This is a genomic window from Microlunatus sp. M237 (assembly GCF_056896895.1).
On the sequence record NZ_JBXHBL010000006.1, the window covers coordinates 1 to 57671 of the forward strand.

Genomic DNA, 57671 nt, shown 5'->3' on the forward strand with positions numbered 1-57671 from the left:
TGTACTCGGCCAAGAGGTTGGTGACACTTCGGTCGGGTGGTTGACGTAGCGAGGACCTCCGGGTGCGGTGGAGATGTCGAAGTCTTCTACCGTCCGGAGGTCCTCATGTCCCACCGTAATGCCCGTCTGACTGTTCACGGCCGGCTGTTGTTGGTGCAGCGGGTCTGTCACCAGCAGTGGCCGGTCGCCCATGCCGCGAAGGCGATGGGCATCTCTCGTCAGTGCGCGCACCGCTGGGTAGCGCGCTACCGCTCCTTCGGTGAGGCTGGTTTGGCTGACCGGTCGTCGCGGCCGCTTCACAGCCCGACCCGGACTCCGGCTGTGGTGGAGAAGCGGGTGCTGCAGCTGCGTCACGACGAACGCCGGGGGCAGGACTGGCTGGGGCCCGAGACCGGGGTGCCAGCGCGGACGGTGGCGCGGATCCTGCGCCGCCACCAGGTGCCGCGGCTGGTCGAGTGCGACCCGCTCACCGGTCAGGTGATCCGTACCTCCAAGGCGACCGCAGTCCGCTACGAACGCGACCGGCCCGGGGAGCTGGTCCACATGGACGTCAAGAAGATCGGCAAGATCCCCCACGGTGGCGGCTGGAAAGCCCACGGCCGCCAGCACGGCCAGACCTCAGCGCAGAAGCGGGCGCGGATCGGCTACGACTACGTCCACTCCCTGATCGACGACCACTCCCGGCTCGCCTACTCCGAGATCCTGACCGACGAGAAAGGCCCCACCTGCGCCGCGTTCCTGCTCCGCGCCGCCGCCTACTTCGCCGACCACGGCATCCCCACCATTGAACGGCTGATGACCGACAACGCGTGGGCCTACCGCTGGTCACTTCGAGAAGTCGTCGCCCAGCTCGGCGCCCGCCACCTGTTCATCAAACCCCACTGCCCGTGGCAGAACGGCAAGGCGGAACGGTTCAACCGCACCCTGCAGGTCGAATGGGCCTACCGGCAGGTGTTCCTCACCAACACCGACCGCACCACAGCCCTTGCACCCTGGCTCGAGTTCTACAACACTCAACGCCGACACACCGCACTCGACGGCCTGCCGCCGACCAGCCGACTGTCACCAACGTCATGACCGAGTACAGCTAGAATGGCTGGGTGACTCGTCCCGTGCGTACCTGCATCGGGTGCCGGGGGCGAGCCGACAAGTCGGAACTACTCCGGGTGGTATGGGACTCGACCGCGGTCGTGGTCGACCGCACCCACACGGAGCCGGGCCGGGGTGCCTATCTCCATCGCGCGCCGGAGTGCCTGGACAACGCAGTACGCCGCCGTGCCGCGGCGCGGGCCCTCAAGGTCGCGCAGGTGGACGGCAGCCAGCTCGCCGCGGCCGTGTCTGCGGTCCTCGACGAGCTGGTGGTCTCGGTCGAGGGTCCTGCCCCGGACCGGTCCATGATCCCGGCGCCCGCGAGCCCCGCTTAGGCGTTCGGGGGCGCAAAGTAATAGAGTTCTCTCTGCACGGGTCCACCTGGACCGGTGTGCTCCAGCGCTGTCCCGTCTCGGGTCGGCGCCGAACCAGAAAGTGGGCGAACGCTCATGACCACTCGATGAGTACTCCTCAATGAGCATGCACGACAACTAACTGGTCCGGTGACTCCATGATCCGGACCTTCCAAGGAGAGCAGTGGCAAAGGTCCGTGTCTACGAGCTTGCGAAAGAGCTCGGAGTCGAAAGCAAGACAGTCCTCAACACGTTGAAGGACATGGGGGAGTTCGTTCGTTCGGCCTCCTCCACCGTTGAGGCACCGGTCGTCCGGCGCCTCCAGGAGAAGTTGGTGAGCGACGCGCCGCCAACCAACAAGCCAGCCCGCAAGGCCCCGGTGCCCACGGCGCCGGGATCGACTGCCGGCTCGACCGCGCGCAGCTCGGCCCCGAGCGCCCCGTCCCAGGCCTCGCCGGCTCCGGCCGCCCCCGCGCAGGCGTCCCCATCTTCGGCGTCGCCCTCCCAGGCGTCCCCGTCCCAGGCGGCTCCGACCGCCGTGCCCGGTCCGGCGACGCCGTCCCCGGCACGTCCTGGTCCGGTCGCCCCGGCTCCGGGCCAGACCTCGGCACCGGCTCAGCCGACGGCCGAGCGGCCCGCCGCCCCGGCGCCGTCGCGTCCTGAGACCGAGGCACCCGCCGAAGCGCCCCGGCCGGACTCACGTCCCGCTGCCGACGCGCGTCCCGGCGGCGACTCCCGTCCCGGCCCCCGCCCGGCACCGCGACCCGGTTCGCCCAAGGCGCCCGGCTCGAGCGCTCCGGCGGCCCGGCACGAGGAGACCCCGGCGCCCCGCTCGCCGGGTGCTCCCGGTGCTCCCGGCCAGGTTCCAGGTCCGCGACCGCGTCCCGGTTCCACCGGCGGCCTGCCCGGCGCTACGCCGGGTCCGCGTCGTGGTGGTTCCGCGGGTGGCTCGCCGCGTCCCGGCAACAACCCGTTCGCCCCCTCGCAGGGGATGGGCCAGGCCCGTCCGCCCCGTCCGGGTTCCAGCCCGGACACCGCACGTCCCGGCGGCCCCCGGCCGCCGGCGGCGCGTACCCCCGGCGGCGCCCCGCGTCCCGGTGGCGTGCCGGGCGCTCCCCGCCCCAACCCGGCGATGATGCCCAAGCAGTCCTCCGGCCAGCTCGGCCCCGCGACCGGTGCCGGTCCGCGTGGTCGCGGCGCACCCGCCGGCGGCCGCGGCCGTCCCGGTGGCGGTGGCCCTCCCGGTCGCGGTGGCCCCGGTGGCGGTACCGGTGGTCCGCCGCCGAGTGGTCGCGGCGGTCGCGGTGGCCGCGGCGGTACCCAGGGTGCCTTCGGTCGCCCCGGTGGCCCGCAGCGTCGTGGTCGCAAGTCCAAGAAGCTGCGCCGTCAAGAGTTCGACCAGATGGAGGCTCCGGAGTTCGGTGGCATCCGCGTCCGCAAGGGCGAGGGCCAGACCATCCGGCTCGCTCGCGGTGCCTCGCTGACCGACCTCGCCGAGAAGATCGGCGTGGACGCGGCAGCACTGGTGCAGGCGCTGTTCCACCTGGGTGAGATGGTCACGGCGACGCAGTCGGTCAGCGACGAGACCCTTCAGGTCCTCGGCGACGAGCTGAACTACGACATCCAGGTCGTCTCGCCCGAGGACGAGGATCGTGAGCTGCTGGAGAGCTTCGACATCGAGTTCGGTGAGAACGAGGGTGGCGACGCCGAACTGGCGCCGCGTCCCCCGGTGGTCACGGTCATGGGTCACGTCGACCATGGAAAGACCAAGCTGCTCGACGCGATCCGCAAGACCAACGTCGTGGCCGGCGAGGCCGGTGGCATCACCCAGGCCATCGGTGCGTACCAGGTCTCGACCGAGGTCGACGGTGCCGAGCGCAAGATCACCTTCATCGACACCCCGGGCCACGAGGCGTTCACCGCCATGCGTGCTCGGGGCGCCAAGTCGACAGACATCGCCGTCCTGGTCGTTGCTGCCGACGACGGTGTGATGCCGCAGACCATTGAGGCGCTCAACCACGCGTTGGCCGCCGATGTGCCGATCGTGGTGGCTGTCAACAAGATCGACCGCGAAGGTGCCGATCCGGTCAAGGTGCGCGGTCAGCTCACCGAGTACGGCCTGGTGCCCGAGGAGTACGGCGGCGACACGATGTTCGTCGACGTCTCCGCGATCTCCGGTGTCGGCCTGGAGGAGTTGCTGGAAGCGGTCATCCTGACCGCCGACGCGGCGCTGGACCTGCGGGCGAACCCGGACATGGACGGCCAGGGTGTGGCCATCGAGGCCCACCTCGACAAGGGCCGCGGCCCGGTGGCCACCGTCCTCGTTCAGCGCGGCACGCTGCACGTCGGTGACTCGATCGTGGCCGGAACCGGCTACGGCCGGGTCCGGGCGCTGCTCGACGACCACGGCAACAACGTGGACGCGGCACCGCCGTCGTTCCCGGTGCAGGTCCTCGGTCTGACCGCCGTCCCCGGCGCCGGCGACAGCTTCATCGTCGTCGACGACGACCGGATGGCACGCCAGATCGCCGAGCGCCGTGCGTCTCGACTGCGGATGGCGGCCCAGGCGGCCGGCACCCGTCGCAAGACGCTGGACCAGCTGTTCGACCAGCTCGAGCGGGGCGAGGAGCAGGAGCTGCGCCTCATCCTCAAGGGCGACGGCGCTGGTTCGGTCGAGGCCTTGGAGGACGCGCTGTCGAAGATCGACGTCGGCGACGAGGTCAGCCTGCGGGTCATCGACCGTGGTGTCGGTGCCATCACCGAGACCAACGTCAGCCTGGCGGCCGCGTCCAACGCGGTGATCGTCGGCTTCAACGTCCGCCCGCAGGGCAAGGCGACGGAGATGGCCGACCGCGAGGGTGTCGACATCCGGTACTACTCGGTGATCTACGCCGCGATCGACGAGATCGAGGCGGCGCTGAAGGGCATGCTGAAGCCGATCTACGAGGAGGCCCAGCTGGGCACCGCGGAGATCCGCGAGGTGTTCCGCTCGTCCAAGGCCGGCACCATCGCCGGTTGTATGGTCACCAGCGGCATCATGCGGCGCAACGCCAAGGCCCGCCTGGTTCGCGACGGCGTGGTGGTCTCCGAGACCAGTATCAGCTCGCTCCGCCGGGAGAAGGACGATGCCACCGAGGTGCGCGAGGGGTACGAGTGTGGTCTCACGCTCGCGAACTTCTCCGACATCCGCGTCGGTGACACCATCGAGACCTTCGAGATGCGGGAGAAGCCCCGCAGCTGAGCCCCATCGACCGCTGGACCGGTCACCACCGCCGCGATGCGGTGGTGACCGGTCGGCGGTGGGGGAGGCACGGAAAGCGCGACCACGGCGGTCGCGTTCGGCGTTAGACAATCATTTCGGAAGAAAGAGCAGGACATGGCCTCGCCGCGCGTACTGAAGTTGGCCGACCAGATCAAGGTGATCGTGGCCGAGATGCTGGAGCGGCGGATCAAGGACCCGCGGCTCGGGTTCATCACCGTCACCGATGTCTCGCTCACCGGCGACAGCCGCGAGGCCACCGTCTTCTACACCGTGTACGGCTCCGACGAGGAGCAGGCGGGGACGGCGGCGGCCCTGGCCTCGGCCACCGGCCTGATCCGCTCCACCGTGGGCAAGCAGCTCGGGATGAAGTTCACCCCGACCCTGACCTTCGTGCCCGACATCGTCCCCGAGACGGCCCGCCAGCTCGACGAGCTCTTGGCCCAGGCCCGCTCCGGCGACGCCAAGGTGGCCGAGCAGGCCGCGGCCGCCACCTACGCCGGCGACCCGGACCCGTACAAGAAGCCGCACGACGAGGACGACGACGCTGACGCCTGAGAGCGTCCCTCCGGTGGCCTCACCCGAGGAGGGTGTGACCGACGCTGTCCGGCCCGACCCGCTCGCCTCCGGTCTGGCGGTGATCGACAAGCCGGCCGGGTGGACCTCGCACCAGGTCGTCGGTCGGGTACGCCGGCTCGCGGGCACCCGCAAGGTCGGCCACGCCGGGACGCTCGACCCGATGGCCACCGGCGTGCTGGTGGTCGGGATCAACCGCGCGACCCGCCTGCTGGGTCATCTCACCCTGACCGAGAAGGAATACCTGGCGACCATCCGGCTGGGGCAGTCCACCGTCACCGACGACGCCGAGGGCGAGGTGGTGACCGCGCCGGGCGCGGCCGATGTCACCGCTGAGCGGGTGACTGAGCAGCTGCCTGCGTTCCGGGGTTCCATCGAGCAGCGACCGACCGCCGTCTCCGCCATCAAGGTGGACGGCGTACGGTCGTACGCCCGGGTCCGGGCCGGCGAGGATGTCCAGCTGGCCGCGCGGGCGGTGCAGATCGGCCGGTTCGACCTGCTCGACCTGCGCCCAGCTGAGGTCGACGGTCTCGCGGTGGTCGACCTCGATGTCGCGGTCACCTGCTCCTCGGGCACCTACATCCGCGCACTGGCGCGTGACCTGGGCGTGGCCCTCGGCAGCGCCGGGCACCTCACCGCCCTGCGCCGGACCCGGGTCGGCCCGTACACGGTGGCGACGGCCCAGACCCTGGACGAGGCGGCTGAGCAGCTGCGGGTGACCGACATCGACGAGGTGGCACGTACCTGTTTCGCGACGGTGACGGTCGAGGGGGAGCAGGAGGACTGGGTCCGGCACGGCCGGCGTCTGCCGTCGTTCCCGCTGCCCGCCGAGCTGAGCGCCGTCGTCACCACGACGGGGACGTTCCTCGCCCTCTACAAGCGCAGCGGCTCCGATGCCGTCGCGGACGCCGTCTTCGTCTGACGCGGCGGCGCTGGTTTACTGGCTGGGGTCGTCCTGCCTGCGGGCAGCACTGACCGAAGGGTCGGGCATCGTCACCGCCCGCGCCGCAACGTAGGAGGAGAAGCAGCAGATGAGCCAGGACTCGGTCATCGTCATCGGCAACTTCGACGGGGTGCACCGCGGCCACGTCGAGCTGCTGCGGACGGCCCGCGCCAGTGAGCCCGGAGCGCGCCTGGTGGCTGTCACCTTCTGGCCGCACCCGATGAGCGTCATCCGGCCCGACCAGGCCCCCGTGCTGCTGACCGACATCGAGCGGCGGATCGAGCTGCTGCGCGCCGCCGGGGTCGACCACGTCGAGGTGGTGGAGTTCACCACCGAAGTGGCCGGCTGGAGCCCTGCCGAGTTCGTCGACCGGGTGTTGCGACCGCTGCATCCGGTGCGGATCGTGGTGGGGGAGAACTTCCGCTTCGGGTTCCGGGCCTCCGGCGACACCACCACCCTGGCCGAGCTCGGCGCCGGCGACTTCAAGGTGCAGGCGGTGCCGCTGGTCACCGACGGCAGCCAGCCGAGCTCGTCCACCGCCATCCGGCACGCCGTGGCCGAGGGCGATTTCGGCCGGGTCCGTGAGCTCAGCGACCAGGTCTTCCGGTTCAGCGGCATCGTCGTCCGCGGCGACCAGCGCGGCCGCGAGATGGGCTTCCCGACCGCCAACGTGCCCGTCGACCCGCGGATGGCCGTCCCGGCGGACGGCGTCTACGCCGGCTGGGTGACTCGGCTCGACATCCCGTCGCCGCGCTGGCCGGCCGCGATCTCGGTCGGCTCCAATCCCACCTTCGACGGACTGGAGCGCCGGGTCGAGGCGTACGTGCTCGACCGCGACGACCTCGAGCTGTACGGCGTGATGATCGCCATCGACTTCTATTCCCGGCTGCGCGGCCAGGTGAAGTACGAGGGGATGCCGGCGCTGATCAAGCAGATGCACGCCGACGTCGACCAGATCCGCGCCCTGCTGCGCCAGATCTGACCAGCTCTGCGGCGCCAGATTTGAGAAGAACTGCCGTCACAGCTCGGTGAGCCGGACCTGTTCGGCCAGGGCCGCGACGCTGCCGGCCGCGAACCGGGCAGGCCCGGGGACCAGCGCGTTCGCCACCCCGGCCGCGGTGGCGGTGCGCAACGACTCGGCCAAGCTCGCCCCGGCGTCCAGCCCGGCCAGCAGGCCACCCAGGAACGAGTCGCCGCTGCCGACCGGGAACCGGCCGACCGTCTCGGGCACCCGGGCGCTGACAGCACCGCCGGCATCCACCGCCAGGGCGCCTCTGCTGCCGTCGGTCAAGACCACGGCCGCCTGCCCGCTGCGGTCACGGATCTGGGTGGCCATGGTGAGCAGGTCGGCACCGGGGTCGCGGTCCAGCAGCTCAGCCGCTTCGACCCGGTTGACCTTGACCAGCGCCGGCCCGGCGGCCACCACCGCCGGGAGCGCCTCTCCGTGGGTGTCGACGGCGACCCGCAGTCCGGCCGCGTTGCCGAGGCGGACCAGGTCGGCCAGGGTCTCGGGTGCGGTCCCACGGGGCGCGCCGCCGGTGATGGCGAGCCAGCCCGGCCGCTGGGCCATCGCCGTGGCCAGGGCGGCGGCGAAGGCGGTCCATACCTCGTCCGGCAGCGGAGCGGCGTACTCATAGATCTCGGTCAGGCTGGCGTCGTCGGCTGCGGCGATCGACACGCAGGTCCGGGTCTCGACCGGGCTGGGCACCACGGTGACCGCGACGCCGTCAGCGGTGAGCAGATCGGCCAGGATCGCGCCGGTGCCCCCGCCCAGGATGGCGACCACGGCGGCGTCGGCGCCCACGGTGACCGCGGCGCGGACCAGGTTGAGCGACTTGCCGCCGGCGCAGCGGACCACCTCGCTCGGCCGGGTGATCTCACCCGGTCGGAGCTGGTCCACCAGATAGGTGAGGTCGAGGGAGGGGCTGAGGCCCGCGACGGTGATCACGGCCCCGACCCTATCCAGCCCTGGCCCGATCCGGCCCTGGCGACCCTCTTTGAGTCCCGGCGCATGTGGCCGGGACCCGCTCACACCAGCCCGGCGCCGAACCGCTCGCGGGCGATCACCGGCTTGACCCGGCGGCGCACCCCGTCGTCGACGAAGGCGCGCCGCAGCACATCGCGACCCAGCAGGTTCCCCAGCGCTCCCATCACCATGGCCTGGTCCAGCGACAGATAGCGCCGGGCCACCACCCCCGAGCGCACCGCCACGGCGTCGTAGAAACCGCCGTCGCCGTACGCCGCGAGCTCCCGCTCGATCTTGACCAGGTTGGCGTACGCCGGTCCGGGCTCGTAGGCCATGGCCAGGAATGACGCGTGCGGCGTCACCACGCCGTCGCCGTAGTCCGGATCCGGCGCGGTGCCGATTCGGCAGCCGTCGTAACCGGCGTCGAAGACGGTCCCGTCCAGATCGGAGGGGTAGCCGTCGGGGTTCAGCCCGATCGCGTCCACCCCGAACTCGCTGTAGCCGCCGCCGGGTCGGCTCGACGGTGAGAACCCCCAGTAGCCGTAGCGGGCGTCGGCGAGGCCGTGCTCGCGGTGCGCGCGTACGGTCAGCGGGTGGTTGACGCCCCAGCTGCGCGGTGCCCAGTGGGCCTCCGGGACGAAGACGTCGGGCATCAGCGCCTCGAACATGCTGCCGCCCCAGCCGGGCACGATCCGCATGCCCCGATAGGTGTACGCCCCCTCGAACACCTCCACGCCCAGATAGCGGCGGGTCACCCCGATCGGGCGCTGTTCCTGCCAGGACCAGTCGCAGCCGTCGGGGAAGGTACGCCAGGTGGCGAAGTAGTGCTCCGGTGGCACCTGGCCGCGGGCGATCGCGATATAGGACGCGATCCGGGTCTCCGAGACCGTGGTGTCGTAGTGGTTGGCGGTGTAGTAGACATCGGGCCCGACCCCGAGGTAGTTGCCGGGCACGTGCACCTGACTCGCCGGCGGCTCCTCGTCCCAGAAGCCGCCGCGGAGCAGACCGGCACCGCGGTCGGTCGCCGCAGCGTTGTAGTACATCCCGAACTGCATCCGGTCGAGCAGCCGGGCTGCCGCCCGGGCGTTGGGCCGGTCGGCGCCGCGCACGACCATCAGCGCCGCCGCCAGCCAGCCGTTGTCGACACTCGACAGGAAGGGCAACACGACGTTGCCGTCGGTGGGCCAGGTCCGCAACACCTCCCCGGAGGCCTCGTCGTACCAGTTGTAGAACATCCCGCTGGCGGGGTGGGTGTCCATCCGGCTCAGCGTGGCCAGCGTCTGCGCGATCCGGCGGCTGCACTCGCTCCGGCTGATCAGCCGCAGTTCGCGGGCCACCACCACCGACCACAGGTAGCCACCGATATTGGTGGGGGAGGTGTAGCCGCTGCGGTTCGGCGCGGCCAGGCGCCCGTCGATGTTGTCAGCGGTCAGCCCGGTGCGCTCGTCGGTCATCGCCACCAGGCAGGCCCAGGTGTCGCGGGCCCAGCGGCGCAGGGTGGCGGATCGGTCGTGCGGCCAGGGCCGCGGCGGCCGGCCGGGTGGCCGCGGGGTCTTCGGTCCGGCGACGGCCGGAACCGAGCCCACACCGGCCAGTGTCGCCGCGGCCGCTCCGGTGGTGAGCAGGGTGCGGCGTTTGAGTGTGCTCATCTCGAGACTTCCTTGTCGTCGAAACAACCGTGCCGGCGCGGGATGCGTGCAAGCCGTGTCGCTGACCCTAGGGCGCGGTGTTTATGCTGGTCAACCCCCGGTCGCGGGCGTCGCCGGCCGGACGGGTGCGGGCTGGAATTCGTCCCCGGCAGGCCCCCGCTGATAGTCTGGGCGGTGCCGTTTGATCGGCCGCGGATACCGAAGAGCTCCCACTCACGCCGCGTGAAGCACCCGCGAGGGTCGTCCGGGAGCGCCGCGCAACGGGAAACCGAGAGGAGAGCACGTGTCGATGGACGCTGCCACCAAGAAGAAGATCATCGAAGAGTACGCGACCGGCGAAGGTGACACGGGATCTCCCGAGGTCCAGGTCGCCGTGCTGACCAAGCGGATCGCACACCTGACGGAGCACCTGAAGGAGCACAAGCACGACCACCACAGCCGTCGTGGTCTGATGCTCCTCGTCGGCCAGCGCCGGCGGCTGCTCAACTACGTCGCCAAGACCGACATCGAGCGCTACCGGACGCTGATCGAGCGTCTGGGCCTGCGCCGCTGATCACCGCCAGGGCGGTTCGGCCCCAGCTCTGCTGAGGAACCGGACCGCCTTGGTGCTGCCGGTCGGGTCCGGTGCAACCAGATCCGGCCCGCAGCTGTTCGACCCACAACTTCATACGCACCATCGCAGTACACAACCCGCAAGTGATTGCATCCCACACATGCTCGACGCCTGAGAGCCTCGGTCCTCGGTAGTGGTCTTCGGGAGTCGGGCCGACCGGCCCGCCCGCGGACCTCGATCGAAGACCGGCCTCGACGAGCGAGGGATTCCCCCGCTGGACAGCAAGCCGCCTCGTGGCGGCCACGTCGAAGGGTGTGCGGATGCAGTCCGTACCGATGGCCCGCCACAGAAGGTGCGGCCGTCAAGAAAAGGAGATCCCGTGGAGGGACCCGACCTTCAGTTCACTGAAGCGATCATCGACAACGGAGCGTTCGGCAAGCACGTCGTCCGCTTCGAGTCGGGCCTGCTGGCCCGACAGGCCGCCGGCTCGGCGACCGTCTTCTTCGACGAAGACACCATGCTGCTCTCGGCCACCACGGCGCAGAGCAAGCCGCGCGACTCCATCGACTTCTTCCCCCTCACGGTGGACGTCGAGGAGCGGATGTACGCCGCCGGCCGCATCCCCGGCTCGTTCTTCCGCCGCGAAGGCCGTCCGTCCGAGGGCGCCATCCTCACCTGCCGCCTGATCGACCGGCCGCTGCGTCCCTGCTTCGTGAAGGGCCTGCGCAACGAGGTCCAGGTCGTCGTCACGGTGATGGCGCTCAACCCCAACAAGACCTACGACGTCGTGGCCATCAACGCCGCGTCCATGTCGACCCAGCTCGCGGGACTGCCGTTCACCGGTCCGATCGGCGGCGTCCGCGTTGCTCTGATCGGCCAGCAGTGGGTGGCCTTCCCCGACGTCGACCAGCTGGAGAACTCGACCTTCGACATGGTCGTGGCCGGTCGGGTCCTGGCTGACGGTGATGTCGCGATCATGATGGTCGAGGCCGAGTCCACCGAGCAGACCTGGCACCTGGTCCAGGATGGGCAGATCGCGCCGACCGAAGAGGTCGTCGCCGCCGGGCTCGAGGCCTCCAAGCCGTTCATCAAGGCCCTGTGCGACGCCCAGGCCGAGCTGGCGGCGCGGTTCCCGAAGACCACCGCCGAGTTCCCGATCTTCCTCGACTACGCCGACGACGTCTACGCCGCCGTCGAGCAGGCGGGCGCCGCCGACCTCGCTTCGGTGATGACCATCGCCAGCAAGGTGGAGCGCGAAGAGGCCACCGAGGTGCTCAAGGGCAAGCTGGTCGCCCAGCTGTCGAGCCAGTTCGAGGGCCGCGAGAAGGAGATCAGCGGCGCGTTCCGCTCGCTCACCAAGACGCTGGTCCGCCAGCGGGTCCTCAAGGACAAGGTGCGCATCGACGGTCGCGGTCTGGCCGACATCCGTACCCTGTCGGCCGAGGTCGGCGTCATCCCGCGCGTCCACGGCTCGGCCCTGTTCCAGCGCGGCGAGACCCAGATCCTGGGTGTCACCACGCTGAACATGCTCGGCATGGAGCAGAAGCTGGACACGCTGGCACCGGAGAAGTCCAAGCGTTACATGCACAACTACAACTTCCCGCCCTACTCCACCGGTGAGACCGGTCGGGTCGGTTCGCCGAAGCGTCGCGAGATCGGTCACGGTGCGCTCGCCGAGCGTGCCCTGGTGCCGGTGCTGCCGACGCGCGAGGAGTTCCCGTACGCCATCCGTCAGGTCTCGGAGGCGCTGGGTTCCAACGGCTCCACCTCGATGGGTTCGGTCTGCGCCTCGACCTTGGCCCTGCTCAACGCCGGTGTGCCGCTGCGCGCCCCGGTCGCCGGCATCGCCATGGGTCTGATCTCCGACACCGTCGACGGTCAGACCGAGTACGTCGCCCTGACCGACATCCTGGGTGCCGAGGACGCGTTCGGTGACATGGACTTCAAGGTCGCGGGTACCCGTGACTTCATCACCGCGCTGCAGCTGGACACCAAGCTCGACGGCATCCCCGCCTCGGTGCTGGCCGGTGCGCTGCTGCAGGCCAAGGACGCGCGCAACACCCTGCTCGACGTCATGAACGAGGCCATCGACGTCCCGGACGAGATGAGCCTGTACGCCCCGCGGATCATCACCATCAAGATCCCGGTCGACAAGATCGGCGAGGTGATCGGCCCGAAGGGCAAGGTCATCAACCAGATCCAGGACGACACCGGTGCGGACATCTCGATCGAGGACGACGGCACGATCTACGTCGGTGCAGACAACGGCGAGGCCGCCGAAGCCGCCCGGCAGATGATCAACGCCATCGCCAACCCGACGATGCCGGAGAAGGGCGAGCGTTACCTCGGTACCGTCGTCAAGATCACCGCGTTCGGCGCCTTCGTGTCGCTGCTGCCCGGCAAGGACGGCCTGCTGCACATCTCCAAGCTGCGCCCGCTCGCCGGCGGTGCCCGGGTGGAGAGTGTCGAGGACGTGGTCAGCGTCGGCCAGAAGATCCAGGTCGAGATCAACGAGATCGACGACCGCGGCAAGCTGTCGCTGATTCCTGTCGTCGAGGAAGAGGCGTCGGTCTGACCGACGGGTCTCCGATGGCTCCACGTACGCCCGCAACCGCTCGGCAGTCTCAGACCCCTGGTCCTCGGGCCTCTGGTCCGCGCCGCCGGAACTCTCGCCACGCCTATCTGGGTGGCGAGGTCCGGCGGAGCGAGCTGCCGAGCGGTTTGCGCGTGGTGACGGAGAACATGCCCGGCAGCCACACCTTCAGCATCGGCTTCTTCGTCGGTGTCGGCTCCCGGCACGAGACGGCCCGGCTGCACGGTGCCTCGCACTTCCTCGAGCACGTGCTGTTCAAGGGCACCGCCCGGCGCAGCCCGGAGGAGATCGCCCAGGCCATCGAGTCGGTGGGCGGTGACATCAACGCCTACACGGCCAAGGAGCACACCTGCTTCTACGCCCGGGTGCTCGCCACGAACGCCGATCTTGCTGTTGACGTGCTGACCGACATGATCGGCTCGTCGCGGATTCCGTCGGTCGAGGTCGAGGCTGAGCGTGCGGTCATCCTCGAGGAGATCGCGATGCACGCCGACGACCCGGGCGAGGTGGTCCAGGAGCTGGTCACCGGCCAGATCTTCGGCGACCACGGTCTCGGGCAGTCGGTGATCGGCTCGGAGGCGTCCATCGCCGCGCTCAGCCGGCAGCAGATCGTTCGCCACTGGCGACGGCACTACACCCCGGCCAACATGGTGGTCGCGGCCACCGGCCGGGTCGACCATGACCGGCTCGTCGCCGCACTGGTTGACTTCGCCGCGGCGGGGGAGTCCGGGCCTGCGGCGCGACGGTTGAGTCCGGACACACCGTCCGACGAGGCCGTCCTGGCGGCCTCGACCCGTCAGCTCGAGCAGTGCACCGCCTCGCTGACCTTCCCCGGCCACGGCCTGTTCGACGACCGTCGCTATCCGCTCGGGCTGCTGTCGCTGGTGCTCGGCGGCGGGATGGCGTCGCGGTTGTTCCTCGAGGTGCGGGAACGGCGCGGGCTGACCTACGGGATCGACGCCGGCGAGACGGCCTATTCCGACGCCGGGCTCTGGGGCGTCGACTGGCAGTGCTCGCCGGACAAGCTGGCCGAGATCCTGCGGCTGGTCCGCGACGGACTCGTCGATGTGGCCGAGCACGGCATCACCGACGACGAGCTCGCCAGGGCCAAGGGCCAGATGCGTGGGCAGACCGCGCTGTCGTTCGAGAGTGCCTCCTCCCGGATGGGTCGGCTCGGCGGCAGCGCGCTGCTGGGCGATACCCGGAGCCTGCCTGAGGTCTTGGACCGCTACGACGCCGTCACCGGCGCCGAGGTCCAGCAGGAGGCTGCTGCGCTGTTCGGGCAGCCACCGGTGCTCGGCGTCGTGGGTCCGCGGGTGGCCAAGGCCGCCGTGCGCCGCATCCTGACCGACTGGCCCCGATCCACCACCACGGCCGCCGCTGCGGCCGGCAGATGAGAAGCGAGGAGACCCCATGACCACACCCGTTGCGGTGTTCGGTGCCCGAGGCCGGATGGGCGCCGAGGTCTGCCGCGCCGTGGACGCGGCGGACGACCTCGAACTCGTCGCCGCGCTCGACGCCGGCGACGACCGGGAGCCGGCGCGAGCCGCCCGGGTGGTGGTCGACTTCACCCACCCGGACGCGGTGATGGGCAATCTCGCCTGGTGCATCGACGCCGACATCCACGCTGTGGTCGGCACCACCGGCTTCACCGACGATCGACTGGACACCCTGCGTGCCCAGCTGGCCGCGCACCCGCAGGTCGGGGTGCTGGTCGCGGCGAACTTCTCGATCGGCGCGGTGCTGATGATGCACTTCGCCGAGCAGGCGGCCGCGTTCTACGAAAGCGTCGAGATCATCGAGCTGCACCATCCCGACAAGGCGGACGCCCCGTCCGGGACGGCGACGACGACGGCCCGCCGGATCGCCGCCGCGCGGTCGGCCGCGGGTGTCGCTGCCCCGCCGGACGCCACCGTGCACGAGGTGCCCGGCGCCCGCGGCGCCGAGGTGGACGGCATCCGGGTCCACGGCGTACGCCTGCGCGGTCTGGTCGCCTCCCAGGAGGTATTGCTCGGAGCGGCGGGTGAGACCCTCACGGTGCGGCACGACTCGCTCGACCGCAGCTCCTTCATGCCCGGGGTGCTGGCCGGCGTCCGTGCTGTCGCCCACCGGCCGGGACTGACCCTCGGCATCGAAGACGTCCTGGGCATCGGCTGACGTGCGCACCCGCCGGGTGCTCGTCCTGCTCCTGGTGCTCGCGATCGGCGGCGCACTGCTGGTCGTCGGCGACCGACTCGCCGTCCAGGCGGCGCAGCAACGCATCGGCACCCAGCTGCAGACCGAGCTCGGCGCAGCGGAACCGGTGCAGGTCGACATCGCCGGTGTCCCGTTCCTGACCCAGCTTCTCGGGCGGCAGTTTGACGACATCCACCTGGTCGCCGACGACCTGGACGGCAGCGGACAGGTGAGCATCCCGGTCGAGCACCTTGACCTGCGCCTGTCGGACGTGGTCGTGTCCGCCGGCTACGACAGCTTCACCGCCACCACCGCCGACGGCGCAGCGCGGCTCTCCTACGCCGTTCTCGCCGACCTGGCCGGCTATCCGGTCTCGCCTGCCGGCGAGGGCCGGGTCCGGCTCGAGACGAAGACGTCGGTCCTCGGCGTCGCCGTGACCGCGACCGTCACCGGCACCTTGGCGCTCGACCCGGCGGCACAGACCTTCACCCTGGCCGACCCGACGGTCACCGTGGCCGGGGTGGAGCTGCCCGCCGCCACCGCCCGCGCGCTGCTCGGTGCGGTGGTCAAGCCGGTGCCGGTCACCGGGCTGCCGTCCGGGCTGCGACTCACCTCCGTCACGGCGACCGACGCCGCTGTGGAGGTCGGTCTGGCGGGTGAGGACGTCGTCTTCGCCTAGCTCACCCGTCGTTTCGAGTAGCACCGGCAGCGACCACCCCACGGCCGAGCCGGGTCCGGGTGGCGTCCGCCAGGTCGGCCAGGATCTGCGCGGTCTGGTCCCAGCCCAGGCAGGCATCGGTGATGCTCTGGCCGAACACCAACGGCTCGGCACCGGGCGCACCCGGAGCGGGTAGGTCCTGGCGACCAGGCACCAGGAAGCTCTCCAGCATGATGCCGCTGATCGGGTCGCCATCGCGGACCTGCTGGGCCAGCAGGCCCGCGACGACGGCTTGACGGACATGGTCCTTGCCGCTGTTCGCGTGGCTGGCGTCGACCACGACCCGCTCCGCCAGCCCGCGGGTGGCCGCGGCGCGAGCCGCGGAACGTACCGGCTCGCTGGCGAAGTTGGGTCCGGCGGTGCCGCCACGGAGGATGACGTGGCCGTCGCGGTTGCCGGTGGTCGAGACCACCGCGGCGCGGCCGTCGTCGTCGACGCCGAAGAAGACCTGCGGCTGCCGAGCGACGGTGGCGGCGTCGAGCGCATCCTGCACGCTGCCGTCGGTCCCGTTCTTGAATCCGACCGGCATTGAGAGCCCGGACGCCAGCTGGCGATGGACCTGGCTCTGGGTGGTCCGCGCCCCGATGGCTCCCCAGCTGACCGCGTCGGCGATGAAGTGCGGGCTGGTCGGTTCGAGGAACTCACACCCGACCGGGAGACCGAGATCGAGGACGTCGAGCAGCAGCCGGCGCGCCGTGTGCAGGCCCTCGGCCACGCGGTGGGTCCCGTCGAGGTGTGGATCGTTGATCAGACCCTTCCAGCCACCGGTGCTCCGGGGCTTCTCGAAGTACACCCGCATCACCACCACCAACGCGTCGTGGTGCTGATCGGCGAGGTCGGCGAGCCGGCCGGCGTACTCGCGGGCCGCCCGGACGTCGTGCACCGAGCACGGTCCGACGACGACCAGCAGCCGTGGGTCGTCACCGGCCACGACGGCGCTGATCGTGGCCCGGCTGTCGGTCACCAGCTGCTCGCGACGGCGGCCCAGTGGCAGCGCGGAGCGGATCGTCGACGGCGCCGGCAGTGGTTCGAAGCCGACGACGCGGGTGTCGGCGGTGCTGTGCGGAGCGCGGCGTGGTGCCGGCCCGGCCACAGGGGAGTGGTGGTCGATCATGGTGTCTCATCCCTTTTCCTGACGGGATGTCCTCGCGGCAGCCCGTCATGACATGACGAAGGGCAGGAACATCGGTTCCTGCCCGTTGGCTTCGGAGGGTCGTTGTGGTGCGTTAAGCGGTTGTCTCCTCCAGAGCCAACTCGGCATACGCATACCAACGACTGAACATGGCCCAGAGCGTAGCGCATCGACGCCGGGGTGGGCTCACGCGGTGATGTCGGTGTGCAACCGGATCTGCTTGAGCCGCAGCGTGTCGTCGTCGGTGCCGAGCTCACGCCAGCCGCCGTCCGGCGCCCAGCCGGCCTCGGCGAGGAAAGCGCGGCGTACGTCGTCGGTGGAGCCGACCCAACAGACCGCGCGGGTGAAGCCGTCGGCGCGGAGGGTGTCGACGCAGGCGTTCAGCAGCCGCGAGCCGTGACCTCGGCGTTGAGCTGTGGGGTCGACGACGAACTCGTCGATCAGGCCGTCGGCGGCAGGGTCGGCGTCAGGGTCGGGACTCGGCATGGTGGTGGCGAAGCCGACCACCCGCCGTTGCTCGGTGGCGACCAGCACCCGGAAGGACGCCTGCGGTGGCCGGGTGATGGCGGCATACCAGGCAGCGGTCATCTCGTCGGCGTCGATGCCGGCCAGCAGCGCCTCGGCGGCGTCGGCAGCCAGCTGCTGGGGCCAGGACCGTCGTTGCGCCTGGGCGATGGCGTCGGCCTCGCGCGGCAGGGCCAGCCGGACCGCGTCGGCGAGGGCGGGCTCGGTGGGCGGATCGGCAGGTGTGGTCACGGTTCGCCATCGTAGGCGCTGGCGTCGGGCGCCTTCGGAGCGGGCGCGTTCCGAGCTGCGGCGCCCGCCGGCGCGGCCGCGGCAGCAGCGCCTGTGGCTCAGGTCACACTCGCGGGGTGTAACGCTTTTCCCGGCCGCAGCGATATAGCAGTTGAAGTCCGTGGTTACCTGACCCCCCGAGCAGGCAACCACGGACTTCCTCTTTGTCGTGGTGCGGCGTGCTCTCTGTGCGGCTCCGCCGGCGCGTACGCCGGTCGGACGTCGGCCTCATTCGCCGCCGCTGCGCGTCGGGGCCCTGCCGGCGACGTCGGATAGCCTGCTTCGATGGCAGCAACCAGTCTTTCGGCACCACCCCAGCTCGAGAGCGGAACGCTTCGCATCGTCGCGCTCGGCGGACTGGGCGACGTCGGCCGCAACATGGCGGTCCTGGAGCTCGACTCCTCGCTGTTGATCATCGACTGCGGCGTGCTGTTCCCGGAGGACCACCACCCCGGTGTTGACCTGATCCTGCCCGGCTTCGAGGCCATCGCCGACCGGCTCGACGACGTGGTGGGGCTGGTGCTCACCCACGGTCATGAGGACCATATCGGCGCGGTGCCCTACCTGCTGCGCCAGCGCGCCGACATCCTCCTGGTCGGTTCCACACTGACCCTGGCTCTGGTCTCGGAGAAGTTCCGGGAGCACCGGATCTCGGGGGCGCAGCTGCGGGTGGTGAATGACTCCGAGCGAGTCACCCTGGGTCCCTTCGACCTCGAGTTCATCGCGGTCAACCACTCCATCCCGGACGCGCTCGCCGTGGCCGTACGCACCACCGCCGGAACTGTGCTGCACACCGGCGACTTCAAGATGGACCAGCTGCCGCTCGACGGGCGGATCACCGACCTGCGCGCGTTCGCGCGGCTCGGTGAGGAGGGCGTCGACCTGTTCCTGGTCGACTCCACCAACGCGGAGGTGCCCGGCTTCACCGCGCCGGAGAAGGACATCGCCCCGGCGCTGGAGCGGGTGTTCCACCGATCGACCCAACGGGTCATCGTGGCCTGCTTCGCGTCGCACGTTCACCGGGTCCAACAGGTGCTCGACGCCGCGGTGGCTGACGGGCGCAAGGTGGTCTATGTCGGTCGCTCGATGCTGCGCAACATGGGTGTGGCTCGTGACCTCGGCTATCTGCAGGTGCCGGCCGACACCCTGATCGAACTGCGCGATATCGACAACTACAAGCCGCACGAGGTGGTGATCATCTCCACCGGCTCCCAGGGGGAGCCGCTGTCGGCGTTGTCGCGGATCGCGAACCGTGAGCACCCGGTGATCCAGCTGAAGCCCGGCGACACCGTGGTGCTGGCCAGCTCGCTCATCCCCGGCAACGAGAACGCCGTCTATCGCGTGATCAACGGACTGGCCCGGCTCGGCGCCCAGGTGGTGCACAAGGGCAATGCGATGGTGCACGTCTCCGGCCACGCCAGCGCGGGGGAGCTGCTCTACTGCTACAACATCGTTCGGCCGCGCAACGTGATGCCGGTGCACGGGGAGATCCGACACCTGATCGCCAACGGTGACCTGGCGCGCGCCACCGGGGTTCCAGCCGACAAGACGCTGATCGTCGAGGACGGTGTGGTGGTCGACCTGCGTGACGGTGAGGCCCGGGTGGTCGGCAAGATCGACGCCGGCTACATCTTCGTGGACGGCACCACCGTCGGCGACATCTCCGAGGCCTCCCTCACCGACCGCCGCATCCTCGGTGAGGAGGGCTTCATCTCCATCGTGGCGGTGGTCGACACCCGTTCGCAGAAGATCATCAGCGGTCCCGACATCCATGCCCGGGGGTTCGTCGAGGACGACTCGGCCTTCGACTCCATCCGCCCCCAGATCGCCGACGCGCTCGCGGCTGCCCTGGCTGAAGGCGTGGACGACTCCCACCGACTGCAGCAGATCATCCGCCGCCGGCTCGGCAAGTGGGTGAGCGACACCTACCGGCGCCGCCCGATGATCGTCCCCGTGGTCGTCCAGGCCTGAGCGCGACGGCCCGGTTCGTGGGCGGTGACGGCGGTCACGCCTGCGACACCGGTTCCTCCTCGGCCCAGCCGTCGGCGAGCACAGGAAGGACGGTCGACCCACCGGTTCGGGTGCGGATCGCCGCCGCGCGCCAGGGCTCCCAGTCGGCGCGCAGGGGCCAGCCACCGGCAGTGACATGGGCGTACGCGGCTCGACCGATCCGGCGAATGTGGTCCGCCTCGGCGGTGCTGTAGGCGCCCACTGCCTCGGCCCAGGCCAGCTCGTCCTCGTCCTTGACGGTTGCGCTGCCGTCGGTGTGGACGACGAGGTCGAGAGTCAGGTCCTCGGTGTCCCAGCCGATCGGTGTCGGAGCCCAGTCGTATTCGAGATTGACGTACGTGCCGTCCGCTTCGGCCCACTGATCGCCGTCGAGCCAGCGCCACATCGACCACGGATCACCGAACCGGTGCACCATGATCACGTCCTTGCCACGCCACGGGTTGGCTAAGAACGTCGGAGCGAACCGGTCCGGGCGGAGGAACCCGCCCCGGGGTCCCTCGCGGGGACCGTCGCGGGAGTATTTCGGCGCGCCAGCGGGGACATGGACAACTACCGAGGTGCTCGTCCTGACCAGCTCGAACGCCGCCATCGCCATCCGCACCCGCCCGTGGATGACCGATCGGAGCACCACACTCGGACTCGGCTGGGGTCGCGCTGCAGCCATGGGGGCGACGATAGCCGCACTGGTTGGCCGCTCGCGTGCCCGACCGCGTTACAGCACGAAAAAGGACCTGTTCCCGAAGGAGCAGGTCCTTATGACGTCGAAGCGACAGAGTCGGGTCAGGCGAGACCCGACCGGAATCAGCGGGTGACTTTGCCGGCCTTGAGGCACGAGGTGCACACGTTGAGCCGCTTCGGGCTCCCGGCCACCGTCGCGCGCACGCGCTGGATGTTCGGGTTCCAGCGTCGGTTGGTCTTCTTCTTCGACCACGGAACGTTGTGGCCGAAGCCAGGTCCCTTGGCGCAAACGTCACATACGGCAGCCACTGGAGTTTCCTCCCCATACTTCTTACGACAGGTCTTGTGTTGGCCCGATTGGGCAACCGGAAAAGCGTACCCGACGGGGCGCGCGGATGGCCAATCGGCAACGGCTCGAGCGGCGGGGCGGATCAACCGCGGGGCGCAGCTTTCGAATCTGACGCTACTTGCTCGGGCCGACCTGCGTGGCCAGAAGCCAGCGCCACGGTCCAGCTCCGGGCGTCGACATCAACAGATCGCCCCACCGGCCCTAGGGTGACGCCGTGATCTGTGCTGGAGAACGTCCTCAACGTCGCCGGGTTCGACCCGCGGCGCCCGTCCCGTGCCAGATCGGTGGCGCCGTATGAGCGCCAACGGCGGGGCCGAGGTCATGCCGCGGCGATGGTGGCCCGTGTTACTCGGTCTCGGTGTCGGCGTGCTCGCGGTCGGTGCGGTGATGGCTGTCGTCTACTCGGTGGTCTTCGTGCGGCGGTCGCAATCTCGAGGCGGTATCGATCTGCCCTTCGTCAGCGACTACCCGACCAGCACCGATGTCCTGATGGCACCGTTCGTGGCGTTCCTCGTCGGGGGGTGTCTGGCTTTCCTCGGTGAGCTGTTGCGTCGTGGCGCGATCGTGGGCGGAGCGACCAGCAACACGGCAGTGTTCCGACCGCTTGGTCTGGCCGCCCACGCAGCGTGGATGCTGCTGCCGCTGGCTGCCTGGGCTGTCATCGTCCCCTACCTGTTGTCGAAGTCCTCGACCGGTTCGCAGGCAGCGTTCCCGTCGCTGTCCAACCTCGACTCGGACTCCGACGCGACCTTTCTGATCGGGGTCTACGGTGGGCTCGCCGCTGCGCTAGTCGGCGCCCTGGCCGGCTCGTTGTTCAAGAAGTTCTGGTATCAGCTGACCCTGCGCCGGCTGGGACCCCCCGACGCGGACTCGTCGTCGCAGTGGTGGTGGCACTTCTGCTACTACTGGCGCGCCGACGTCTGGCTGGTCGGTCTGGGCGCACTGTTGCTCGGCCTGGCTCCGATCACGAGCTTCTTCGACAGCACCGTGGGGACCCTCGTCACCGTGGCCGGCGGCGGACTGCTGGTCGGGATCGGCCTCGCCACCTGCACCAGGTATCGCCGCTCCGGGATGCCGTTGGGGGTGGCCTCCTCGGTGACCGGCAGCGCCGAGGCCGTCAGCCGATGACGGGCCGTGTCGGTGTTCGACGGATACGCTGACCCGGTGGAGGACCTGCCGACCTTGTGGGCCGCCGGCGAGCGGTGGCTGACCCGTGCCGATCAGGTCATCAGCGCCTCGGCCGGAGCCCTGAACGCGATGAACGTGTTTCCGGTCTCCGACTCCGACACCGGCTCCAACCTGACGCTCACCCTGCGGGGGATCACAGCTGCCGCTCCCGGTGCGGACCGCGACCGGCTCGACGCCGTTGCCGCGGCCGCGATCCGATCGGCGCACGGCAGCTCCGGCGCGATCGTCGCCGAGATGATCAGCTGCGTCTGCCGGAGGTTGCAGCGCCACCACCCGGCACTGGCAGCCGTGCCGTCGGGAACGCGGACGGCCGTCCTGCTGCAGACGGTGGCGGAGGCGGCAACGCGGGCAGTGGCCGAGCCGGTGGCCGGGACGATCCTCACCGTGGCCGACGAGGCGGCCCGCTCCGCTGCCGACGCCGCAGCCGACCACCCCGACGACGCACTCGCCGTGATGCAGGCGGCCGCCCGCGGAGCTCGCGCGGCGCTGCTACGTACCCCCGACCAGCTCGCCGTGCTCGGCCGCGCCGGGGTGGTGGACGCCGGCGGGCAGGCCTTCGTGCTGTTGCTCGAGGTGGCGGTCGAGGTGCTCGGCGGTCCGCCCGCCTTCCCGCTGCCGGCGCTCGACCCTCGCCCGGTCGCGCCAGGGACCGCGCCCGCCCGGGACCGGGCTGCTCTGCGGCGCAGCGCAGCGGTGGAGCACGAGGTCATGTATGCCCTGGCCGACAGCTCCCGACCCGACCTGGATGAGCTGCGGCGGCAGTTGTCAGTGCTGGGTCATAGCGTCGTGATCGTGGGCGACGAGGCGGTGGCTCAGGTGCACGTCCACCTGACCGAACCGGGACGGGCGGTGGAGGCTGCCTTGGGCCGCGGCACCCTCAGCCAGATCCGGATCACCGCACTCGGGAACCCGCCCGGCGACGCCGACCCGGCCCACTCCGCCGACCGCGGCGTCCTGTCGCTCGTGGCCGGGCCGGGCTTGGCTGCGGCCGTCCGGGCCCTGGGCGGCATCCCGGTGGGCTGCGGCGATGAGCCGGTGAGCGTCGAGCGGCTCCGCGGGCAGGCCGGGCCGGGCGGCGGGGACGTGGTGCTGCTCCCCAACGCTCCCGCCCACGTGGAGCTGGCCCACCAGCTGGCGAACACGCTCAAGCAGGCCGGCCGCCGGAGCGCCGTCATCCCGACGGTGTCCCAGGTGCAGGGACTGGCCGCGCTCGCCGTGCACGAGCCGGCTGCCGACTTCGACGCAGCGGTGGTGGCCATGAGCACCGCGGCCGCGCATGTGCGCCATGGTGCGGTGTCCGTCGCCGAACCTGTCGCCAGGAACCCGACCGGCAGCGGCGGGACAGCCGACGTGCTGGGCCACGTGGGCGGCGAGCTGGTCGAGGTCGGCGACTCGGTCGCAGACGTCGGCTGGCGGATCGTGCAGCGGCTGCTCGCCGGTGGCGGCGAGCTGCTCACCCTGGTGGCCGGCGCGGACGCCGACCCCGGCCTGCTGGACGAGCTGACCCGCCGGACCCGGGTGGTCGCGCCCACCGTCGAGGTGGAGCGGCTGGACGGCGGCCAGAGTCGCTACGCACTATTGCTGGGGGTCGAGTGAACGCCCCGCCCGGAGGCTGGCAGACCGAGGCCTACCGCAAGCTGTCCACCCGCCTGGATGGCATCGTCGGGGATAAGACGGCCAAGTATTTCGCCGCGATGAAGATCTTCACCGTCGGCGACCTGATGCACCACGTCCCCCGCCGCTACTTCTCCGGCACCGAGCTCAGCGACCTGTCCGCGCTGCAGCCGGGCGAGGAGGTCGCGGTGATGGCGGAGGTGCTCGAGTGCCGGGCGCACAACATGCCCCGAGCAGGGGAGGGCGGGTACGGCCGGAAGGCGCGGCTGGAGGCACGGGTCACCGACCACCGCGGGGTGCTGACGCTGGCCTTCTTCGGCCAGCCGCGGATGATCACGTACTGGCAGAGCCAGCTGACGAAGGGCTCTCGTGGCATCTTCGCCGGCAAGGTGAAGGAGTTCAACTCCCAGCTCCAGCTGGCACACCCCGACTTTGTGATCCTCGACGACGACGGGGCGATCGTCGGTGGCGCGCAGCGCAACCAGGTGATGGCCGAGGTGACGAAGCGGCCGTTGGTCGGGCTCTATCCCGCGTCGGCCAAGCTGCGGACCTGGACGATCGCCCAGTGCGCCGGCCTCGCCCTGGACTTCCTCGCTGACCTCGAGGACCCGCTGCCGGAGTCGATCCGCCGGGCGGCGGAGGTGGTCGACCTGACGACTGCCTTCCACGACCTGCACCGGCCCGAGGACCGGGCGGCCGCGGACCGTGGCCGTGAGCGGCTCACCTTCGATGAGGCGTTCGCGATGCAGCTGACCATGGCCGCCCGCCGCGCCGACGCCGCCGCCCACGGTGCGGTGCCGCGACCGCGTCGCGCCGGTGGCTTGCTGGACGCCTTCGACGCCCGGCTTCCGTTCACCCTGACCGCCGGTCAGGTCGAGGTGAGCGAGGAGATCAGCAGTGAGCTGGCCCGGCCGCTGCCGATGCAGCGGCTGCTGCAGGGTGAGGTCGGGTCCGGCAAGACCCTGGTGGCGCTGCGGGCGATGCTGACCGTCGTCGACGCCGGCGGTCAGGCGGTGCTGTTGGCACCCACCGAGGTGCTCGCCGGACAGCACTACGCCACCATCACCCGGATGCTGGGCGACCTGGCCGAGGGCGGCACGCTCGGGGCGGCCGAGCACGCGACCTCGGTGGTGCTGCTCACCGGCTCGATGAGCACCGCACAGAAGCGGGTCGCCATGCTCCGCGCCGCTTCCGGCGAGGCGGGCATCGTCATCGGCACCCACGCCCTGCTGGGCGCCGACGTCTCCTTCGCCGAGCTGGGCCTGGTGGTGGTCGACGAGCAGCACCGGTTCGGGGTGGAGCAGCGCGCGGCGCTCAACGCCAAGGCGGCCGCCCGGCCGCACGTACTGGTGATGACCGCGACGCCGATACCCCGGTCGGTGGCGATGACGGTGTTCGGGGACCTGGAGGTCTCCACCCTGCGCGAGGTGCCGGCCGGCCGGGCTGACGTTCGCACCGTGGTGGTCGACGCGGCGCGCAACCCCGGCTGGGTCGACCGCGCCTGGCAGCGGATCCGTGAGGAGGTCGCGGCCGGCCGGCAGGCGTACGTGGTCTGCGCCCGGATCTCCAGCGCCGACCCGCCGCGGGGTGCCCGCACCGTGGAGCTGGCCGATGAGGACCTGGACAGTCCCGAGGCGCCGGAGCCGGCGGTGGCCGCGGAGGACCTGTTCGCCGAGCTGGCACGCGGGCCGCTGGCCGACCTCCGGGTCGAGCTGCTGCACGGGCAGCTGCCCGGAGACGACAAGGACGCGGTGATGAGCCGGTTCGCGGCGGCCCAGGCGGATGTGCTGGTCGCCACCACCGTGATCGAGGTCGGGGTGGACGTCCCCAACGCCTCGGTGATGGTGATCTGCGACGCTGACCGGTTCGGCATCTCCCAGCTGCACCAGCTCCGGGGCCGGATCGGCCGCGGCGGCCATCCCGGGGTGTGCCTGCTGCTGAGCCGGGCCCCGGAGGGCTCGCTGGCCCGTGAGCGGCTGGCAGCGGTGGCCGCGACCCGGGACGGCTTCGCATTGGCAGACGTCGACCTGGAGCAGCGCCGCGAGGGCGACGTACTGGGCGCCAGTCAGTCGGGCCGCCGCTCCAGCCTGCGGCTGCTGCGGGTGCTCGACGACGCCGAGGTCATCCATCAGGCCCGTGGGCTCGCCGAGCAGTGTGTCGCCGACGACCCGAGCCTGTCGACACCAGGGCTGGCCGACGCGGTGGCCCAGCTCGAGCTGCTGGCGGCCGGCGACTGGCTGGAGCGGACATGAGCCGGATCATCGCCGGCTCTCGCGGCGGTCGCCGGCTCACCATGCCCAGCGGCGACCGGACCCGGCCGACCACCGACCGGGTCCGCGAGGCGCTGTTCGCCGCGCTCGCCTCCTGGCTCGGCACCGCGGCCCGTTCCCCCGACGCCACCTTGGCCGGACTGGCGTTCTGCGACCTCTACGCCGGGTCCGGCGCCGTCGGGCTGGAGGCGGCGAGCCGGGGCGCGGAACCGGTGCTGCTGGTGGAGGCCGACCGGCGGACCGCCGCCGTCACCAGCCGCAACGCCGCCAGCCTCGAGATCGCGGCGCAGATCCGGACCGCCAAGGTGGAACAGCTGGTGGCAGGGCCGACCGCCGTGGCATACGACGTGGTCTTCGCCGATCCGCCCTATGACCTGGACAGCCCGCGACTGGAGGAGCTGCTGGCGTCGTTGCTGGCCAACGGCTGGGTCGCCGAGGACGGGCTGGTCGTGGTGGAGCGCTCCAGGCGTACGCCTGAGCTCACCGGCTCCGGGGCGTTCGCCGAGGTGTGGTCCCGCGACTATGGCGAGACGCGGCTGGTCTTCCTGGCCCGCTGAGGTGCTGCGGTAGCGTCTCGGCATGCGCCGCGCCGTCTGCCCCGGGTCTTTCGACCCCGTCACCTTCGGACATCTCGACATCATCGCGCGGGCCGCGACGATGTTCGACGAGGTGGTGGTCGCCGTCGGCAGCAACGTCAGCAAGAACGCCCTGTTCACCCCCGACGAGCGGGTCGCCATGTTGCAGCAGGCGTGCGCCCCGTGGCCCGGCGTCCGGGTCGGCCTGATGAGCGGTCTGCTGGTCGACTTCTGCCGGGCCGAGGCGGCCGACGTCGTGGTCAAGGGACTGCGCTCGGGTGCCGACTTTGACTACGAGCTGCGGATGGCGCAGATGAACCGCCATCTGGCCGAGGTCGACACCGTCTATCTGCCCACCGCCCCGCAGTGGGCCTTCGTCTCGTCGTCGCTGGTGCGTGAGGTGGCCTCCCTGGGCGGGGACGTGACGGCCTTCCTGCCGCCTGCCGTCGCCGCAGCCACCGCTGCGCGCGTCAGCCTGCGCCGCGGCCACAGCTGAGCGGGTCAGCCTGCGCCGCGGCCACCGCTAGCGCGTCAGCCTGCGCCGCGACGCCGGCCGCTGACCTGATCGACACCCCCAACGACCGCCGGGTCGGGGCCCGGCCGGCTCTCGCGCGATCGTGGACTCGAGGACCCATCGGCTACATTGCATAGGCTAGGCCTGATGGAGCGGGGACAGGGGAATCCCGCCTCCCAGGTCGGAATCGAAGGAGCCATGGCAGACCGTCAGACTGCAGAAGACAAGCTCGCCGAACTGCGCGAGCTGATCGTGAACGCGCGCGCAATGCCGATGTCGGCATCGTGCGTGATCAACCGGGGTGAGGTGCTGGAAGCCCTCGACGGCGTGATCGAGCACTTGCCCGATGAGATCGCCGACGCCCAGAGCGTCATCGACTCGTCCGCGGCGAAGATCGCCGCGGGAGAGGCGGAAGCCGCGCGGATCGTCTCGGAGGCACGCGAGCACGCCGCCGAGCTGGCCCGGCACAGCGAGATCGTGCGGGTGGCCGAAGAGCAGGCCGCGAAGATCACCGCCGAAGCGGAGCTGGAGGCGACTGCCCTGCGGCGCGAGACCGATACCTTCATCGACTCCCGGATGGCCAGCTTCGAGTCCGTTCTGCACAAGACGTCGAGCCAGGTCCGGACCGCGCGTGCCCGGCTCGCCGAGCGCAGCGCCCTGGACGGCGAGGACAGCCCGGCGGCCGCCGTCTCGGCGGTCTGAGTTCGAGCGCACCGGTTTGGCCGAACCTCGTGCCACCGGTAAGGTGATCAGTCGGTCCCGGCAACGTCGGACCGCTTTGGCTTGGAAGGATGTGCGATGAGTTCGGCCCATCGCTCGCTGGACCCCCGATCGGGACTGGTCCTCGACGCCCACGACCTGGGTCGTCGCGCGGGCATGATGAAGCAGTTCCGCGCCACCGTCGAAGCCCCGGCGGACCTCGGCATCGCCGTGATCGGGGTACCACCCGGATCGGCGATCGACCTCGACCTTCGGCTCGAGGCGGTAGTCGAAGGAGTGCTGGTCACCGGAGTCGTCGAGGTGGCGCTGCAGGGCGAGTGCGTACGGTGCCTGACGGAGATCTCCGATGAGATGGAGATCGACGTTCAGGAGCTGTTCGTCTATCCCGGCAGCGAGGCTGAAGAAGACGACCTCGGCCGGATGGAGGGCGATCTCATCGACCTCGAGCCGGCGCTGCGTGACGGTGTGGTGCTCGACCTGCCGTTCCAACCGTTGTGTCGGCCGGACTGTCGGGGGCTGTGTGTCGCGTGCGGCGCCAACCTCAACGACGACCCGGCCCACAGTCATGATGAGCCGATCGATCCCCGGTGGGAGAAGTTGGCTGGTCTCGGTGGGACCGACGGGTCAGACGCTCAAGAATCCGCCCAGGGATAGACATAGACCATCTCCAGTGAACGCTGGAGCAAGGTAAGGAGAACATCGTGGCCGTTCCGAAGAGGAAGATGTCACGCAGCAACACGCGACACCGTCGTTCGCAGTGGAAGGCCACGGTGCCCGCGTTGGTCACCTGCGCCAACCCCGCGTGCCGGGAGAAGCACTTGCCGCACACCGCTTGCCCGTCTTGTGGCCAGTACGGCCCTCGCGCGGGTCGTCGTCAGGTCCTCGCGTCCTGATCGAGTCAGCGGCGGTCGATATGACTCGCCTCCCCGCTGGAGAACTGCTCGCGCAGCTCGGGTTGAGTGTGGCCCCCGAGCTGCTCGAGCGCGCTCTCACGCACCGGTCGTGGGCGTACGAGCAGGGTGGTCTACCCACCAACGAGCGGCTGGAGTTCCTCGGCGACTCCGTCCTCGGCCTGGTGGTCACCGAGCACCTGTTCGTCACCTACCCGGATCTGTCCGAAGGGCAGCTGGCCAAGCTCCGCGCTGCTGTCGTGAACTCGCGCGCGCTGGCCGACGTCGCCCGCGACCTCGACCTCGGCGCCGTCATCCACCTCGGTCGAGGTGAGGAGACGACCGGCGGCCGGGACAAGTCATCGATCCTGGCCGACACCATGGAGGCCGTCATCGGCGCCGTGTTCCTCGAGCACGGCATCGACGCCGCCCGGGTGTTCGTGCACCACCTGTTCGACCCGTTGATGGCCGACGTCGCCACCCGTGGCGCCGGGCTGGACTGGAAGACCTCGCTGCAGGAGATCGCGTCGCTGAAGAACCTCGGCGTGCCCGTCTATGAGGTGACCGAGTCCGGTCCCGACCACGCCAAGACCTTCCAGGCGATGGTCGTCATCGCCGGCCGCAGCTTCGGCCCGGGCGCCGGCCGGAACAAGAAGGAGGCGGAGCAGAACGCCGCCGCCCTCGCGTTCGCCGCGCTGAAGGTGATGAACGACAGCCTTCCCGGCTGAGGTGTCGTCGCCGATGTCGCTCGTGGCCCGTGCCTGAGCTGCCCGAGGTCGAGTCGGTCCGCCGCGGCCTCGCCGACGGCCTGACCGGCCGCCGGATCGTTGCGGTGCAGGTGCTGCACCCCCGCCCGGTACGCCGCCACCTCGCCGGGGCCGACGACTTCGCCGCCGCGTTGACCGGACGTAGGTTCGCCGAACCCCGACGACGCGGCAAATACCTGTGGCTGCCGTTCACCGACGGCGACGCCATGCTGGCCCACCTCGGGATGAGCGGCCAGTTCCGGTTCGACGCCGCCGACCAGCCCGACGCCCCCAACACCCGGGTCCGGTTTCTCCTCGACGATGGCGACCCGCAGCTGCGCTTCGTCGACCAACGCATGTTCGGCGGGCTGTCGCTGGCCGAGGGGGGTGCCGAGCTGCCGGCCGAGATCGCGCACATCGCCCCGGACCCGTTCGAGGAGTCGTTCGACCTGGACACGGTGGTGCGGCGGCTGCGCCGTAAGCGGACCGGCGTGAAGCGGGCCCTGCTGGACCAGCAACTGATCTCTGGCATCGGCAACATCTACGCCGACGAGGCCCTGTGGCGCGCCCGGCTGCACTACGCCCGCGCCACCGACACCTTGCCGCGCAAGGCTGCGGTGGAGCTCGTCGGCGCCGTCACCGCCGTGATGCGCGAAGCCCTCGAGGTCGGTGGGACGTCCTTCGACTCGCTCTACGTCAACGTCAACGGCGCCAGCGGCTACTTCGACCGCTCGCTGGCGGTCTACGGGCAAGAAGGTCTGCCCTGTCCCCGCTGCGGGACCCCGGTGCGCCGCGAGCCCTTCATGAACCGCTCCTCCTTCCGCTGTCCTCGCTGTCAGCGGGTGCCCCGGCACGCGCGGTACTGAGCCGGACGACTGCCTGCTCGGGCGGGGTGTCCGAGCCGCCCGCCGGTGCTGGAGGGTTCTACGCTGGCTGCATGCCTGAGCTGGTCACCCCCGACGTCGCGTACCGGGTCTCCTTCGTCGCGGCCATGCGCGAGGACTCGACCCAGCCGTATCTGTTCACCGGCGGCCTCGACGCGCTGGAGCGGCCCGAGCGGTTCGCGGCCTACGTGGACCGGCTGCTCGCCGACGCCGACCCGGCGGCGCATCGCCCGCCGCAGATGGTGCCCGGCACCACCTTGTGGTGGGTCGACGGCGATGAGTTCCTCGCCCGGGTCTCCATCCGGCACGCGCTCACCCCGTCGCTGCGGACCCATGGTGGCCACATCGGCTACTGGACCCGGCCATCGGCTCGGGGACGTGGCCACGCCACCGGCGCGTTCCGGGCGAGCCTGCCGGTGGCTGGCCGGCTGGGGCTGGACCCGGTGCTGGTGACCTGCGACCACGACAACGAGCCGTCCCGGCGGATCATCGAAGGCGCCGGCGGTGTGCTCGAGCAGCGGATCGAGCGCAAGCTGCTGTTCTGGGTTCCCACAGGTTCGACACGGTAGGCTCTGGCGATCGTGCAACGACTACGCCACTTCTTGTTCGTCCGCCATGGGCAGAACTGGCTCCTGCTGTTCAGGTTCGGCCTCGTCGGCGGGTCCGGGGTGCTGGTCAACCTGATCGCGCTGATCATCGCCGCAAAGCTCGGCCCCGGCGACCAGACGGTGTTCTGGAATCTGCCGCTGACCGAGTTCAACGTCCGCTGGTATCACGTCTACTCCACCATTGCGTTCTTGGTGGCCAACGTCTGGAACTTCCAGCTCAACCGGCTCTGGACGTTCAAGAGTGCCGGCCACTCCGGCTGGTTCCGCGAGTACTTCCCCTTCCTCACCGTCGGTCTGCTGGGCCAGGCGATCGGCCTGGCCATCCTGACCGCGTTGATGCACCCAGGCTCTGTGGTCTCGCTGTCGCCGACCTTCTTCGACAACTCCACGGGGTTCCGGACCCGCCTGTACTGGGCCCAGCTCATCACCGTCATCGTGGTGACCCCGGTCTCGTTCGTGCTGAACAAGCTGTGGACCTTCTCCGCGGTCCGGCGCCCGGTCGGGCTCAGCGAGCCCGAGGACACGCGGGCGGGAGCCGCCTGAGGCGGCCGGTACGCCGCCGCGATTCGGTTAGAGTGACACTGCCTCGTGGCCAGGCAGACCTGATGAGAGGCCGACCCCGATGAAAGGCTTGCGGTGTACCTCAAGAGCTTGACGTTGCGCGGTTTCAAGTCCTTCGCCTCGGCCACCACCTTGAACTTCGAGCCGGGGATCACCTGCGTCGTCGGACCGAACGGCTCCGGCAAGTCCAACGTGGTCGACGCGCTCAGCTGGGTGATGGGGGAGCAGGGCGCCAAGTCCCTGCGCGGCGGCAAGATGGAGGACGTCATCTTCGCCGGGACCTCCGGCCGCGCACCACTGGGCCGCGCCGAGGTCGTGCTCACCATCGACAACTCCGACGGCGCGCTGCCGATCGAATACGCCGAGGTGACCATCTCGCGGACCATGTTCCGCAACGGCGGTTCCGAGTACGCGATCAACGGCTCCAGCGCCCGGCTGCTGGACGTGCAGGACCTGCTCAGCGACTCCGGCATCGGCCGCGAGATGCACGTCATCGTCGGCCAGGGCCAGCTCGACTCCATCCTGCAGGCCACGCCGGAAGGCCGACGCGGCTTCATCGAGGAGGCCGCCGGCGTCCTGAAGCACCGTAAGCGCAAGGAGAAGGCGCTGCGCAAGCTGGAAGCCTGCGAGGTCAACCTCAACCGCCTGTCGGACCTGATCGCCGAGATCCGGCGCCAGCTCAAGCCACTCGGCCGGCAGGCCGAGGTGGCCCGCAAGGCCGCGGTGATCCAGGCCGAGGTCCGTGACTCCCGGGCCCGGCTGCTGGCCGACGACCTGGTGCAGGCGACGCTGGCGCTGGAGACAGAGCTCGCCGACGAGCAGGCGATGCGCCAGCGCCGGGCGGAGCTGGAACGCGCACTCGAAGCAGCGCGCCAGGCCGAGATCGAAGCGGAGGAGACCGTACGCCAAGGCGTACCGCGGCTGACGGCCGCACAGGAGACCTGGTATGCCCTCGCCGCCCTGCGGGAACGGGTCGCCACCACCTCCTCGATCGCCCGCGAGCGGGTCCGCAACGCCGCGAATGACCCGGGCGAGGTCCGTCAGGGCCGCAATCCCGAGGAGCTGGAGCGCGAAGCCGCCAGCGCCGCCGCGCAGGAGCAGGAGCTGGCCCGCGAGGTCGCAGCCAAGGCCGATGCCCTGCGGGAGGCGACGACCGCTCGGACCCGGGCCGAGGATGCCCACCGCGCCGAGGAATCCCGGCTGGCCGCGGTCCTGCGGGCGGCCGCCGACCGGCGCGAAGGGCTGGCCCGGCTGACCGGCCAGGTCAACTCGTTGCGCAGCCGGGCCGAGGCCGCCGAGGCTGAGATCGGCCGGCTGAGCGTCGCCCAGCAGCAGGCCGTCGAGCGGGCCGCGGTGGCCACCCGTGCCTTCACCGCCCTGGAGACCAAGGTGGCCGGGCTCGACGACGGCGAGCTCGGCCTGGACGCCGAGCACGAGGCCGCCCAGGAGCGGCTGGACGAGCTCGAGGCCCAGCTCGCCGAGCTGCGCCGGCAGGAGCTGGCTGCGGCGCAGGAACGCGCCGGCCTCGCCGCGCGGGTCGAGGCGCTGCAGGTCGGCCTGAACCGCAAGGACGCCGCCGGCGCGCTGCTGGCCGCCACGGACACCGTGGACGGCCTGCTGGGCTCGGTCGCCGCGCTGGTCGGCGTCGAGAACGGCTTCGAGACTGCCATCGCCGCCGCGTTCGGCGCCGTCGCCGACGCCGTCGCGGTCACCGGGCTGGACGCCGCGGTGAGCGCCTTCGACCATCTGAAGGCCGAGGACCTGGGCCGGGCCGGGCTGCTGCTCGGCGGCTCGGAGCCGGCCGAGGACAGCGACTCCTGGCCCACCCTGCCTGACGGCGCCCGCTACGCGGTCGACGTGGTGAGCTGCGCGCCGGAGCTCACCCCGGCGGTCCGTCGGGTGCTCCGCCTGGTGGCGGTGGTCGCCGATCTGCCGGCGGCGCGTTCGCTGGTCGCGGCGGACCCGGCGCTGGTTGCGGTCACCCGTGACGGTGACGTACTCGGTCGTTACGTCGCCGCGGGTGGGTCGTCGGCCCAACCGAGCCTGATCGAGGTGCAGGCCGCGATCGACGAGGCTGAGGCCAAGCTGGCCGCCGCCAACCACACCTGCGAGCGGCTGCGGTTCGCCCAGAGTGAGCTGAATGACCAGCACCGCGACGCCGTCGCGGCGGTCGAGGTGACGCTGGCCCGGTTGCACGAGTCGGATGCCGCGATGGCCGCGGTCGCCGAGGAGCTCGGCCAGCTCAGCTCGACGGCCAAGTCCGCGCATGGCGAGGCCGACCGGCTGACCCAGGCCATCGTGAACGCCGAGCAGGCCCGGGACCGCGATGTCTCCGGGCTGGCCGAGCTGGAGCAGCGGCTGGTGGCCGCCAGCGAGACCACCGAAGAGGTGGAGCCCGACCCCCGGGTGCGGGACGAGCTCGCGGAGCAGGCCCGGCTGGCGCGGGCGGCCGAGATGGACGCCCGGCTGGCGTTGCGGACCGTCGAGGAGCGGGTCCGGGCACTGGCTGGTCGCTCCGACTCGCTGCGCCGCGCTGCCGAGAACGAGCGGCAGGCCCGGGCCAAGGCGCAGGCGCGACGCGAGCGGATGCAGCGCGAGGCCGAGACGGCGGCGGCGGTGCTGACCGCCGGGGCGTACCTGGCTGCGCAGGTGGAGCGGTCGATCGCCCGGGCGGCGGTGGATCGCACCGCTGCGGAGGCCGCCCGGGCCGAGGCCGACGCAGCGCTGGCGGAGGCCCGGCGCACAGTGCGTACGCTCACCGCCGACTTCGAGAAGCTCGTTGACGCCTCCCACAAGGACGAGATGGCACGGGCTGAGCAGCGGATGCGGGTGCAGACCCTGGTCGAGAGGGCGATGGCCGACCTCGGGATGGACGCCGAGGTGCTGGTCACCGAGTACGGACCTGACCGGCCCGTCCCGGTGCTGACCCGACCCGACGGGACCGCTCTCACCGAGGACGACGAGCAGCCCGAGCCGGTCGCGTACGTCCGGGAGCAGCAGCAGAAGCGGTTGCGGACCGCCGAGCGGGCGTTGGGGGTGCTGGGCCGGGTCAATCCGCTGGCGTTGGAGGAGTTCGACGCCATGGAGGAGCGGCACCGGTTCCTGTCCGAGCAGCTGGAGGACCTGCGCAAGACCCGCAAGGACCTGATGGACATCATCGAGGAGGTCGACAACCGGGTCGAGCAGGTGTTCGCCGAGGCGTACGCCGACGTGGAGAAGGCGTTCGTGCGGGTGTTCGCCCGGCTGTTCCCCGGCGGGGAGGGGCGGCTGATCCTGACCGAGCCCGGCAACTGGCTGACCACCGGCGTCGACGTCGAGGCCCGTCCTCCCGGCAAGAAGGTCAAGCGGTTGTCGCTGCTGTCCGGCGGCGAGCGGTCGTTGATCGCCGTCGCGTTCCTGGTCTCGCTGTTCATCGCCCGGCCGAGCCCGTTCTACATCCTCGACGAGGTGGAGGCGGCGCTGGACGACACCAACCTGGGCCGGCTGCTGGAGATCTACGAGGAGCTGCGCGCCAACAGCCAGCTGCTGGTCATCACCCACCAGAAGCGGACCATGGAGGTCGCCGACGCCCTGTACGGCGTGACCATGCGCGGCGACGGCGTGTCCGCGGTGATCAGCCAACGACTGCGCGAGTCCGTCGCCTGAGGCTGGGTCATCCGGGCTGAGGCGGGTCATCCGGGCTGAGCTCGGGTGATCCGGGGAATGAGCCCGGCGCGGTGACGAGATCGTGACCAAACGGGTCCGCGTGGCGCCGTCCGTGTCCGGCGCCCCTGGCGGCAGGCCGATGCCAGAATAGGGGCGAGGGCCGTTGCCCTCGCCCAGCCCGCTCACTGAGTGGGTCTGACAGTTCCTTCCCCGATCTGTCCTGACTGTCTGAAAGGCCGTCCCGTGACGTCCATCGTGTTGTCCATGTTCGTGATCTTGACCGTTGCCGCCGGTGTGGCCGGTGTGGTGGTCCTCGGTATCGAGGGGCGCGGCCGTTCCCGCGTGCCGCAGCTCACCGACCGGTTCGCCCGGGCCGCCCGGCATCTCAACGGCGACGCGGAGCCACCGGCCCGCTTCGTCCGGCTGATCGAGCGGCACGTGCTGGTGCACCTACGCTCACGCCTGCGCACCCGCTGACCTGCACCAGGTGACCTGCGCACCCGCTGACCTGCGCACCCGCTGACCTGCGCACCCGCTGACCTGAGCACCAGGTGACCTGCGCACCCGCGGACCGGCACCCGCCCTGAGCCGGCATCCCCGGTTGAGCCGCTGCCCTCTCGGCGGGGGTCTCGGGCTGGCGCGCCTGCGGGCGCGAGGAACGCAGAGCGCGGGCGCCGCCCTAGGATGAGGCGGTGGATCCAACAACTCTGTACCTGATCATCGGTGGGATCATCCTGCTGCTCCTGGTGGGCACCGGAGTCGGTCTCGTCACGACCCGCCGGCGCAACGCGCTGCGGGCCGGACGGCGTCCCTCCGAGCTGACCGGCGACCAACCTCGCACCTCCGCACCGGCGGAGGACACCGAGCCCAGCACTGGCGGCGGGGTCGACCTGCGCGAGGCGCCGGAGACCGATCGCCCGCTGCCCGAGGTCGAGCTGGAGCCGGCCGCCCCGGTGGTCGAGACCCCCGAGCCGGTGCAGAGTCGGCTCGCCCGGCTGCGCCGGCGTCTCTCCGGCTCCGACAACGCGCTGAGCCGCGGCCTGCTGGCCCTGCTGTCGCGCGACCGGATCGACGAGGAGACCTGGGAGGACTTCGAGGACACGTTGTTGATGTCCGACCTGGGAGTCGGACCGACCACCGAGCTGGTGACGGCGCTTCGGTCGCGGCTGCGGGTGGACGGGGTGGCCGACTCCGAGAGCGCCCGCGCCATCCTGCGCGAGGAGCTGGTGGCCTTGGTGAACCCGAACCTCGACCGCAGCCTCGCCACCGAACGGTCCGAGACACCCGCCGTCGTCATGGTGGTCGGCGTGAACGGCACCGGCAAGACCACCACGGTGGGCAAGCTCGCCCGGGTGCTGGTGGCCGAGGACAAGGACGTGCTGCTGGGTGCTGCGGACACCTTCCGGGCCGCGGCCGCCGACCAGCTCGAGACGTGGGGTTCCCGGGTCGGCGTCCCCACGGTGCGCGGTGCCGAGGGGGCTGACCCCGCCAGCGTGGCGTTCGAGGCCGTCCAGCACGGCATCGAGGGTGAGGTCGACGTGGTGCTGATCGACACCGCCGGTCGGCTGCACACCAAGACCGGTCTGATGGACGAGCTCGGCAAGGTGAAACGGGTGATCGAGCGCAAGGCCCCGGTCACCGAGGTGCTGCTGGTGCTGGACGCCACCACCGGTCAGAACGGCCTCACCCAGGCCCGGATCTTCGCCGAGGTGGTGTCGGTGACCGGCATCGTGCTGACCAAGCTCGACGGATCGGCCAAGGGCGGCATCGTGGTGCAGGTGCAGCGCGAGCTGGGCGTACCGGTGAAGCTGATCGGACTCGGCGAGGGTGTCGACGACTTGGCCCCGTTCGACGCCGAGGTCTTCGTCGACGCGCTGCTCACCCCGAGCTGACCTTCCTCGCGGAGCGACGCCGTCAGCCGAGCCGGCGGCGCTCGGTGGCGTCGGGGGCGTTCTCGGTGACGCAGTACGCCAGCCCGGCGGGGTCCCGCAACGCGAACCAGCCGCCGCCCGGGCCGATCGGCTCCGCCCCGAGCGCGAGGTGGCGCCGCGGTTCCGCGACGAGGTCGTCGGTACCCAGGTCGAGATGGGCCCGGACCGGCCCGGTCGGCTCGTCCAGCCGCTGGAACAGCAGCTGCAGCGGTGAGCTGGCGCCGTCGTGGATCTTGCCGAGGAACGGGTCGTTCGCCTCGAACCAACCCCAGCCGAGTCCCGCGCGCCAGAAGGCGACCTCGGCGTCGACCCGGTCCTGCGGCAGGTCGAGGCAGACCTGCACCAGCCGGGAGCGGTGCCCGCCCGGCCAGCGGACCGGCTCCGGCAGCTGGTGCTCGGCCGCCCTGACAAGGCAGAACGGCAGGCCGCCCGGAGAGCGGAGCGTCTGCCAGCCGGCGGTGGCCGGGCCCGGCGCCTGACGCCGCACCGGCTCGGCCCCGAGCGCGGTCCAGTGTCGGGTCGCCGTCATCACGTCGGGGACCTCCACGTCGAGGTGGATCTGCGCGGGACCGTCGACGGCCTGGAGGTGGACGTACGCGTTCTCCTGCCCCGGCGGGGATGTCCCAGCTGGGGGAGTGAAGCTGGCCAGCCCCGGATGACCCTCCCAGGCGGAGCCGAGCGGCCAGCCCAGCGCCGCGGACCAGAACGCGGCGGCACGGGCGTGCGTCGCGGGCGGGACGTCGATGACCGCGTGCAGCCAGCCCATGGCGCCAGCGTAGTGCCGCCCTCGGTGTCGAGAGCGCTGGGCGCGGTCGAGTCGATTAGGCTGGCAGGGTTCCACCCGCTGACCGAAGGACGCGCTCGTGTTTGACACCTTGCAAGACCGGCTCGCAGCCACGTTCAAGAGCCTGCGCGGCAAGGGACGGCTGTCCGACGCCGACATCGACGCGACCTGTCGCGAGATCCGCATCGCCCTGCTGGAGGCGGACGTCGCCCTGCCGGTGGTGAAGGAGTTCGTGGCCTCGGTCAAGGAGCGCGCTCGCGGTGCCGAGCTCTCCGGTGCGCTCAACCCGGCCCAGCAGGTCATCAAGATCGTCAACGACGAGCTGGTCGTCATCCTGGGCGGTGAGACCAGGCTGCTGCGCTTCGCCAAGCGGCCGCCGACGGTCATCATGCTCGCCGGCCTGCAGGGTGCCGGAAAGACGACGCTCGCCGGCAAGCTCGCCCTGTGGCTGAAGGACGCCGGTCACTCCCCGTTGCTGGTCGCCTCCGACCTGCAGCGGCCGAACGCGGTCAACCAGCTCCAGGTGGTCGGCCAGCGGGCCGGCGTGCACGTCTTCGCGCCGGAGCCCGGCAACGGCGTCGGCGACCCGGTCGCGGTGGCTCGCGCCTCTCTCGCCGAGGCAGAACGCAAGCTCTACGACGTGGTCATCGTCGACACCGCCGGCCGGCTCGGTGTGGACGCCGAGCTGATGCAGCAGGCGGCCGACATCCGCGACGCGGTCAACCCGGATGAGATCTTGTTCGTCGTCGACGCCATGATTGGCCAGGACGCGGTCAACACCGCGAACGCCTTCGCCGCCGGTGTCGGCTTCGACGGCGTGGTGCTGACCAAGCTCGATGGCGACGCCCGCGGTGGCGCCGCGCTGTCCATCGCCCGACTGACCGGACGTCCGATCATGTTCGCCTCCAACGGCGAGCAGCTCAAGGACTTCGACATCTTCCATCCCGACCGGATGGCGAGCCGGATCCTGGGCATGGGCGACATGCTCACCCTGATCGAGCAGGCCGAGAAGACCTTCGACGCCGAGCAGTCGGCCAAGGCGGCGGCCAAGCTGTCAGGTCAGGGCGGGGAGTTCGGGCTGGCGGACTTCCTCTCCCAGATGCAGATGGTCCGCAAGATGGGCCCGCTGTCCAAGATCTTCGGCATGCTGCCGGGGATGGGCGAGATGAAGGACCAGATCGCCAACATCGACGAACGCGAGATCGACCGGATCGAGGCGATCATCCACTCGATGACGCCCGCGGAGCGGGACGACCCCAAGATCATCAACGGCTCCCGCCGGGCCAGGATCGCCCGCGGCGCCGGGGTCGAGGTGTCCGAGGTGAACGGCTTGGTAACCCGGTTCTTCGAGGCGCGCAAGATGATGATGTCGATGGCCAGCGGCCGGATGCCGGGCATGCCCGGTCTGCCCGGGACAGGGGGCGGGAAGGCCCGCCAGCCCAAGCAGCAGGCCAAGAAGAAGGGCGGCAAGAAGGTCTCGGGCAACCCGGCCAAGCGCAACGCGCCGGCCGCCCCGGCGACGGTGTCCGACCCCGCCGAGGCGTTCGGTGCCACCCCGCAGCTGAGCCCGGACGAGCTGCAGCAGGCGATGGGGGACTTCGAGCTGCCGCCCGAGCTGCGCAAGATGTTCGGCAAGGCCGGCAAGTAGCCGTCGAGGTCGTGCCCGACTCCAGCCGTGCGCGGCCCTACTCGCCCAGCCGCGGGCGGCTGCATCTGCGCGGCACCGTGCTGCCGGACGGCGAGGTCCGCGATCTGTGGGTGCTGGACGGCACGATCCGGACCGAGCCGGTGGCCGACGCCGACACGGTGGTGGACGGCGGCTGGATCATGCCGGGCCTGGTGGATGCGCACTGTCACGTGGGGCTGGACTCGTCAGGGGCCGTACCCGACGCGGTGGCCGAAGAGCAGGCGCGAGCTGACCGCGACGCCGGGGCGCTGCTGCTGCGCGATGCCGGCTCGCCGGCCGACACCCGCTGGGTGGACGACCGGGACGACCTGCCGAGGATCATCCGTGCCGGGCGTCATATCGCCCGACCCAAGCGCTATCTCCGCAACTACGCCGACGAGGTCGAGCCCGACCACCTGCTGCAGGCGGTCGAACGGCAGGTGGCGGCGGGCGACGGCTGGATCAAGCTGGTGGGGGACTGGATCGACCGCGACGTCGGCGAGCTTGCGCCGCTGTGGCCGTTCGAGGTCGCCCGCGCGGCCATCACCCGTGCCCATCAGCTCGGCGCCCGGGTCACTGCACACGTGTTCGGCGAGCAGGCGACGACCGAGCTCGTCGCGGCCGGCATCGATGGCATCGAGCACGGTACCGGGATCACCGACGAGACCATCGTCGCGATGGCCGAACGGCAGGTGGCCCTGGTGCCGACGCTGATCCAGCTGGAGAACTTCGAGCGCTTCGCGGCCGCGGGTGAGGCCAAGTTCCCCCGGTATGCCGCCCAGATGCGATCCCTCTACGCCACCCGGCTGGACCGGTTCGGCGCGGCCCACGACGCCGGCGTGCCGATCTACGCCGGCACCGACGCGGGCGGCTACCAGCCGCATGGCCTGGTCGGCGCCGAGATAGCCGCCCTGGGCCGGATCGTCGCACCGGAGTACGCCCTCGGGGCGGGCTCGTGGCGGGCCCGGCGCTGGCTCGGCCGTGACGACCTGCTGGTCGACGGTGCTCCCGCGGACCTGGTCGTCTATGACGCCGATCCCCGGGCCGATCTGACCGTGCTCGGTCACCCTCGCCACGTCGTCCTGCGGGGACAGCTCGTTGGCTAGGACCAGCAGAGCTGCCGCCCTGCTGGCCGCTCTGGCGCTGCTGGTCGGCCTGCCGGTGTCGCCGGCGGCGGCCCAGACCCCACCGGTGACCGAGACGCCGCTGACCATGGCGGCGACGCCGGAGCCCGATGGCGCGCCGGTAAATCTGGACGTCTCGCTCTTCACCGCCGATCCGGGCGTCCCCGCCCCTGCGGTGGTGCTGGCCCACGGCTTCGGCGGCAGCAAGAGCGACAGCGCTGCGGTGGCCCGCGACCTCGCCGCCGACGGCTATGTGGTGATCACCTACACCGCCCGCGGCTTCGGTCGCTCCGGTGGGCTGATCCACCTCAACAATCCGGCCTACGAAGGTCGAGATGCCGTCCGTATCGTCGATCTCGCCGCCGGTCGACCCGAGGTCGCCAAGCAGGGCGACGACCCGGTGATCGGCTTCGCCGGCGGGTCGTACGGCGGTGCGATCTCCATCCTGGCCGCCTCGCTCGACCCCCGGGTGGACGCCATCGCACCGTCCTTCACCTATTCCAGCCTGACCCAGGCGCTCTTCCCGCAGTACGCCACGACGCACCCACCGACGACGGTGGCCGACGTGTCCTCGGTGGCCACGACCGGGGTGTTCAAGCAGCGCTGGGCGTCGCTGTTCTTTCTCGGCGGCGGGGGCGGCGGGAGCGGCGGCGACTCCCTGTGCGGACGGTTCACGCCACAGCTGTGCCAGGGCTATCTGCAGACCGCACAGACCAACGTGGCCGACCCCGCCCTGCTGAGTCTGCTGCGTCAGTCGGACCTCACCGGGCGGGCGGCGAAGATCACCGCGCCGACCCTGCTGATCCAAGGCGAGGACGACACCTTGTTCCCGCTGGACCAGGCCGACGCGACCGCCCGGGCACTGCCGGCCAGCACCGAGCTGAAGACGCGATGGGTGACCGGTGGCCACGACACCACGATCGATCTCGACGCGGTGCTTCCCGACCTGCAGCGCTGGTTCGACCGCTACCTGAAGAACGACGCCGTCCCGGCCGACACGAGCTTCGAGGCGGCCGTACCCGAGACCTCGCTCGTCGGTGGCGACGACGACGAACCCGACAGCACCACCGTGACGACGGCGAGCTATCCGGGCCGCGGCTCGACCCTGACCACCCGGTCGCTGGCACTGACCGGGGAAGCCGAGCAGACGATGATCTCGCCGCCGGGGGGCAGCCCGGCCGCGCTGACCAACCTGCCGGGTACCGGCCAGGCGCTGCGGACCCTGTCGAGTCTGGGCGGCTACGGACTGGCGGTGCTTCCGGGACAGAGCGCGACCTGGACCAGCAGCCCGCTGACCGAGCCCTTCACCCTCCTCGGCAGCGGGGACGTGCAGCTGTCGGTCTCCTCATCGACCACAACCGCCACGCTGTTCGCCTCCCTGTGGGATCTGGGACCCGACGGTCCCGCGCCCGGCGGCACCGGCGGTGCCGCTCCGACCAGTGCCGTGCTGCCGCAGCTGGCGGTCGCCCCCGTCCGGCTGACCGGGCTCACCCCCGGACAACCGAGGACCGTCCGGGTCGCGCTGCCGCCGGTGGCCGCCCAGGTGCCGGTCGGTCATCGGGTCAGGCTGGTGCTGTCCAGCACCGACCAGGCGTACGCGGTGCCCACCGAAGCCGCGCTCTATCGAGTCGCGCTGGTCGGTGGCGCGGTCACCGTGCCTGATCCGACCGTGAACGCGGTGGTGAGCCGGCCCGACCTCGACGTCCCGCGAGGGCTGGTCGTGGTGGTCGGCGCCCTGGTGCTGGCCGGGCTGGCCGGCCTGGTGCTGATCTGGCGGCGTCGCCGCGGCACCGTGGTGCGGGAGGATCTGCGCGACGTCCCGCTCTACGTCGACGGTGTGGTCAAGACCTATCAGGACGGCTTCAAGGCCGTGGACGGTGTCACCTTCAGCGCCCGACCGGGTCAGGTGGTCGGGCTGCTGGGCCCCAATGGCGCCGGCAAGACCACCACCATGCGGATGATGGTCGGGCTGATCCGGCCTGACGCGGGCGGGGTGTACGTCCTCGGCGAGCCGGTGGACGCGGGTGCTGACGTCCTCGGCAACGTCGGTGCCTTCATCGAAGGGCCCGGGTTCCTGCCGCACCTGAGCGGCTGGGACAACCTGCATGCGTACTGGCAGGCCACCGGCCGCCCGCTGGCCGAGGCCCACCTCGAGGAGGCGTTGGAGATCGCCGGCCTGGGGTCGGCCATCCACCGCCGGGTCCGCGGCTACAGCCAGGGCATGCGGCAGCGGTTGGGCATCGCCCAGGCGATGCTCGGGCTGCCGGCGCTGCTGCTCCTGGACGAGCCCACCAACGGCCTCGACCCGCCGCAGATCAAGGCGATGCGGGCCGTCCTGCACGACTACGCCGCGTCCGGTCGTACGGTGGTGGTGTCCAGCCATCTGCTCGCGGAGGTGGAACAGACGTGCACCCACGTGGTGGTGATGAACCAGGGCAAGGTGGTACTGACTGGCTCCATGGCCGAGCTGACCGCCAGTGATGACGTGACGGTGATCGGGCTCGCCGATGGGGCCGATCTGAGCGCCGCGGCCGCCTCGCTGCGCGCACTCGGCGTGGCCGTCGTCGTCCAGGACCAGCAGCTGCGGGTGACCGGTACGTTGCCGCGGGCCGAGCTGGTCGGGCGGCTGGTCGCCGACGGTCACCCGATCGAGTCGGTCGACGGCCGCCGGCAGCTCGAGGAGGTCTTCCTTGCCATGGTGGGACCGGCGGGCACCACGACAGGGCAGCAGCCATGACCACCTCACCCGTCCACACCGGACCCCGGCGCAGGGTCAAGGCGCTGCCGCTGCGGGCCGAGATCCGACGCCAGCTCCGGCGACGGCGGACCCAGGGGGTGTTCGCCGTGTTGGCCGCGCTGCCGTTGATCCTGGTCGCCGCCTTCACCCTCGGCACCGACGAGTCGGACAGTGGCGCCCGCGGCTTCGTCGACCTCGCCCAAGACAGTGGCGCCAACCTCGTCGTCTTCACACTCTTCGCCTCGACCAGCTTCCTGCTGATCGTGGTGGTTGCGCTGTTCGCCGGTGACACGGTGCCGTCCGAGGCCAGCTGGAACTCGCTGCGCTATCTGCTCACCGCTCCGGTCCGGCGGGAGAGGCTGATCCGGCAGAAGCTGACGGTGGCGGCGATGTTCTCGGTCGCGGCCCTGGTCTTCCTGCCCGCGTGGACCCTGGTGGTCGGCGGGGTGGCGTACGGCTGGGGCCCCTACATCGGGCCGACCGGGGAACAGATCGGCTGGCCCGCCTTCGCCGGCCGGCTCGCGCTCATCGTGGCGTACCTGTTGGTCAGCCTGCTGGTGGTCGCCGCGGTGGCGTTCGTGCTCGGCGTGTGGACCGACGCCCCGCTCGCCGCGGTCGGCGGCGCTGTGCTGCTGATGATCCTGTCCGCCATCCTCGACTCGATCCCCGCCCTCGGCTCGCTCCGTTCAGCACTGCCGGGTCACTACGCGTACGCCTGGGCCGACGCGCTCTCGGTCCAGATCGACTACTCCGACATGGTCCGTGGTGCCCTGTGGTCCATCGGCTATGCGGTGGTGCTGACCGGGCTGGCGGTGTGGCACTTCCTGCGCAAGGACATCACCAGCTGAGGACGACCAGAAACCCGTCCGGATCGGGGTGCGATCGGCGTACGCTTCGGCTACCGAGCTGACCGGGCTCGCAGACAAGGGAGTTCGCCATGGCCGACAAGTCACCACGACAGCACCTCACCAAGAAGGCCGGCAAGTCCATCAAGGAGAAGCGGGCCGACAAGAACGCCAAGTCCGGCGCGAGTCAGATCGTCGAGCCGCCCACGCCGCGCAAGAAGAAGTAGCTCCGGCGGGTGGTCGGGCCGGCGGGCAGCTCGCCTGCTCCCGAGCGCCGCAGGACCCGGTCGGCGGGCGCGGACCGCGGATCGCGATGATATGGGTGGTCGGCGACGACCAGACGATAATCGCGACGAAGCGGAGGCTGGCAGATGAGGCGTGTGGTGGTGACCGGGGCGGCCGGTCGGATCGGTTCGGCGGTGTGTGAGCTGCTCACCGCGCAGGGGATCGCGGTCCGCGCCGTGATGGTCGACGAGGGCGCCGACCTGGACGTGGAGCGGGTCTTCGTCGGCGACGCAGCCGACCCGGTGCTGATGCGGGCCGCCTGCGCCGACGCCGACGGTGTGGTGCACCTGGCCGCGCTGCCATCGCCCGTCCTGGGCACCCCCCAGGAGGTCTATCTGGGCAATGTCGCAGCCACCTTCACCGTGCTGGAGGAGGCCGGGGCCCAAGGCGTACGCCACGCGGTCATCGCGAGCAGCATCAATGCCCTCGGGCTGGGCTTCTCCCCGCGCGAGGACGCCAGCCCGGCGTACCTGCCCTGGGACGAGCAGTCCCCGACCATCGCCGCCGACCCGTACTCGATGTCGAAGTGGACCGATGAGTTCATCGCCGACTCGATGGCGCGCCGCCACGACATGACGGTGGCCGCGCTGCGGTTTCCCCTGACCGCTGAGTTCGACACCTCACTGCTCCCGGCCGAGGCGCACCCCGGCTTCGCTGACGTCGCCACCGGTCGGACCGACCTGTGGATGTATCTCGAGGTGCACGACGCCGCCCGCGCCGTGCTGGCCGGACTGCAGCTCGATAGCGGGCCGGGGGCGCACCCGATCTTCATCGCCGCCCCGAACAGCTGGGCACCGCACCCCACCGAGCAGCTGCTGGACAGATATTGGCCCGGCATCGAGCGCCGGCGCCGGTTCGAGGGCGACGAGGTCCCGGTGGACCTCACTCGAGCGGAGCAGCTGCTGGGCTTCCAGGCCGAGCGGGTGTTCCGCCACAGCGTCACCGACCTGCCGACGGCCACCGGGACCGGCGTGGACGGGACCGGCCGATGAAGATCACCGCGGTCGAAACCTTCCAGGTGTCCTCGCGCCTGATGTTCACCAAGATCAGCACCGACGAAGGGCTGGCCGGCTGGGGCGAGCCGATCCTGGAGTCACGCGCCGACACGGTCCGAGCTGCTGTCGGTGAGCTGGCCGAACTGCTGGTGGGCGAGGACCCGACGCCGATCGAGCGGCTGTGGCAGCGGATGCACAAGGCGGGCTTCTATCGCGGCGGACCGGTTCTCGGCTCCGCGGTCGCCGGACTGGACCAGGCGTTGTGGGACCTCAAGGGCAAGGCGCTGGGCGCACCCGTGCACGAGCTGCTCGGCGGGCCGGTCCGCGACCGGCTGCGGGTCTACCCGGGTCTGCATGGTGACTCCGACGCGGAGCTGGCCGACAACGCGGCCGCGCTGGCCGGGGCCGGCTACACCGCGATGAAGACCGCGCCACCGGCCACCATGGACCACATCGCCACGCCGGCGTCCATCGATGCCGTGCTGCGGCGGTGGGCCAGCGTGCGCGACGCGGTGGGCGACGCGGTTGACTTCGCGCTCGACTTCCACGGCCGGGTGTCGTTGCCCACCGCCAAGATCTTGCTGCGCGAGCTGGAAGCGCTGCGGCCGCTGTTCGTCGAGGAGCCGACCCCGCCGGAGTTCCAGGGACGGCTGGCGGAGCTGACCGCGGGCACCACCGTCCCGATCGCCACCGGGGAGCGCCTCTTCGACCGCTGGGAGGCGAGCTCGGTGCTGTCCAGCGGCATCGCGGTGCTGCAGCCCGATGTGTCCCACGCACACGGCATCTCGGAGGTGATGCGGATCGCCGCCGTGGCCGGGCTGCACCATGTCCACCTGGCGCCGCACTGCGCCACCGGGCCGCTGGCGCTGATGTCGTGCGCCCAGGTCGGCTTCGCGGTCCCGCACACGCTGATCCAGGAATGCCACCTGCTGCTGCACGAGCCTGGCGCCCACCCGATGATGCGGTTCATCGCCAATCCGGAGGCCTACACCGTGGTGGACGGCTATCTGCTCCGGCCCACCGGCCCGGGGCTGGGTGTGGAGGTGGACGAGGCCGCGGTGCGTGCTGCCGCCGAGACGCCGCAGATCAACCGGTCGCCGGTCTGGTCCTATCTCGACGGCAGCTACGCTGAGTGGTGAGTCGACCGGTGGCTGGGCGGCCAGCCGGCGAGTTCGCCCGAAGGGGCCGGAGTCTGGCAGAATGTTCTGCGCATCTGTCTCGCGTGGTGCCCTCTCATCGCTGCGCGTGCCGGATCCATCCGAAGTCGCGTCCCTGAGTGTTCCCCACCCCGGGAGATCGGCTTCACCCGTTCCATGACTGGGTGCTGATCCCAGGCATAACCCGTACAGGAGTATCCACACACGTGGCTGTCAAGATTCGTCTGAAGCGACTGGGCAAGATCCGTTCGCCGCATTACCGCATCGTCGTCGCCGACTCGCGCACCAAGCGTGACGGGCGCGCCATCGAGGAGATCGGCAAGTACCACCCGAAGAACGATCCGTCGTTCATCGAGGTCAACTCCGAGCGCGCTCAGTACTGGCTCTCCGTCGGCGCTCAGCCCACCGAGGCTGTTGTCGCCATCTTGAAGCGCACCGGCGACTGGCAGAGCTTCAGTGGCGACACCTCCCCGTCCGGCATCGAGCCGCAGAAGGAGAAGGCCAACAAGCTGGACTTCTTCAACGCAGCTCTGGCCGAGGCCGGCGAGGAGCCGAAGGCTGCCGCCATCTCGAAGAAGGCTGACAAGCCGAAGGCAGACGACGCCGCCGACGCTCCGGCCGAGTCGACCGAAGAGGCCTGAGCATGCTGGCCGAGGCGCTCGAGCACCTGGTGCGCGGCATCGTGACCAACCCCGACGACGTCCAGGTCAAGGACAAGGACCTGCGTCGTGGCCGGATGCTCGAGGTGCGCGTGCACCCCGAGGACATCGGCAAGGTGATCGGTCGCTCCGGCCGTACGGCCACTGCGCTGCGGACCGTCTTGGCCGCCCTGGCCGGACGTGAGCAGGTCCGCGTCGACTTCGTCGACGTCGACAAGCGTTCGCGGCCGTCCGACGGCGGTAGCCGCGGCCGCCGCTGAGCTCTCGGCAGACGCCCCGATCGTTTCCTGGCTCGACCAGGAAACGGTCGGGGCGTTGCACGTCCCCTACCAGCACCGAGGAGCAGCATGAGCAAGACGACCGAGGTTGTGGTCGGGGTCATCGGACGAGCGCACGGCATCCGTGGTGAGGTCGTGATCGACGTTCGGACCGACGAACCGGACCGCCGGTTCGCGATCGGGCAGACGCTTCGGGCCGAGACCGGCCCGATGCGCTTCACTGTCACGTCGGCGCGGGACCACTCGGGTCGGCTGCTGGTCACCTTCGCCGAGACAGCCGACCGCACGGCCGTGGAGGCCGTCCGCGGCACCCGGCTGGTGCTGGACGTACCCACCGACGAGGTGCCCGAGGACGAGGGCGAGTATTACGACCGGCAATTGGTCGGGCTGGCGGTCCACGACGCCACCGATACGCCGGTGGGTACGGTCACTGCGGTGATCCACCTCCCGCACCAGGACGCGCTGGAGGTCGAGACCGCCGACGCGGTGCGGCTGGTCCCGTTCGTCCAGGCACTGGTCCCGATCGTCGACCTGGCGGCCGGTCATGTCCGCCTGGCGGACGTGCCGGGTCTGCTGCTGGACACCGACGACTCCGATCCGGCTCAGACGGACGACGCAGCCGACGCGGACGGGTCGCGATGAAGATCGACGTGGTGTCGATCTTCCCCGACTACCTGGCGCCGTTGAGCCTGTCGCTGGTCGGCAAGGCGATCGACACGGGTCTGGTCACGTTGGGCGTCCACGATCTGCGGACCTGGACCCACGACCGGCACCGCACAGTCGACGACACCCCCTACGGCGGTGGCGCCGGCATGGTGATGCGCCCGGAGCCCTGGGGCGAGGCCTTGGATGAGCTGATCCCCCCGGCCGGCGCCCCGGTTCCCCCGGCTGGCGCCGACCCGCAAGCCGACGGCGCACCCGCTGCCTCAGCGACCACCGGCCGCGGACCGCGGCTGCTGATCATGACGCCGTCCGGGGTGCCGTTCTCGCAGCGGCTGGCCGACGAGCTGGCGCAGGAGGAGCATCTGGTGCTGGCCTGTGGTCGCTACGAGGGCCTCGACGCCCGGGTGGGGGAGCACGCCACCACCCGGATGCGGGTCGACGAGGTCAGCATCGGCGACTATGTCCTCAACGGCGGTGAGGCGGCGGCGCTGGTGATCATCGAGGCGGTCGTGAGGCTGTTGCCGGGGGTGATCGGCAACCCGGAGTCGCTGGCGGAGGAGTCGCACGCGGTCGGCCAGGGCGGGCTGCTGGAGTATCCCGTCTACACCAAGCCGCCGAGCTGGCGCGGCCTGGACGTGCCCGAGGTCTTGTTCTCCGGCCACCACGGCCGAATCGCCGCCTGGCGCCGGGAGCAGGCGCTGAACCGTACCCGGGCCCGCCGGCCCGACCTGCTGCCCGACGAGATCCGGGTGCTGCCCGCCGTCACGTCCGACGCCGGCGAGCTGTGGACGCTGCAGCAAGCGGCGTTCCTCAGCGAGGGCATCGCCAACCAGACCTACGCCATCCCGCCGCTGACCGAATCACTGGCCGACCTGACCGCGTCCCTGGGCCAGGGGACCGTGCTGGTGGCCCGCCGGGGCTCCCGGCTGGTCGGCTCGGTCCGCGGTGCCACGTCAGCCGACGGTGCGTGGTACATCGGCCGGCTGATGGTCGCCCCCGACCAGCAGGGACAGGGCATCGGGCGGCGGCTGCTGGCCGAGATCGAGTCCGCCGCGCCGCCCGAAGCCACCGCCTGCCGCCTGGTCACCGGCGTCGCCAGCGCGGCCAACCTCGACTTCTACACCCGGCACGGCTACGTCGAGATCAGTCGAGACGCGGACTCAGGTGACGTACCCGTGGTGGTGCTCGAGCGCTCCCGGAGCCTGGACCGCGCCTGACCGCGGCGCCGACGCCGCCGGTGCGAGCCGGGCTGAGCGTGGGTGGGAGACCGAGCTCGGGCCGAAGTTGGGGTGACTCCACCTTCACTGCGGCGCTCGGCGGACTGGCAGCCGTACCCGGGCGAGCAGGTCGCGATGTGACGCAGTTCGCACCGCGGGCACCCGGGGAGGAGAGATCCGTCACGCAGGCCCTGTCCAACTTAACGATTTTAACTGAACCGTTCTAGTGTGGACCCCGTGGCAACTAGCATTCTGACCCCTGCCCAGCGGGCAGCACGGTCGACGGTGGCGCAGAAGGCGCTGATGGCCGTGAGCGGTCTGATCATGATCGGATACCTGCTCGCGCACATGTACGGAAACCTGAAGATCTTCTCGGGTGAGGAGGCCTTCAACAGCTACGCCCACCATCTGCGTGAGCTCGGCGAGCCGATCCTGCCCTACGAGGGCGCGCTGTGGATCATCCGCGTGGTGTTGCTGGTCAGCGTGCTGACCCACGCCTACGCAGCGGTGGCGCTCTGGCGCCGGGCGCACACGGCCCGCGGTGGTGCTCGGCGCTATCAGAGCCCGCTGGCGCGCCGCGGCATCCAGCGCAGCTATGCCTCGTTCACGCTGCGCTACGGCGGCATCATCATCGCGCTGTTCGTGGTCTACCACCTGCTGCACCTGACGGCCAACGTCATCGCTCCCGGAGGCGCGTCCGCCAACCCGTACCAGCGGGTGGTGAACGGCTTCCAGATCTGGTGGGTGGTGCTGTCCTACCTGATCGCCATGCTCGCGGTGGGTCTCCACCTGCGCCACGGCACCTGGAGTGCCCTCACCACGCTGGGTGCCAATACCAGCGCGGTCGCCCGTCGACGGATCAACCAGCTGGCGTACGTGGTGGCTGCCGTGATCACGATCGGCTTCCTGCTGCCTCCGTTCGCAATCCTGCTGGGACTGGTGAAGTGATGACTGACGACAACCTCCTGATCGACTCCGTCGACGCCGATGCGCTCTATGTCGAAGGGACGCCGGTGATCGACACCAAGGCCCCCGGCGGTGCCATCGAGGAGCGGTGGGACAAGCGCCGGTTCAGTGCCAAGCTGGTGAACCCGGCCAACCGCCGCAAGCTGAGCGTGATCATGATCGGCACCGGATTGGCCGGTGCCTCCGCCGCGGCGACTCTGGGCGAGGCCGGCTACCACGTCAAGACGTTCTGCTACCAGGACAGCCCGCGGCGAGCACACTCGATCGCCGCCCAGGGTGGCATCAACGCGGCCAAGAACTATCGCAATGACGGCGACTCGATCTATCGCCTCTTCTACGACACCGTGAAGGGCGGCGACTTCCGCGCCCGCGAGTCCAACGTCTACCGACTGGCCCAGGTCAGCGTCGAGATCATTGACCAGTGCGTCGCCCAGGGCGTCCCGTTCGCCCGCGAATACGGCGGCCTGCTGGACAACCGCTCCTTCGGCGGCGTGCAGGTGTCACGTACGTTCTACGCCCGCGGCCAGACGGGTCAGCAGCTGCTGATCGGGGCGTACCAGGCGCTGGAGCGCCAGATCGCGGCGAAGACCGTGGAGATGTACACCCGGCACGAGATGCTTGAGCTGATCGTCGCCGACGGCAAGGCCCGCGGCGTCGTCATCCGGGACATGGTGACCGGCGAGATCGAGACCCATTACGCCGACGCGGTGGTGCTGGCCAGCGGTGGCTACGGCAACGTCTTCTTCCTTTCCACCAACGCCATGGGCTCCAACGTGACCGCGACCTGGCGGGCCCACCGCAAGGGCGCGCTGTTCGCGAACCCCTGCTACACGCAGATCCACCCGACCTGCATCCCGGTCAGCGGCGAGTACCAGTCGAAGCTGACCCTGATGAGCGAGTCGCTGCGTAACGACGGCCGGATCTGGGTGCCGAAGAACGGGGAGGACAAGCGTGACCCGCGCGAGATCCCCGAGGACGAGCGCGACTACTACCTGGAGCGGATCTACCCCTCGTTCGGCAACCTGGTGCCACGCGACATCGCCTCCCGGGCGGCGAAGAACGTCTGCGACGAGGGTCGCGGTGTCGGACCCACCGGCCTGGGCGTCTACCTCGACTTCGCCGACGCGATCGAGCGACTGGGCCGCAAGTCGGTGGAGGCCAAGTACGGCAACCTCTTCGACATGTACGCCCAGATCACCGGCGAGAACCCGTACGAGACGCCGATGCGGATCTACCCGGCGGTGCACTACACCATGGGTGGGCTGTGGGTGGACTACGACCTGTCGTCCAACATCCCGGGTCTGTTCGTGATCGGTGAGGCCAACTTCTCCGACCACGGCGCCAACCGGCTCGGCGCCAGTGCGCTGATGCAGGGACTCGCCGACGGCTACTTCGTCCTGCCGAACACGATCAACGACTATCTGGCCGCCGGTCCGTTCCCGAAGGTCGACGACACCCACCCGGCCTCGGTCGAGGCGATGGAATCGGTGACCGGGCGGATCCAGAAGCTGCTGTCCATCAACGGCACCCGCACCGTCGACTCCTTCCACAAGGAGCTCGGCCAGATCATGTGGGAATACTGCGGGATGGAGCGGACCGAGGAGGGCCTGCGCAAGGCCATCAGCCGGATCCGCGAGCTCAAGCAGGAGTTCTGGTCCGACGTCAAGGTGGTCGGCACCAACGAGTCGCTCAACCAGACGCTCGAGCGGGCCGGACGGGTGGCCGACTTCTTCGAGCTCGGCGAGCTGATGTGCATCGACGCCCTGATGCGCCGCGAGTCCTGTGGCGGGCACTTCCGAGCGGAGAGCCAGACCGAGGACGGCGAGGCGCTGCGCCACGACGACGAGTTCGCCTTCGTCGGCGCGTGGGAGTTCGCTGGTGAGGGAGCCAAGCCCATCCTGCACAAGGAGCCCTTGGTGTACGAGTACGTCGAGATGAAGCAGCGGTCTTACAAGTGAGGACAACCAAGTGAACATCACGCTACGCGTGTGGCGTCAGCCGAACGCCGACGTCGAGGGCCGGATGGTGACCTACGGCGTCGAGAACGTCTCCGAGGACATGTCGTTCTTGGAGATGCTCGATGTGCTGAACGAGCGCCTGACCCTTGAGGGCGAGGATCCCATCGCCTTCGACCACGACTGTCGAGAGGGAATCTGCGGCGCCTGTGGCGTCGTGATCAACGGTGCCGCGCACGGTCCGCAGCAGACGACGACCTGCCAGCTGCACATGCGCTCGTTCAGCGATGGCGCCGTCATCGACGTCGAGCCCTGGCGTGCCGACCCGTTCCCGGTGATCAAGGACCTGGTGGTCAACCGCGGTGCCTTCGACCGGATCATCCAGGCTGGTGGCTTCATCAGCGTGCCGACCGGCTCGGCGCCGGACGCGCACGCCACGCTGGTGCCCAAGGCGGATGCGGACCACGCTTTCGATGCGGCTACCTGCATCAGCTGTGGCGCGTGCGTCGCGGCCTGCCCCAACGGCTCGGCCATGCTGTTCACCGCGGCCAAGGTGACCCACCTCGGCCTGCTGCCCCAGGGGCAGCCGGAGCGCTACTCCCGGGTGGCCAACATGGTGGCCCAGCACGACGAGGAGGGCTTCGGCGGCTGCACCAACATCGGTGAGTGCACCGCGGTCTGCCCCAAGGGCATCCCGTTCGAGACGATCTCCCAGCTCAACCGCGACCTGCTCGGCAGTCTGCGGCGCGGCAACGCCTGACCTGTCGACAGCCACGACCACCGGCGCCGAGACGACGATCTCGGCGCCGGTGGTCGTTCGTTTGTGGCTCAGCAGCGCTGATCAGCTCAGCCGCTGCTGAGCGGCCCGCATCATGGCGTAGAAGGGGTGGCGTTGCATCCCCTCCACCTTCTGCTCCAGGTAGTAGGCGTTGTCGTCCATCCCGTCGACCGAGCGGACCAGCACCACCAGCCGGTCCTCGACCTGCAGCAGGCCGACGTCCTCGAACGTCCCCTCCTCGGTCCGCACCCCGGGAGCGCGGTAGCTGAGCGAGTAGATCTCACCGACCTCGCCGGCAGTCTCCACCAGAACGGGCTGCAGCCGGCCAGACTCCTTGCTGAGCACGACATAGTTCTTGTCGGTGAGCCAACCGCGGCAGTTCGCCAGCCAGCCGCTGAGGGTGGTCGCCGCCTCCCGGGCCTGTCCGGCGGAGGCGAACTGCAAGGTGGTGGTGTAGAGGTCGGGTGACCGGTCGGCCGGTGCGTCAGCCAGCTCCTGGCGGAAGTTGCGACCGTGCGCGCTGGTGGCGCCCAGCCGGGTCAGCGGCAGCCGCTGGCAGGCCGAGAGCTGATCGACGGCTCGCCCCTTCGCCTCGGTGATCGTCACGGCGTCGTGGCCGGCCTGCACCGGGACGTCGCTGGGCCTGAGCAGCTCGGCGTCGGTGATCGTGCGCGGGGTGGGGTCGCTCGCCGCCGCGCCGGCCAAGCGGGCCGCGACCTTGGGCAGACTGCGGATCATCGGGTACGTCATCAGCCCACCGGGATCGTCGGCTGCGTCGGCGTAGCGATAGTCCTCGCTGACGGTCGCCATGCTGACGAAGGTCAGTCGATGACTCTGCCTGACCAGGCCGACTTCCTCCCAACCGCTGTCCACCGACTGCGGTGCGTCGGGCAGCCCGGCCACGACCAGGGCTCGCTGCGCCTCACCGTCGGCCACCGGAACCGGGGTCCACGGCTGACGGAGCTCGGGGCGCGGATAGCCGTTGGTCTTCATGGTGGCCGGGCAGTCGCGTACCCAGTCGGTGATCGTCGCGTACGCCGCCGCGGCCGTGGCGTCGTCGGGGAAGCCGGCCACCACCGCGACCGCGGAGCCCTGCCCGTTCCGGTTGCCCGCCAGGGCGTAGACCCGGGTGAGGACCGTCGTCGCGCCGAGCGACTCTGGGCTGGCGCGGAAGCACCGGCTCGGCGCTGCCTGGCCGGACCCGGGGAAGGTGTCGGTGCTCACCCAGTCCCGGGGGCCCTGCAGCTCCAGGTCGGAGTCAGTCGGCAGGTTCTGCTCGGTGACGGTGGCGGGGATGCTGGCCGACGGGCTCGCGGCCGGACCGGGCGTCACCGGAGCGAACATCGTCGGTCCGCCGGCGACCACCGCCGTGCCGCCGAGGACCACCGCGGCGAGGGCGCCGGCCGCCAGGGCGGTGTGCCGGCGCCGGCGGCGGAGCGCGCCCTGGCGTCGTACCGCGGCGGCCGGCGCCGGGGAAGCGTGTTGCTCGCCGTAGGAGGCGAGTCGGGTCAGGTCCTGCATCGGATCGTTGTCAGCCACGGGAGGTCTCCTCGGAAACGGGATCGCCCAGCAGCTGGGCGAGGGCGGTACGACCACGGGCGAGCCGGGCCTTGACGGTGCCGATCGGCGCACCGACCTCCTGGGCGACGTCGGCGACCGACAGGTCACACAGGTGGTGCAGCACGATGGCCCGCCGCTGCTCGGCCGGCAGCTGCTGCAGCGCCCGGGCCAGGGCCACCCGGGTCACATCGGGCTCGGCGGGTGGCGCCGGTTCGTGGGCGCGGTCCGGTGGCGACAACGCCCGGCGGGCGCGGCGCCAGCGGCTGACCGCGAGCCGATAGGCGACGGTACGGACCCACGCTTCCGGCGACTGCTCGGTGTTCAGGGTGCGGCGCTTGTCCCAGGCGCGGACGAACGCCTCCTGGACGCAGTCCTGGGCTTCGGAGACGTTGCCGCAGATGGCGTAGATCTGGCCGACCAGGCGCCGAAACGATGCCTCGTAGAACGCGTCGAACGCCTCGTCGTCCATGCCGGCTCCCACCGTCGTCTCCGACTGCATCATGCCGGGGCGGGTGCCGGGCCGCAGCGATGCGGTACTCACCGGCGTGTCCATTGCTGCATGGCCTCTCCCTGCTCAGTTGCTGTCGAGGGATCTACGCGCCGGCACCCGGCGCGGTTGCATCCGCGGCCCGCTGGTGCGCGCCTCCCTCGCTGCGCGCACACCCGAGACGCTGCGCACGCACCCGAGACGCTGCGCGACGGGCCGGTCGAAGACCGCCCGAGCAGCCGGTTACTGTGACCGCCATGACCCGAGTCGCCATCACCGGAGCAGCCGGCAAGACCGGACGCGTCGTCGTCCGCCATTTCCTCGACCACGGCTACGACGTGGTGCCGATCGACTCGGTCGGCGCGGCCGGCGGCTACGGCGAGTTCGCCCGTGACCTCGGCCTCGGGCTGGTCCGCGCCGATCTCACCGACTATGGGCAGGCGGTCGACATCCTGCAGGGCGCCGACGCGATCGTGCATCTGGCCGCCATCCCCGCCCCCGGGCTGTTCCCGGCCAGCACCACCTTCCTCGACAACACCGCGATGAACTACAACGTCTTCGCCGCCGCCCAGCTGCACGGCATCGATCGGGTCGTCTGGGCCTCCAGCGAGACCACCTTCGGGCTCCCGTTCGACACCCCGCCCCGGTATGCCCCGATCGACGAGGCGCACTACCCGCTGCCGACCAGCACGTACGCCCTGTCCAAGGTGGTCGGCGAGACCATGGGGGTGCACTTCGCCGAGTGGACCGGCGCCACCTTCATCGCGCTGCGGCTGTCCAACGTGCACCTGCCGAGCGACTACGCCCAGGTGCCGAGCTATCAGGACGACTTCTCGCTGCGGCGCTGGAACCTCTGGGGCTACGTCGACGCCCGCGACGTCGCCCAGGCCTGCCGGCGTTCGGTGGAGAGTGAGGTCAGTGGCGCGGAGAGCTTCATCATCGCGGCGGCTGACACGCTGATGCGCGCCACCAACGCCGAGCTGATGGCCGACCAGTTCCCGGGCGTCGAGCTGACCCGCGAGGTCGGCGACCACGAGACGCTGCTGGCGATCGACAAGGCACGCCAGCTGCTCGGCTATGACCCGCAGTACAGCTGGCGCGACCACGGCTGAGCGGATTCGCTGACGCGCAGCGTGGCCTCCCACGCGTGCAGCGTGTCAGGCTGACGGCATGAAGATGCTCGTGGTCGGTGGCACTGTGTTCGTGTCCGCGGCCGTGACCCGGCTGGCTCTCGAGCGAGGCCACACCGTCACCTGTCTCGCCCGCGGCACCTCGGCGCCACCGCCGGCGGGGTCTCACTGGGTCCGCGCCGACCGCGACACCGGCGCCGACGCCTACGCCGGGGTGGTCGGGGAGTACGACGCGGTGGTCGACCTGGCGCGCGATCCGCGCCACGTCCGGGAGGCGGTAACGGCCCTGGCCGCCGGCGCGGGTCACTGGACCTTCGTGTCAACGGTGTCGGTGTACGCCGGCCAAGACGTACCCGGCGCCGATGAGAGCGCCGCGCTGGTCGAACCGTACGCGGGGACCGAGCCGGACGACGCATCGGCGTACGGCGAGGGCAAGGTCGCCTGCGAGCAGGCAGTCCTGGCCGGGCTCGGGGAACGGGCGCAGCTGTGTCGACCCGGACTCATCGTCGGCCCCGCAGACCCCTCCGACCGCTTCGGCTACTGGCCGGCGAGGTTCGCCTTGGCTGCCCCGGACCAGCCGGTGCTGGTGCCGGACGCCGAGGACGGCTGGGTCCAGGTCATCGGGGTCGACGACCTGGCCCGTTGGGTGGTGGACGGCGCCGAGCGGCAGGTGGTGGGGACCTACAACCTCGTCGGCGACCCCGTCCCGCTGCCCCAGGTGCTGGCCGCGGCCCGCGAGGTCGCCGGCCATGTCGGACCGGTGGTCAACGTCGATCAGGGATGGCTGGCCGAGCAGGGCATCGAGTACTGGGCGGGCCCCGACTCGTTGCCGCTGTGGCTGCCGCCGACCGGCTATACCGGGTTCGCCCGCCGTTCGCATGCTGCGGCTTCGGCCGCCGGCCTCCGGTTGACCGGACTGACCGAGCTGTTGCAGCAGACCCTGGAGGACGAACGGCGGCGTGGGCTGGACCGGCCGCGCCGAGCCGGGCTGCTGCCGCAGACAGAGGCCAGGCTGGTCGCTGCCTGGCGGGACCGCTGAGGCCCGTAACTCCCTTGTGGCATCGCGCGGCGGGAAATATCGTAGTGGCGTCCTGATCCCGGCCGAAGGTGTGCCCGTGTCGCTCTAGCTCATCGATAACCCCCGCGTAGCCGCGCCGATGGCGTGCCTGCGCATCCTGTCGATGTCTGGAGCACCCCATGCCTCAACCTGTTGTCTGTACTGACCTGTCATTCGCCTGGCCGTCCGGTGAGCCGGCCCTGGACCACCTCGACGCGACCTTCCCCGATGCCGTGATCGGTCTGGTCGGGCGCAACGGAGTGGGCAAGTCGACCCTGCTGAAGATCCTCGTCGGGGAGCTGCGACCCACCGGTGGGCAGGTCCAGGTGCCCTCCCGCGTCGGT

53 protein-coding genes (1 of these 53 running past the window's edge) are annotated in these 57671 nt (G+C 70.7%); 44 read left to right on the plus strand and 9 right to left on the minus strand.

Annotated elements, in window-relative coordinates:
• The first annotated feature begins 105 nt into the window (after positions 1-105).
• The 6 genes from AC1XX3_RS18800 to AC1XX3_RS18825 all read left to right on the plus strand — a co-directional run bounded on the left by AC1XX3_RS18800 (position 106) and on the right by AC1XX3_RS18825 (position 7202).
• Positions 106-1077, plus strand: a complete 972-nt coding sequence (locus AC1XX3_RS18800; RefSeq protein WP_483319022.1) for an IS481 family transposase — start codon at positions 106-108, stop codon at positions 1075-1077.
• 23 nt (positions 1078-1100) lie between these two features.
• The gene (locus AC1XX3_RS18805) at positions 1101-1424 is read left to right on the plus strand and encodes a YlxR family protein (protein ID WP_483322716.1); all 324 of its coding nucleotides are present in this window, start codon (positions 1101-1103) and stop codon (positions 1422-1424) included.
• Positions 1425-1626: 202 nt separating this feature from the next.
• Positions 1627-4683 (plus strand): translation initiation factor IF-2, encoded by a 3057-nt coding sequence (infB, locus tag AC1XX3_RS18810; protein ID WP_483322717.1) that lies wholly within the window; start codon positions 1627-1629, stop codon positions 4681-4683.
• Positions 4684-4818: 135 nt separating this feature from the next.
• Positions 4819-5259, plus strand: coding sequence for a 30S ribosome-binding factor RbfA (gene rbfA, locus AC1XX3_RS18815; RefSeq protein ID WP_483322718.1), 441 nt, complete (start codon positions 4819-4821; stop codon positions 5257-5259).
• A 13-nt stretch (positions 5260-5272) separates the two neighbouring features.
• Positions 5273-6199 (plus strand): tRNA pseudouridine(55) synthase TruB, encoded by a 927-nt coding sequence (gene truB / locus AC1XX3_RS18820; RefSeq protein ID WP_483322719.1) that lies wholly within the window; start codon positions 5273-5275, stop codon positions 6197-6199.
• 109 nt (positions 6200-6308) lie between these two features.
• A complete protein-coding gene (locus tag AC1XX3_RS18825) occupies positions 6309-7202 on the plus strand; it encodes a bifunctional riboflavin kinase/FAD synthetase (RefSeq protein ID WP_483322720.1) in 894 nt (297 codons plus the stop codon).
• A gap of 36 nt (positions 7203-7238) precedes the next feature.
• On the opposite strand, the gene AC1XX3_RS18830 is transcribed toward AC1XX3_RS18825, so the two are convergent.
• Positions 7239-8168 carry a 1-phosphofructokinase family hexose kinase gene (locus AC1XX3_RS18830; protein ID WP_483322721.1) on the minus strand — a complete coding sequence of 310 codons (930 nt, stop codon included), beginning with the start codon at positions 8166-8168 and terminating at the stop codon, positions 7239-7241.
• A gap of 80 nt (positions 8169-8248) precedes the next feature.
• Entirely contained in the window at positions 8249-9835 is a 1587-nt protein-coding gene (locus tag AC1XX3_RS18835) for a glucoamylase family protein (RefSeq protein WP_483322722.1), read from the minus strand.
• A gap of 289 nt (positions 9836-10124) precedes the next feature.
• Between AC1XX3_RS18835 and rpsO the strand changes: the two genes are divergently transcribed.
• The 5 genes from rpsO to AC1XX3_RS18860 all read left to right on the plus strand — a co-directional run bounded on the left by rpsO (position 10125) and on the right by AC1XX3_RS18860 (position 15835).
• The gene (rpsO, locus tag AC1XX3_RS18840; protein WP_483322776.1) at positions 10125-10388 is read left to right on the plus strand and encodes a 30S ribosomal protein S15; all 264 of its coding nucleotides are present in this window, start codon (positions 10125-10127) and stop codon (positions 10386-10388) included.
• A gap of 379 nt (positions 10389-10767) precedes the next feature.
• Entirely contained in the window at positions 10768-12963 is a 2196-nt protein-coding gene (locus AC1XX3_RS18845; RefSeq protein ID WP_483322723.1) for a polyribonucleotide nucleotidyltransferase, read from the plus strand.
• Positions 12964-13118: 155 nt separating this feature from the next.
• Entirely contained in the window at positions 13119-14378 is a 1260-nt protein-coding gene (locus AC1XX3_RS18850; RefSeq protein WP_483322724.1) for a M16 family metallopeptidase, read from the plus strand.
• A 16-nt stretch (positions 14379-14394) separates the two neighbouring features.
• Complete coding sequence (dapB, locus tag AC1XX3_RS18855) at positions 14395-15138, plus strand: 4-hydroxy-tetrahydrodipicolinate reductase (RefSeq protein ID WP_483322725.1); 744 nt, start codon at positions 14395-14397, stop codon at positions 15136-15138.
• 1 nt (position 15139) lies between these two features.
• Complete coding sequence (locus tag AC1XX3_RS18860) at positions 15140-15835, plus strand: LmeA family phospholipid-binding protein (protein WP_483322726.1); 696 nt, start codon at positions 15140-15142, stop codon at positions 15833-15835.
• Position 15836: 1 nt separating this feature from the next.
• Here the strand turns inward: AC1XX3_RS18860 and AC1XX3_RS18865 are convergent, their stop codons facing one another.
• Both AC1XX3_RS18865 and AC1XX3_RS18870 read right to left on the minus strand, forming a co-directional pair.
• The gene (locus tag AC1XX3_RS18865) at positions 15837-16988 is read right to left on the minus strand and encodes a 3-deoxy-7-phosphoheptulonate synthase (protein ID WP_483322727.1); all 1152 of its coding nucleotides are present in this window, start codon (positions 16986-16988) and stop codon (positions 15837-15839) included.
• A gap of 204 nt (positions 16989-17192) precedes the next feature.
• Positions 17193-17762, minus strand: coding sequence for a GNAT family N-acetyltransferase (locus tag AC1XX3_RS18870; RefSeq protein ID WP_483322728.1), 570 nt, complete (start codon positions 17760-17762; stop codon positions 17193-17195).
• A 324-nt stretch (positions 17763-18086) separates the two neighbouring features.
• Here AC1XX3_RS18870 and AC1XX3_RS18875 point away from each other — a divergent pair, with 324 nt between their 5' ends.
• Positions 18087-19772, plus strand: coding sequence for a ribonuclease J (locus tag AC1XX3_RS18875; RefSeq protein ID WP_483322729.1), 1686 nt, complete (start codon positions 18087-18089; stop codon positions 19770-19772).
• A 34-nt stretch (positions 19773-19806) separates the two neighbouring features.
• Here AC1XX3_RS18875 and AC1XX3_RS18880 read toward each other — a convergent pair whose 3' ends face one another.
• Positions 19807-20475 carry a DUF402 domain-containing protein gene (locus AC1XX3_RS18880; RefSeq protein WP_483322730.1) on the minus strand — a complete coding sequence of 223 codons (669 nt, stop codon included), beginning with the start codon at positions 20473-20475 and terminating at the stop codon, positions 19807-19809.
• 137 nt (positions 20476-20612) lie between these two features.
• Positions 20613-20798 (minus strand): 50S ribosomal protein L28, encoded by a 186-nt coding sequence (rpmB, locus tag AC1XX3_RS18885; RefSeq protein ID WP_483322731.1) that lies wholly within the window; start codon positions 20796-20798, stop codon positions 20613-20615.
• 334 nt (positions 20799-21132) lie between these two features.
• Here rpmB and AC1XX3_RS18890 point away from each other — a divergent pair, with 334 nt between their 5' ends.
• The 15 genes from AC1XX3_RS18890 (at position 21133) to ftsY (ending at position 36945) form a co-directional block, all read left to right on the plus strand.
• Positions 21133-21966, plus strand: a complete 834-nt coding sequence (locus tag AC1XX3_RS18890; RefSeq protein WP_483322732.1) for a hypothetical protein — start codon at positions 21133-21135, stop codon at positions 21964-21966.
• A gap of 36 nt (positions 21967-22002) precedes the next feature.
• The gene (locus AC1XX3_RS18895) at positions 22003-23622 is read left to right on the plus strand and encodes a DAK2 domain-containing protein (protein ID WP_483322733.1); all 1620 of its coding nucleotides are present in this window, start codon (positions 22003-22005) and stop codon (positions 23620-23622) included.
• Between the two features lie 98 nt (positions 23623-23720).
• On the plus strand, positions 23721-25892 hold the full coding sequence (locus tag AC1XX3_RS18900) for an ATP-dependent DNA helicase RecG (RefSeq protein ID WP_483322777.1): 2172 nt from the start codon (positions 23721-23723) through the stop codon (positions 25890-25892).
• Positions 25889-26467, plus strand: a complete 579-nt coding sequence (gene rsmD, locus AC1XX3_RS18905) for a 16S rRNA (guanine(966)-N(2))-methyltransferase RsmD (RefSeq protein ID WP_483322734.1) — start codon at positions 25889-25891, stop codon at positions 26465-26467. Before AC1XX3_RS18900 ends, rsmD begins: the two co-directional genes overlap by 4 nt.
• A 22-nt stretch (positions 26468-26489) precedes the next feature.
• On the plus strand, positions 26490-26981 hold the full coding sequence (gene coaD, locus AC1XX3_RS18910; RefSeq protein ID WP_483322735.1) for a pantetheine-phosphate adenylyltransferase: 492 nt from the start codon (positions 26490-26492) through the stop codon (positions 26979-26981).
• 216 nt (positions 26982-27197) lie between these two features.
• Complete coding sequence (locus AC1XX3_RS18915; RefSeq protein WP_483322736.1) at positions 27198-27701, plus strand: hypothetical protein; 504 nt, start codon at positions 27198-27200, stop codon at positions 27699-27701.
• Between the two features lie 96 nt (positions 27702-27797).
• A complete protein-coding gene (locus tag AC1XX3_RS18920) occupies positions 27798-28373 on the plus strand; it encodes a YceD family protein (protein ID WP_483322737.1) in 576 nt (191 codons plus the stop codon).
• Between the two features lie 47 nt (positions 28374-28420).
• Positions 28421-28612 carry a 50S ribosomal protein L32 gene (gene rpmF, locus AC1XX3_RS18925; RefSeq protein WP_483322738.1) on the plus strand — a complete coding sequence of 64 codons (192 nt, stop codon included), beginning with the start codon at positions 28421-28423 and terminating at the stop codon, positions 28610-28612.
• Between the two features lie 20 nt (positions 28613-28632).
• Positions 28633-29337 carry a ribonuclease III gene (rnc, locus tag AC1XX3_RS18930; RefSeq protein ID WP_483322739.1) on the plus strand — a complete coding sequence of 235 codons (705 nt, stop codon included), beginning with the start codon at positions 28633-28635 and terminating at the stop codon, positions 29335-29337.
• Between the two features lie 29 nt (positions 29338-29366).
• Positions 29367-30221, plus strand: coding sequence for a bifunctional DNA-formamidopyrimidine glycosylase/DNA-(apurinic or apyrimidinic site) lyase (mutM, locus tag AC1XX3_RS18935; RefSeq protein ID WP_483322740.1), 855 nt, complete (start codon positions 29367-29369; stop codon positions 30219-30221).
• A gap of 71 nt (positions 30222-30292) precedes the next feature.
• Positions 30293-30808, plus strand: coding sequence for a GNAT family N-acetyltransferase (locus tag AC1XX3_RS18940; protein WP_483322741.1), 516 nt, complete (start codon positions 30293-30295; stop codon positions 30806-30808).
• Between the two features lie 12 nt (positions 30809-30820).
• Positions 30821-31390 (plus strand): GtrA family protein, encoded by a 570-nt coding sequence (locus tag AC1XX3_RS18945; RefSeq protein WP_483322742.1) that lies wholly within the window; start codon positions 30821-30823, stop codon positions 31388-31390.
• 93 nt (positions 31391-31483) lie between these two features.
• A complete protein-coding gene (gene smc / locus AC1XX3_RS18950) occupies positions 31484-35053 on the plus strand; it encodes a chromosome segregation protein SMC (RefSeq protein WP_483322743.1) in 3570 nt (1189 codons plus the stop codon).
• Between the two features lie 243 nt (positions 35054-35296).
• Positions 35297-35530 (plus strand): hypothetical protein, encoded by a 234-nt coding sequence (locus AC1XX3_RS18955; RefSeq protein ID WP_483322744.1) that lies wholly within the window; start codon positions 35297-35299, stop codon positions 35528-35530.
• 215 nt (positions 35531-35745) lie between these two features.
• Entirely contained in the window at positions 35746-36945 is a 1200-nt protein-coding gene (gene ftsY, locus AC1XX3_RS18960) for a signal recognition particle-docking protein FtsY (protein WP_483322745.1), read from the plus strand.
• Between the two features lie 22 nt (positions 36946-36967).
• Here ftsY and AC1XX3_RS18965 read toward each other — a convergent pair whose 3' ends face one another.
• A complete protein-coding gene (locus tag AC1XX3_RS18965; RefSeq protein WP_483322746.1) occupies positions 36968-37750 on the minus strand; it encodes a VOC family protein in 783 nt (260 codons plus the stop codon).
• 97 nt (positions 37751-37847) lie between these two features.
• On the opposite strand from AC1XX3_RS18965, the gene ffh reads away from it, so the two are divergent.
• From ffh to AC1XX3_RS19035, 14 genes are all read left to right on the plus strand, one after another.
• Positions 37848-39416, plus strand: a complete 1569-nt coding sequence (ffh, locus tag AC1XX3_RS18970) for a signal recognition particle protein (RefSeq protein WP_483322747.1) — start codon at positions 37848-37850, stop codon at positions 39414-39416.
• An 11-nt stretch (positions 39417-39427) separates the two neighbouring features.
• Positions 39428-40540 (plus strand): amidohydrolase family protein, encoded by a 1113-nt coding sequence (locus AC1XX3_RS18975; protein WP_483322748.1) that lies wholly within the window; start codon positions 39428-39430, stop codon positions 40538-40540.
• Positions 40533-43295 carry an alpha/beta fold hydrolase gene (locus AC1XX3_RS18980; RefSeq protein WP_483322749.1) on the plus strand — a complete coding sequence of 921 codons (2763 nt, stop codon included), beginning with the start codon at positions 40533-40535 and terminating at the stop codon, positions 43293-43295. The genes AC1XX3_RS18975 and AC1XX3_RS18980 overlap by 8 nt, the downstream gene beginning before the upstream one ends.
• Positions 43292-44143: an ABC transporter permease gene (locus AC1XX3_RS18985; RefSeq protein WP_483322750.1), complete on the plus strand. Its 852-nt coding sequence runs from the start codon at positions 43292-43294 to the stop codon at positions 44141-44143. Before AC1XX3_RS18980 ends, AC1XX3_RS18985 begins: the two co-directional genes overlap by 4 nt.
• 89 nt (positions 44144-44232) lie before the next feature.
• Positions 44233-44367 (plus strand): hypothetical protein, encoded by a 135-nt coding sequence (locus AC1XX3_RS18990; protein WP_483322751.1) that lies wholly within the window; start codon positions 44233-44235, stop codon positions 44365-44367.
• 144 nt (positions 44368-44511) lie between these two features.
• Positions 44512-45417 carry an NAD-dependent epimerase/dehydratase family protein gene (locus AC1XX3_RS18995; RefSeq protein WP_483322752.1) on the plus strand — a complete coding sequence of 302 codons (906 nt, stop codon included), beginning with the start codon at positions 44512-44514 and terminating at the stop codon, positions 45415-45417.
• A complete protein-coding gene (dgoD, locus tag AC1XX3_RS19000) occupies positions 45414-46559 on the plus strand; it encodes a galactonate dehydratase (RefSeq protein ID WP_483322753.1) in 1146 nt (381 codons plus the stop codon). The genes AC1XX3_RS18995 and dgoD overlap by 4 nt, the downstream gene beginning before the upstream one ends.
• 224 nt (positions 46560-46783) lie before the next feature.
• The gene (rpsP, locus tag AC1XX3_RS19005; RefSeq protein ID WP_483322754.1) at positions 46784-47218 is read left to right on the plus strand and encodes a 30S ribosomal protein S16; all 435 of its coding nucleotides are present in this window, start codon (positions 46784-46786) and stop codon (positions 47216-47218) included.
• A gap of 2 nt (positions 47219-47220) precedes the next feature.
• A complete protein-coding gene (locus AC1XX3_RS19010) occupies positions 47221-47496 on the plus strand; it encodes an RNA-binding protein (RefSeq protein ID WP_483322755.1) in 276 nt (91 codons plus the stop codon).
• 87 nt (positions 47497-47583) lie between these two features.
• On the plus strand, positions 47584-48156 hold the full coding sequence (gene rimM, locus AC1XX3_RS19015; protein ID WP_483322756.1) for a ribosome maturation factor RimM: 573 nt from the start codon (positions 47584-47586) through the stop codon (positions 48154-48156).
• Positions 48153-49394 (plus strand): tRNA (guanosine(37)-N1)-methyltransferase TrmD, encoded by a 1242-nt coding sequence (trmD, locus tag AC1XX3_RS19020; protein ID WP_483322757.1) that lies wholly within the window; start codon positions 48153-48155, stop codon positions 49392-49394. Before rimM ends, trmD begins: the two co-directional genes overlap by 4 nt.
• 237 nt (positions 49395-49631) lie before the next feature.
• Positions 49632-50342: a succinate dehydrogenase cytochrome b subunit gene (locus AC1XX3_RS19025; RefSeq protein ID WP_483322758.1), complete on the plus strand. Its 711-nt coding sequence runs from the start codon at positions 49632-49634 to the stop codon at positions 50340-50342.
• Positions 50342-52318 (plus strand): fumarate reductase/succinate dehydrogenase flavoprotein subunit, encoded by a 1977-nt coding sequence (locus AC1XX3_RS19030; protein ID WP_483322759.1) that lies wholly within the window; start codon positions 50342-50344, stop codon positions 52316-52318. Before AC1XX3_RS19025 ends, AC1XX3_RS19030 begins: the two co-directional genes overlap by 1 nt.
• 10 nt (positions 52319-52328) lie before the next feature.
• On the plus strand, positions 52329-53075 hold the full coding sequence (locus AC1XX3_RS19035; protein ID WP_483322760.1) for a succinate dehydrogenase/fumarate reductase iron-sulfur subunit: 747 nt from the start codon (positions 52329-52331) through the stop codon (positions 53073-53075).
• An 81-nt stretch (positions 53076-53156) separates the two neighbouring features.
• Here AC1XX3_RS19035 and AC1XX3_RS19040 read toward each other — a convergent pair whose 3' ends face one another.
• Both AC1XX3_RS19040 and AC1XX3_RS19045 read right to left on the minus strand, forming a co-directional pair.
• Entirely contained in the window at positions 53157-54632 is a 1476-nt protein-coding gene (locus AC1XX3_RS19040; RefSeq protein ID WP_483322761.1) for a hypothetical protein, read from the minus strand.
• Entirely contained in the window at positions 54625-55194 is a 570-nt protein-coding gene (locus tag AC1XX3_RS19045; RefSeq protein WP_483322762.1) for an RNA polymerase sigma factor, read from the minus strand. The genes AC1XX3_RS19040 and AC1XX3_RS19045 overlap by 8 nt, the downstream gene beginning before the upstream one ends.
• Before the next feature lie 203 nt (positions 55195-55397).
• Between AC1XX3_RS19045 and AC1XX3_RS19050 the strand changes: the two genes are divergently transcribed.
• The 3 genes from AC1XX3_RS19050 to AC1XX3_RS19060 form a co-directional block, all read left to right on the plus strand.
• Positions 55398-56252 (plus strand): NAD-dependent epimerase/dehydratase family protein, encoded by an 855-nt coding sequence (locus tag AC1XX3_RS19050; RefSeq protein WP_483322763.1) that lies wholly within the window; start codon positions 55398-55400, stop codon positions 56250-56252.
• Between the two features lie 58 nt (positions 56253-56310).
• Entirely contained in the window at positions 56311-57309 is a 999-nt protein-coding gene (locus AC1XX3_RS19055) for an NAD-dependent epimerase/dehydratase family protein (RefSeq protein WP_483322764.1), read from the plus strand.
• Positions 57310-57467: 158 nt separating this feature from the next.
• Positions 57468-57671, plus strand: the start of a protein-coding gene (locus tag AC1XX3_RS19060) for an ABC-F family ATP-binding cassette domain-containing protein (RefSeq protein ID WP_483322765.1). It continues 1374 nt past the right edge of the window; 204 of the gene's 1578 nt are visible here — the first part of the coding sequence; the start codon lies at positions 57468-57470; its stop codon lies beyond the right edge, outside the window.

Excerpts from the sequence above, each read along its gene's own strand:
- AC1XX3_RS18800 (WP_483319022.1), top strand. The coding sequence starts at position 106 with ATGTCCCACCGTAATGCCCGTCTGACTGTTCACGGCCGGCTGTTGTTG.
- rbfA (WP_483322718.1), top strand. The coding sequence starts at position 4,819 with ATGGCCTCGCCGCGCGTACTGAAGTTGGCCGACCAGATCAAGGTGATC.
- AC1XX3_RS18825 (WP_483322720.1), top strand. The coding sequence starts at position 6,309 with ATGAGCCAGGACTCGGTCATCGTCATCGGCAACTTCGACGGGGTGCAC.
- AC1XX3_RS18835 (WP_483322722.1), bottom strand. The coding sequence starts at position 9,835 with ATGAGCACACTCAAACGCCGCACCCTGCTCACCACCGGAGCGGCCGCG.
- rpsO (WP_483322776.1), top strand. The coding sequence starts at position 10,125 with ATGGACGCTGCCACCAAGAAGAAGATCATCGAAGAGTACGCGACCGGC.
- dapB (WP_483322725.1), top strand. The coding sequence starts at position 14,395 with ATGACCACACCCGTTGCGGTGTTCGGTGCCCGAGGCCGGATGGGCGCC.
- AC1XX3_RS18865 (WP_483322727.1), bottom strand. The coding sequence starts at position 16,988 with ATGATCGACCACCACTCCCCTGTGGCCGGGCCGGCACCACGCCGCGCT.
- AC1XX3_RS18875 (WP_483322729.1), top strand. The coding sequence starts at position 18,087 with ATGGCAGCAACCAGTCTTTCGGCACCACCCCAGCTCGAGAGCGGAACG.
- AC1XX3_RS18880 (WP_483322730.1), bottom strand. The coding sequence starts at position 20,475 with ATGGCTGCAGCGCGACCCCAGCCGAGTCCGAGTGTGGTGCTCCGATCG.
- AC1XX3_RS18890 (WP_483322732.1), top strand. The coding sequence starts at position 21,133 with ATGAGCGCCAACGGCGGGGCCGAGGTCATGCCGCGGCGATGGTGGCCC.
- AC1XX3_RS18900 (WP_483322777.1), top strand. The coding sequence starts at position 23,721 with ATGAAGATCTTCACCGTCGGCGACCTGATGCACCACGTCCCCCGCCGC.
- rsmD (WP_483322734.1), top strand. The coding sequence starts at position 25,889 with ATGAGCCGGATCATCGCCGGCTCTCGCGGCGGTCGCCGGCTCACCATG.
- coaD (WP_483322735.1), top strand. The coding sequence starts at position 26,490 with ATGCGCCGCGCCGTCTGCCCCGGGTCTTTCGACCCCGTCACCTTCGGA.
- AC1XX3_RS18915 (WP_483322736.1), top strand. The coding sequence starts at position 27,198 with ATGGCAGACCGTCAGACTGCAGAAGACAAGCTCGCCGAACTGCGCGAG.
- AC1XX3_RS18920 (WP_483322737.1), top strand. The coding sequence starts at position 27,798 with ATGAGTTCGGCCCATCGCTCGCTGGACCCCCGATCGGGACTGGTCCTC.
- rnc (WP_483322739.1), top strand. The coding sequence starts at position 28,633 with ATGACTCGCCTCCCCGCTGGAGAACTGCTCGCGCAGCTCGGGTTGAGT.
- AC1XX3_RS18940 (WP_483322741.1), top strand. The coding sequence starts at position 30,293 with ATGCCTGAGCTGGTCACCCCCGACGTCGCGTACCGGGTCTCCTTCGTC.
- AC1XX3_RS18965 (WP_483322746.1), bottom strand. The coding sequence starts at position 37,750 with ATGGGCTGGCTGCACGCGGTCATCGACGTCCCGCCCGCGACGCACGCC.
- AC1XX3_RS18985 (WP_483322750.1), top strand. The coding sequence starts at position 43,292 with ATGACCACCTCACCCGTCCACACCGGACCCCGGCGCAGGGTCAAGGCG.
- AC1XX3_RS18990 (WP_483322751.1), top strand. The coding sequence starts at position 44,233 with ATGGCCGACAAGTCACCACGACAGCACCTCACCAAGAAGGCCGGCAAG.
- AC1XX3_RS18995 (WP_483322752.1), top strand. The coding sequence starts at position 44,512 with ATGAGGCGTGTGGTGGTGACCGGGGCGGCCGGTCGGATCGGTTCGGCG.
- dgoD (WP_483322753.1), top strand. The coding sequence starts at position 45,414 with ATGAAGATCACCGCGGTCGAAACCTTCCAGGTGTCCTCGCGCCTGATG.
- AC1XX3_RS19010 (WP_483322755.1), top strand. The coding sequence starts at position 47,221 with ATGCTGGCCGAGGCGCTCGAGCACCTGGTGCGCGGCATCGTGACCAAC.
- rimM (WP_483322756.1), top strand. The coding sequence starts at position 47,584 with ATGAGCAAGACGACCGAGGTTGTGGTCGGGGTCATCGGACGAGCGCAC.
- trmD (WP_483322757.1), top strand. The coding sequence starts at position 48,153 with ATGAAGATCGACGTGGTGTCGATCTTCCCCGACTACCTGGCGCCGTTG.
- AC1XX3_RS19030 (WP_483322759.1), top strand. The coding sequence starts at position 50,342 with ATGACTGACGACAACCTCCTGATCGACTCCGTCGACGCCGATGCGCTC.
- AC1XX3_RS19050 (WP_483322763.1), top strand. The coding sequence starts at position 55,398 with ATGACCCGAGTCGCCATCACCGGAGCAGCCGGCAAGACCGGACGCGTC.
- AC1XX3_RS19055 (WP_483322764.1), top strand. The coding sequence starts at position 56,311 with ATGAAGATGCTCGTGGTCGGTGGCACTGTGTTCGTGTCCGCGGCCGTG.